The following is a 52,368-nucleotide window of genomic DNA, read 5'->3' on the forward strand; positions in this document are numbered from 1 at the left end:
CGCGACCAGCCCGTTTGCCATCCACCGCGAATTGCCGGTCAGTCGCAAGACGGTGCGGAACACCGGCGTGGGCAGGTCCAGATAGCGCACGCCGCGACCGATCAGGCCGGACAAGCGCGCGGCAGCCTCCGTCATGTCGAAGGTTTCGGGCCCGGTCAGGAAATAGGTGGCGCGGCTATGCCCCTCCTGCGTCAGCACGGCTGCGGCAACCCGCGCGATGTCACGCGCGTCGATCCAGGAAAGCGATCCCTTGCCGGCGCCGAGCGGCAGATAGCCTTTCGCGACCGGTTTGGTGAACCACAGGAAGTTCTGCATGAACGCGGTCGGCATCAGGATCGTCCAATCGACCCCCGACGCGCGCAGGTGATGATCGATCAGCGCGTGCGCCCTCGCCCAGGGGATCCGTGAGCGAACGTTGCAGTCGGAGGCGGAGATCTTGACGATGCGGCCGACACCGGCGCGCTTGGCGGCATCAATCGCTGCCGTTTCCTGCACTAGTTGGGCGGGGGTGGGTGCGGTGACGAGGAATAATGTGTCGATGCCGGTCATCGCGGGTGTCAGCGTCTCGGGTCGGTCGAGATCGCCCAGGACGGCGTCGATGCCATTGCTGTGGAGGCGGTCGACCTGCTCCTGCTTGCGGGCCATTGCTCTGAACGGCGTGCCCATTTGCTGCAGCAGCCGGCAGACTTCACCGCCGATGCCGCCGGTGGCGCCTAGAACCAGGATCATGGCACATTTCCTTCAGGAATGCTGGAGGGTTGAGGCGTTGTGGCTGCGACACCGTCGAGCCGTTCCGAAATGACCGCCATCATCTCGCCCAATGTCGCGATCGCGGCTTGCAGGCGCTCGGCCCCGATCCGCTCGGCGATGGCTTGATCGAGCGGCGCGACAGCGTTCTCCGCACCCATGACCGCCGCGACACCGGCGGGGGTCAGCACGACGAGCTTGGCGCGCTGGTGGTGGGGATTGGTCTGGAAATCGACCATTCCGCGCTCGGCAAGCACGTCGACGATGCGCTGCACCGCCTGCCGGGTGAAACCCATGTTGCGGGCGATGGAGGCCGTGGGCAGCGGCACGGGCGAGTAGCGTAGCGCCGCGAGTACCTGCCACCAGGCGCTGGTCAGCCCAAGATGCGCGACGAGCTCGTTACCGGCACCGATCAGCCGGCCGTTCGCCGCGAAGATTGCGAGTGCTAGCTCGCGAACGGTTTCAATCTTGTCCCTCACACGACAACCTGCTTCCGATATGACATCATATTGTCAATTGAGAACGTGGCTTTTTGTTCCTGCTGCTCACATTGATCGACACGTCGGCAGGTGCAGGACATGCGAGGTTAGCGCATCCGTTCCATCCTTCGTCGGGCGTTCCCGCTGCCTTGATGGCCGGTCTAGCGGAGCGCCCACTTTACCGTTTGTTCGTCACTTTCTCGCATATGCGCGGCATGCCGACACCGCAGCTTGCGACCCTATCCGAAAGCCTCGGCGACGGTGCCGCGGAAGAGTTGCCGCCGATGCTGCAGCAAAGCCTGGCACGCCACCGCGACAATTTGTCGTCGATGGTTGCGGCACTTCGTGCGGCCGGCTTGGACGAAGCGAGTATCGAACGCCACCTGGCGGTGCTGATCGATAGCTACCGCGCCGAGCTTGCCGCAGCCTTTCTTCACCTGACGAGCCAGGCATGATGTCCGAGCCTTTCACCGACGAGCCGGCCCGACTGGCGGCGCTTCGCCGCCTGGATGTCCTCGACACCGCGCCTGAGGAGCAGTTCGACAAGATCGTGGCATTGGTCCGCACCGTGCTGGGCGTGCCGATCGCGACCGTGACGCTGGTCGATGCGCACCGGCAATGGTTCAAGGCGCATCACGGGATGCCGGTGACGGAGACGCCGCGGTCAACATCGTTCTGCACGCATACGGTCGCCGCGCGCGCGCCACTGGCGATCGCCGACGCATTGCTGGACCCGCGGGTCGCCGACAGCCCGCTGGTGACCGGCGATCCGTTCATCCGCGCCTATCTGGGTGTGCCGCTGATCACCGCCGACGGGCATGCGGTCGGCGCGTTGTGCGCGATCGACACAATGCCCCGCGCGTTCACCCCCGCCCAAGTCGAGGTGCTGGCAGGATTCGCGCGCCTGGTGGTCGACGAATTGGAGTTGCGTCAGATCGCGACCACCGACCAATTGACCGGAAGCCTGTCGCGCCGCGGCTTTCTGGCGACACTCGATCGCGAAATCGCGCGCAGCCGGCGCTACAACCGCCCGATCACCCTCGCCGTCCTCGACGTCGATCATTTCAAGCGCATCAACGATGCTCACGGTCACCCCGCGGGCGACGCGGTGCTGCGACAACTCGTTGCCTGCTGCGTCCGGACGCTGCGACCGGCTGATCTTGTTGGACGGCTCGGCGGCGAGGAATTCGCGATCCTGCTACCCGAAACCGACGAACGCGCCGCGCTGCTCACGATCGAGCGGGTGCGCTGCTCGGTCGCCGCCGCCGACTTCGAGATCGGCGCAGGTGCTCGCCTGCGCGTGACCGCGAGCTTTGGTGTGGCTACGCTTGGCCACGACGATGACGCGAACACGTGGCTGAAGCATGCGGACCTGGGCCTCTACGCGGCCAAGAAAGCCGGGCGCAATTGCGTCGAGATCATCAGCAGTCGATGCGACGATCAAGCGGCTTGAGCAACAGGCCGACGGTACCCGAAGGACAGCGGATCGCTGCAGCCCGGGGATCCTCGCCGCTGGTTCTATTTAGTTTTACCTCCGTCATCGGATCGCGTCGCGGCTGGCGAAGCCATGCTCATGATGAGCGCGAGGCTCGCGGCAAGATCCGAGGCCTTGAAGGGCTTGGTCAGCCGCGGCAGCTCGGGTGACAGATCCGCCACATTGGCATAGCCCGATACCACGAGCACCGGCAGCTTGGGCAAGGTGTCGCGCAGCGCAAAGGCCAGGTCCACCCCGCTCATCCCCGCCATGAGATGATCGGTGACGAGCAGATCGGGCGTCGTGCCATCAGCGACGAAGGCAATCGCTTCCTCGGCTGACTCCGCCTCGACCACTTCGTAGCCAAGCTCCATCAGCATGTCCGCCGTACTGGCGCGAACGATGGCCTCGTCATCGACGAGGAGCACCAGACCACGCAGGGTAGCGACACTTGCCGGAGGGGATGCCGCAGTTTCCGCTTCTGCGACCTGGACGCTCACCGGCAGCCACAGCTCGACGTTGGTGCCGATACCTTCCCGGCTGTTGATGGTCAGCGCCCCGCCGAGCTGCGCCGCGAGGCCGTGTGCCATCGACAGGCCCAGCCCCGTCCCCCTGCCGATCCCCTTTGTAGAGAAAAAGGGTTCGATCGCCCGCGCCAGTGTCGCCTCGTCCATGCCCGTTCCGCTGTCGGCGACCGATAGCCGGACATAATGCCCTCGCTTGAGTGCGCCACGGGCTTCGCGCACGCTGTCCCGTGTGGCGCTGATGCGAAGCGTGCCGCCGTGCGGCATCGCGTCCCGAGCGTTCACGCCCAGGTTCAGCAGCGCCATTTCGAGTTGATTGGCGTCCGCTTTCGCGAGCGGCAGATCATCTGCCACCTCCAGTACGACGCGAACCTGCGGACCCGTCGTACTGGCAAGCAGTTCCGCCATGCCTTCCACCAGCCGGCTGACATTGACCGCGGCAGGCTGCAGCGGTTGTCGCCGCGCGAAGGCGAGCAGGCGTTGCACCAATAATCTCGCCTTGTCGGCGGACTGGATCGCGCCGTCGATCAGCCGCTGCTCCCGCTCGCCGCCCACACCTTTACGCTGCAGCAGATCGAGCGCGCCGATGATGGGGGTGAGCAGATTGTTGAAGTCGTGGGCGACGCCGCCGGTCAGCTGCCCCATCGCCTCCATTTTCTGGCTCTGCCGCAATGCTTCCTGCGCTTGCAGCAGTTCGTGCGCGGCTTCGCGCTCCTGCGTGACGTCGCGACCGACCGCGTAGAACACGTCGCCTTCGGGCACGAGGGTCCAGGATATCCAACGCCAACTGCCATCGGCATGGGCGATCCGGTCCTCGAACCGCTCGACCTTATCGCCCTGCAGCAATCGCTCCATCACGGCCTGGACGGCGAGATGGTCATCAGGATGCACCTGTTCGCGGAACGACATTGCCAGCAGCGTCGCGGCATCACGCCCCAGCGTCGTTTCCCAAGCCGGGTTGATGGCCTTCAGAAAGCCGTCGAAACCCATGATCGCCAGGAGATCAGGACTCATCTCCCACACGCGGTTGCGCTCCGCGGTTTGGCGCGCGACCTCCTGTTCAAGCTGTTCGTTCAGTTGCTGCAGGCGGATTTCGACCGCCTTGCGCTCGGTGATATCGATGGCGGTGCCGATGACGCGAACGCAGTGGTCGTGCGCGTCGAACAGTCCGCGCCCCTTGGCCGCCACCCACCGCACGACGCCGTCCTCCTTACCGATGGTGCGATATTCGACGTCGTAGAGGGTGCGGCGATGCGGATCGCTGGCGGAATCGTACGCCGCGAGCGTCTTCTCGCGGTCGTCGGGATGCACGCCGTCGCGGTAATCATCCAAGGTCACCGGCACGTCGGGCGAGATACCGAACATCGCTTTAATGCGCGTCGGCCAGAACATGCGCCCGGTAGCCTGGTCGACATCCCATTGGCCGATCTCCGCCACCTCGAGCGCGAGCCGCAACTGCTCCTCGCTCAACGCCAGCCGCTCCTCGGCCTCGCGACGCTCGTGAATGTCGATCACCGAGCCGACATAGCCGAGATAGGTGCCGTCATCGCCGAACCGCGGGCTCGCAGCGTCAATCGCCCAGCGATACGCGCCGGACGCATGCCGCAGCCGGTATTCGACCCGGAACGAGCGTCGTTCCGCGTTGGCGACGACGAAGGCGTCCTGCGCGCGCTGCCGGTCGTCCGGATGTGTCGCGTCCAGCCAGCCGAAACCCTCCGCCTGCGCCGGCGTCTGGCCGGTGAACTCATACCATTGCCGATTGAGGTAGCTGCAATAGCCAGATGGGTCGGTGACCCACATCATGACCGGCGCATGATCGGCCATGTTACGGAAGCGGCTCTCGCTCTCGCGCAGCGCTGCGTCGCGCGCTTTTTCCGCGGTCAGGTCCCGCGCCTCGATGATCGTGCCGATCGGCTGGCCGTCGTCGCCCAAGATCGGCGAGGCGGTGAACGCGACCGGATAGAAATGCCCGTCCTTGTGGACGAACACCTCCTCCCCCTGCATGCGCTCGCGTTCGGGAAAGGCGCGGTCGATGGGACATTCCGCCAGCGGATAAGGGCTTCCGTCGGGGCGCTGATGATGGACCACGTCATGCAACGGGCGGTCCAGCGCTTCTTCCAGTCTATAGCCGGTCAAGGCCTCCGCCGCGGCGTTCATGAAGATGCATTGCTGGCGATCGTCCATCAGAAAGATCGCCATCGTCGAATTGTTGACAATGGCGTTCAATCGCCGCTTGGTCGATCTCATCGAATATGCCCTTCAGGTCCGCCTGAACCGCTGCGACCGGGGTGCCGTCGCGCGGTGGTATTTATACCAACGGCGCCTGCTCAAAAGCACTAAGTCTCGGCAGGGCGTGCGGTCGTGGCGATCAAAGGCGGCCCGTATCGGACCCGGAACAAAGCGTGACGCGTTGATGCGCGAAAGGGAGTTCACATGTCCGAGACTGCACAGGAATGCCGCGACCGCGCGGCCGCGTTGCGCGCCACGCACGGTACCAGCCCGTTGACGAATGTGCGTGACCGCTACGAAGCAGCCGCGTTGAAGTGGGAAGCGATGGCGGAAACGGCGGAACGCATCGTCAAGCAGCGGGCTGCCAGGTGTGGTTGATCGGTGATGGCGGCCGCTAGCAGCTGTTCGAGCGTGAACATGCTCCCGTAAAGCATTCTCGAGCAGGACCTTGTTGCATGATGCCCGATGTCGCGGTTGTTCTGGTCTTGAGCGGTGGAAACGCGCTCGGCGCCTTTCAGGCGGGCTTGTACGAGGCTTTGCACGCCCATGACCTGGAGCCGGAGTGGGTCGTTGGCACATCGGTGGGCGCCATCAATGCGGCGTTGATCGCCGGCTCGCCTGCCGAGCGACGCGTCGGAACGCTGCGGAGCTTCTGGCAATCGCATGTTGTCGGCCCACTTGACCTCACCCATCCGTGGCTCTCCCCCGAGATGGAGACCGCGCGCCGGAGCACCGCCGCCGCTTGGACCGCCGTGGCAGGCAGGTACGGCGTCTTCGGGCCGATATTGTCCGCGAAGCTGCCCGGCTTTCATGATGCGCCCTCGATTTACGAAACGGATCAACTGGCGGCCACGCTCGAGCGGCTGGTCGACTTCGACCGGCTGAACGATGGTGCCTGCCGGTTCACCGCCACTGCCGTCGATGTTACCAATGGTGAGGATGTCGTGTTTGATACCGCCACCCAGTCGGTCAGGCCCGAGCACATCCGCGCCAGCGCGGCGTTGCCGGTCCTGTTTCCACCAGTCGAGGTTGACGGCCGGTGGCTCGTCGATGGTGGGCTCTCAGCCAACCTTCCGCTCGATCCTGTTCTCGCCGATCCGCCATCGCGGCCCACCTTGTGCATCGCAGTGGACCTGCTGCCCTTGTCCGGTGAACGACCGCGAACCTTGGGGGAAGCGTCGGGGCGGATGCAGGATCTGATGTTTGCGGCGCAATCCCGCCGCAGCATCGCGCGCTGGCAAGCTGCTTATGAGGGACGCACTGACCGCCGCGTCACGCTGGTCAGGATACCTTACGCGGATCAGGGTGACGAAATCGCGGGCAAGGCGCTCGACTTCTCCGGCCCGACGATCGCCAAGCGCTGGAGCGCGGGCCACCGTGCCGGGGTGCGGCTCGTGGACGCCATCAACGCGGGTGCGATCGCGGTGGGTGCTGTGGGCCTGAACGCAACGGTTGTCACCTAAGCCTCGCAGGATCGCTGCGCCTACATCACGCCGAGACCGTAGAACGCGAGACCGCATGATGAGGAAGCCAGCAGGGTCGTGATGACGCCCGCCCGCGTCATGAAGATCATGTAGCCGGCACCCAGTGACAGAACGAACGCGGCCGGATCGATGCTGGTCAGCACCGGCGCATCGAAGCGGAACGGCCCAGCCGCCACCAACGTCGTCTCGCGGAACAGCGTGTGCAGTGCGAACCATATTGCGAGGTTGAGGACGACGCCCACGACCGCGGCGGTGATCGCGGATAATGCACCGGCGACCGCGGCATTGCCACGAAGCCGCTCGATGAACGGCGCGCCGAGAAAGATCCACAGGAAGCAGGGCACGAACGTCACCCAGGTCGCGAGCAGACCGCCCAGGGTGCCGGCGACCAGCGGAGACAGGGCACCGGGATCGCGGTAAGCGCCGAGAAAGCCGACGAATTGCAGCACCATGACGAGCGGTCCGGGCGTCGTCTCCGCCATGCCCAGTCCGTCGAGCATCTCCTTTGGCCCCAGCCAGCCGTAATTCTCGACCGCCTGCTGCGCGACATAAGCGAGGACGGCATAGGCGCCGCCGAACGTGACCATCGCCATCGTCGAGAAGAAGGTGGCGATGCGGCTGAACACGTTATCCGGACCAAGCGTGACCAGCAGCACCGCGACCGGCACGAGCCACAGCGCCAGACAGACCAGCGCCGTGCGGATCGTCTCAGCCCAGGTCGGTCGCGCATGGGCCGGCAACTCTTCGCCGAGCAGCGTGTCGGCATCGGCTACGGTCGCGCCCTTGGACGCGCCATGGCCGCCGCCCCGGAAAGCCTTGCTGCCCTGGCGGGTGGACCACCAGCCGATGGTGCCGGCACCCAGCACGATCAGCGGGAACGGCGCGCCGCCGAAGAAGATCAACACGAAGGCCAGTGCAGCCAGCACCCTCGCCGGCGTCGATGTGAGCGCCCGGCCGCCGATCCGCACCACCGCCTGGAGCACGACTGCCAGCACCGCGCATTTGAGGCCGAAGAACAGTGCCGAGACGATGCCGACACGACCGTAGAGAACATAGATCCAGCTCAGCGCCATGATCGCGACGGCACCGGGCATGATGAACAGGACACCGGCGACGATGCCGCCCTTCGTGCGGTGCATCAGCCAACCGATATAGGTGGCGAGCTGCTGTGCCTCCGGTCCGGGCAGCAACATGCAATAGTTGAGCGCGTGCAGGAACCGTTGCTCCCCGATCCAGCGTTTCTCATCAACGAGGATGCGATGCATGACCGCAATCTGTCCGGCTGGACCACCGAACGACAGCATGGCGATGCGCAGCCAGACCCAGAAGGCTTGGCCGAGCGTGACCGGTTCCGCGCGCACCGGAGCCGTGGCCTGGGCTGTCACCGCGCTCATGCCGACACCTTGCGGCGCGTGGGCTGATGCGAGGACCAATTGTGCTTCTCGCCCTGTGCGTCACGGCACCAGCGATAAAGCGCGTCGTACACCGCCATGCCGGCTTCGAGCTGGGCGTGGTCGTCGCTGTGGATGCGCGACAGGCCAAGCGAGATGGCGAGCAGTCCGGCCGCTTCGGGAACCAGATCGAGGCAATCGGTATCGGCGCCGCGAACGATCGCCGCCAAGCGCACCAGTGGTTCATGCGTCTCCAGCCCGAACGCCTGGATCATCACGTCGAAGGTGCATCGCTCGCCGCGATGGCTCCAGAACACGCCTTGGTCCGCGACGTCGAACGGTTCGGCCTGCTGCTGCGCAGCGACAGCCAGCACCTCGCCTGGGGCGACGAACAGGAAGCGCGCGTCGGGATCGACGAAGCGCCGGATCAGCCAGGGACAGGCGATGCGATCGACCTTGGGCCGCGCCCGCGTGACCCACCAGGTTCGCCCGTCGTCGTGGCGCGGCGGCAGATGGGCCAGGGATATGGTAGGCAGGCCACTTGCTGCCCATGCAACGAACCCGCCTTCGAGCACTTCGGCCGCTACGCCCTCACTGCGCAGAATGGCCGCGGCAGCAACGGCCGAGCCGCCGCCGTCATTGTCAACGACGATTGTGCCGGATCCGGCAGCATACCCCCAGCGGGTTGGGTCAGCATGTGCCGGGAACAGCGATCCTGGAATGGCTTCTGTTGGGCTCTCACGCAGATCGACGATAGGCGGTGCGCTGGCAGAAGCGACGAGGCGGGCGAGTTTGTCCGGTGTGATAGCGTTTAAAGCAGGCATGGCGCGTCCCTCGCGTGTTCGTGCTGGACGCGATCCTTTAGCTGACGCCTCGTGGGGAGATCGCGATCCCCATGGGCTCAATCAGCCATTTCACAGCGTTCTTGTCAACAGGTCGAGCCGCGAGGTGGCGACATCGAGATGCCCAACTCGGACAGTCCACCGTCGGCCACCAGTCATTCTGCGACAGTTCGCTTTCGCCCGTCCGCGGGAGTTGAACTTCTCGGTAGGTGTTACCTCGCCGGGGAACCGAGCGAAGGAGCGTGCCCAACGTTGGCCGACCAAATGATCCACCACCTGATGAAACGCTTCGAAGTTGGACACCGCAGCTTGGGCCCGAATGACACGATGCGCGCGTGCTCGCTTCGTCCCGCAGTGACGCGTCCAGGATGATTGACCGCATCGGCGCGGTCGGCGAGGTGGCGTGCCGATGAAGGCCGCCCCTGCCACCGCTCGCGTGATTGCTGTTCTGGCGGTGTTGCACATGCTTGCCTTCATCGACCGCAATCTCCTGGCAGGCGTGTTGCCGCTGGTGCGGGTCGAGACCCCGATGAACGATGCACAAGCCGGGTGGCTGATCGGCACCGCGTTCGCGCTACCCTATGCGGCAACCGCGCTGATCCTGGCTTTGGTGATGCGAGGCCGGCGGGCGTCGGTGTGGTTGCTGATCGGTGGCGTGGTGACGTGGACGGCTGGCGCGCTGGCCATGGCGGCAGCGGGATCGGTGTTGTCGTTCAGCATCGCCCGCGGGCTCTTAGGGGTGGGTCAGGGGATGTTCGTTCCACTGGCGGTGGCGTGGTTGGTGGATCATGCCGATGCGCGCCGCGCGCCGGCATTGGCCACCTTCGCGAGTGGTGCCACGGTCGGGCGCAGCATCGCGCTGCTGCTGGTCGGCGGCATTTTGTGGTTGCTCGCGCTGGTGATCGCGGACTCGCGAATGGCGCACTGGCGCTGGGTGCTCGCGCTCACCGCCATTCCGAACCTGCTGATCCTGCCGATGCTGGCGAGCGCGCCGAACAAGGCTCCTGCGGCCGGCGAACATAGCGCTGCGCCACCCTGGGGCACGCTGACCGCTTTCTTCGGCGTGGCGATCGCCCCGCTGGTCGAAGCGCAGGCCATCGGCGGCTGGTTGCCGACGTTGTTCGTGCGCCAGGCCGCGATGCTGCCGGCGCATGCCGCAACGCTGCTGGGAGTCGTGACGTTGCTGACCGGCTGGACCGGACAGGCGGTGGCGGGCTGGGCTCTTTCACGCCATTCGAGACTCGTTACGGCCTTGCCGCAATTGGTGCTCGCGGCGCTGGCGGCGACGCTGATCCCGCTCGCGGTGTTGACGCACGTGCACGCCTTGGGTGCGATGGTCGCGTGCGTCGTCGCCATCAACCTGATGCTCGGTGTCTCGGCCTTTGCCGGATTGTTCGGCGTGCAGGCGCTGATCCCGGCGGCGGCCCGCGCCAGCGTCAACGGTGTGTATTTCGCGACCGTCACCTTGGTGGCGGTCGGAACGGGCCCGCTGCTCGCGGGGCTGTTGGCGCAAGGGGGGTTGTCGATCGCCGCTGCCTTGCTGGGAACAGCGACGATTGCCACCATCGTCTGCGCGTTGACGGTGGTGATCAACCGCGCGGCGTTCAAACGCGCGCGCTGGTCAGCCGGACGTTTGGCGCCGCCACTCGCACGGCATTAACGCCGCGAAGCGTTCAAGATAGCGCTTGGGCGTGGTGCCCAGAAAGCGATTGGCGTCGCGCAGGAAGTGCGAGCTGTCGAAGTAACCGAAATCGAGCACGCTGTCGAAGCGCAAACCCGATCGCTGGAAGACCACGAATGCCGCGAGAAAGCGCGCACGGACCATCAGCAGCTTGGGCGGAAAACCGAAATGACGCAGCGTCAGCCGACGCAGCGTGTGCGGATTGACGCCCAGCTCGCCCGCGGCGGTCGCGACATCGGCGATGTCGAGCCGCTGTGTCATGGCCGTGAACTTGCGCACCAAGACGTCGTCCGGCGCGTCGCGCCGCAGCACGTCCAGGCATGACACGACGTTGTGCGCGAAGGAGGCGCAGGCTGCGGCGTCGGCGAGGTCGCCGGGATCACCGATGTCGAGCAGCGATCCGGGTACGATCCGGTCGGTCAACGTGTCCGCGCGCACCTTTGTTCGCCGCGACCAGGCCAGCGCATCCAGTTCGACCTCGATCGGTGCCGGTCCATGAACCCAGAGCGTTGCCGCGCGGCTGGTCGGCCCCAGCACACTCGCGCGCGCAACCTGCGCGTGGAAACGGCAGCGCGTCTCCGCCGAGAGGCTGGTGCCGATGGGAAGCACGATCAAGCGAGCCGGTCCGGGGAGCCGCGGGATCGCACGAGGGCTGCCGAGGAGAGCATCCGCGACGACGCCCCGATGCGGCGTTGCAGCGCGCCCATCTCGACTGATGGCTGTGTCCACCAAAACGGTCGCCATGTTCGTCCAACCCGCCTGCGGCAGCGTGGGGAAAGGCCCGGCGCTGCGTGCGCCGTCATTGGTACAGCCCTTACAACCGCAACATGCCCGCCCGGCTCATCGGTGAGACAATCTTGATCTGCCTCAATATAGCATGATGATCATCAATCATCCTGGTCGATGGTCGCGTCAAGAAAGCGCATCTGACGCACGGGCTTGGGCTCGCCCCCTTCCGCCTTCCAGCGTGCGCGGTAGCTTCCCGGTCGGATGCCATATCGCTCAAAGAACAGGCGGCTCGCATGCGCTTCGCTGCGAAAACCAAAGTGAATCGCCAGTTCGGCGAAGCTGCGCTGCTCGGCCGCATCCATCAACGACAGCCGCAGCGCGTGCAGCCGACGCGTGCGGATATAACCGTTGATGCCACCCAGCGGCTTGAACAAACGGTACAAGGTCGCGCGCGACATATCGGCCTGCGCGATGATCGTGTCGGCGCCGAGATCGGGATCGTTGATCAACGCCTCGATGCTGGCGCGGACCGCGATCAGTCGGTTGTTGTCGCGGGCAAGTGCCGCCATCTCGGCCGTGCTGCGCGGCGGCTGCAGCGCACCGCGCAGCAGCGCGAACAGCGCATCGACCGCGTGGCCGGTGCCGACCAGATCGAGGTGATCGAGCCTGGGCAGCAGCACACGAACATAGTCGATCAGCAGCGCCGTCGTACCGGGCTTCGTGAAGCTGTCATGCAGGTCGTGGTGGCCGGGTGCCAGCGTCCGGAACACCGATCGGGCGATCCGCAACGTGTACAAGGTGGCGTCGCGGAACCAGTTGCGTCCGGGCAGATGCGTATCCGCAACGAGCCCGCACCCGGATCGCACGGTCAGCACATCCACGCCATTGCCGCGCATCACCTCACCCGACAGCACCAGCGTGACCGTGTAATGATCGAACCCGTCGCTCGCCACGTGCGCCCGTGTGCGGTGATGGCCGACATCGTTCAGGTGGCGCTCGAAGATCGTTACTCGGTCGAGCGACCAGGCAGAAACGCGTGCGCGGAAATCGGGCCCGACCTGCTCCGCATCGGTGCCGCCAGCGTAGAGGTCCCGGTACGCCGTGAACCGCTCGGCTGGCGGCAGTCGCTCGCTATCGAACTGAAGCACGTGTCGTGAGGTCTGGTGATCGTAGATGCGGCTGGCTTCTTCGTGGAAGGTGATGAAGGTGGGACGATCGAGCCGCCATTTCGCTGCATGGGTGCCGGCGCGCCTGTTGCACTAACCAGCGAGTGGGCGTCGCGGCCCCGCGCCTGTCAGTGCCGAGGCAAACGGAGACGGGTTCGCCGCCGAGCCCGTTCACCACCCCGACCGCGCGGGGGCATCAGCGACCTGTTCCCTCCGCCGGTACATCGTTCATGGCTGACACGGCGCCACTGGGAACTAGCGCGAAGCGTTGACCGGCGGCAGGCACGGCGACGGCGGCGATGCCTTGCGACTGCAACAGGGCGGCGATGGCGAGCGCGCGGCGCTGCGGCAGGTTGGGTCGTGCTGGCTTGTCGCCTGCGGGCAGTCCGGGCACGCCCAGCGACGGCACGTTCCAGCGCTTGGCCGCCCAGGCCGAGGTCATGATCGCGTCGCGTGCGGCCGCGTCGAGTGTGTCGACATCGTCGGCGAACGCGATTCGCGGAAGCGGCGTCTGCGGCGGCACGATCGACACCGACCACCCGCTGTCCTCCGCCGCCACCCGGCTTTCCAGCAAGCGGTAGATGCCCAGCGTCGCTCCGGGTAGCGCCGCCGCCGACGCGATCACGCGGTGGTGTTCGCGATCGATCGTCACATCGTCCGCCGGCACCCCGGTGATGAGCGCCACCATGCGCGCGAGCGACGCGCTCCGCTCTGCCTCCAACTTCGCGTAATCGCCCGCCTGCCGCAGTTCCTCCCGCTGCGCTTCCAGCGCACTGGCGCCGGGTTCGAGCAGGATCTGGTCGAGATCGAGCTGGATGCGGCGCCCCAAACGTTCGGTCAGCGCCTTTTGCAGCACGGGCGTCTTCTGCATGGCACCGCGCGGGGCGATGACCACGGCACGCACGATCAGGGGATCCGCGGCGAAATCCAGGTCCAGCTGGGTCACGCGTGCCTCGTCGCCGAACTTCTCGGTCAGCAGCGTCCTGGTCTGCGACACCGCCACCGCCTCGCGCCCGATGCGGTTGAGCGATATGCCGAGCGGCACCGCCATGATCGCGAAGACGAGCAACAGCAGGACCGTCTGCGTCCAGCTCTGCCGGCGCGAGAGGTGGTGGCCGAAGCCGTAGAAGCGCGCCATCAGCGTGGCGGACAGCGCAATGGTGATGAAGTTGGTGACGAACAGTGCGAACGCGCCCGCGCCCACCGGCATGTTGCGCGTGGCGAGGCCGTAGCCGACCACCGCCAGCGGCGGCATCAACGCGGTGGCGATGGCGACGCCGACGATTGTCTCGCCGCGTCCGCGGATGATCGCGAAGCTGCCGGCCAGCGCGGCGAACAGCGCAACGGCCAGATCAAACAGGTTCGGTCGCGTTCGCGCGACGATCTCCGCGGTCGGCGCCTGTAGCGGCGAGACGAGCACGATCAGCGCGGTGAACGCGACCGCCACGACCGAACCAGTCGCCAACGCCTTCAACGATCGGCGTAGTTCGCGATAGTCGAACAGGGCTAGGCTGAAACCGAAGCCCAGGATCGGGTTCATCAGCGGCGAGATCAGCATCGCCCCGATGACGACGGCCGGTGAGGATAGCAACAAGCCGAGAACAGCGATCCCGGCCGACATCATGGTCATGAAGGCGAAGCGGAGCGACCAGCCGCTTTCCTCGACGATGCGCGCGACGACGCTTTGGTGATCGACCGGCGCGACGATCGTTCGGCGCCACCAACGATACAGCGCCAGTCGCGCGATGCGCCCGTTCGGATCGAACCGGATGCCCGCTGCCTCGCTCATGTCGCTCTCCCTTGGGTGATCGCGTGATCCTTCGTGAGCGAAACGCGGCGGATGAGCGACATTGCGATCGTCGGCGGGCAGATCGGCCGCGCATCGGCCGGGCTCGGCAATGAGCTACCGGAGGACCGCACCATTAGCGGTGCCGCCGTGACATGCATGCCGAGGCCCGCCTCGGACACCTGCTGATCTGACGTACCATCATGCGCGCCGCCGGCTTAGCCCCTCGTTCCGGCATCTCCAACCCCGCGCGGATCCCGTAACCTGCCATAGCCAACAAGCGCCGCGCTGATGCGCGTGCGGCTCACCTCGTCGACGCATACTCGACCGCAAACATGCTCGATCCAGGCCAGGAACCGCCGCCCACCACCTATGTTTGTGGATAGCCGAACCAACAAGTCGGCGCGTGCGGCTGGCATTCCGGCGTGTCGCTTCGGGGAGTTGATCCATGAAGGCTGCCGTCACCATCGCCATCGTTCCGCGGGCCGCGTTCAGCAAGAGCTCGTGCGACACGCTTGCCGATCGCATCGAGCAGACCGCCGCGCCGCGCGACCGAGCTACGATGCGCGACGCTCGCGCCATGAAGGCTCGTGACACGGGTGTGGCGCGCGCCGACAAAATCGAGGCGGCCGGCGCGAACGTGTCCGCGATGAGCCAGCAGCGTCGCTGCGCTTCTCGCCAACCCGGCGGCGGTTCGTTGACCCCCCTGCCGCGCCGGCATGCTCGGCCCGGCCGTACAGAAAGTGTTCGCCGATGAAAGCCGGCCTGATGCGTCTCGCCGATTATCTCGGCTCCAGTTACTGGTTCGTGCCGACGATCATGGCGATCGGTGCGGTGCTGCTCGCGGGCGGCATGGTGACGCTCGATGCCACGGTCGGGTCGGCATGGATGGGCGATGCCGGCTGGATCTACGCGTCGCATCCCGACGGTGCGCGACAGGTGTTGTCCTCGGTCGGGGGATCGATGATCACCGTCGCCGGTACCGTCTTCTCGGTTACGATCGCGGCGGTGGTCTATGCCTCGGGCCAGTACGGGCCGCGATTGCTGACCAACTTCATGCGCGATCGCGGCAATCAGGTGACGCTCGGCACCTTTATCGCGACCTTTCTTTACTGCCTCCTGGTGCTGCGCACGATCCGCTCGGCCGAGGAATCGGGCGGCTATGGTTTCGTACCCAACCTGGCGCTGTTGGTCGGGGTCGTGCTCGCACTCTGCTCGATCGCGGTGTTGATCTACTTCATCCATCACGTTCCCTCCAAGATCCACATCAACAGCGTGATCGAGGATGTCGGCGACCGGCTGCTGCGTGGGATCGAGAACCGCTTTCCCCGCTTCGTCGGCCGCGCGCCCGACGACCATGCCGCGACCGCGGCGAACCTGCCGGCCACGTTCCGCAACGACGCCGACGCGGCGACCGGCGCGGACCGCTTCGTCGTGGAAGCGGAGAACACCGGCTATATTCAGTTCCTCGACGACGAGGCGTTGCTGCGCGTCGCGCGCACGCACGATCTGGTGCTGCGCCTCCAATACCAGCCGGGCGATTTCGTGCACGTCGGTCGGGCGCTGGTCGAGGCATGGCCGCCCGCGCGGTGTGACGAGGCGTGCGCGGACGCGCTGCGCAACGCCGTGTCGATCGGCTCGCGGCGCACCGCGTTGCAGGACCTGCGTTTCCTGATCGACGAGCTGGTCGAGATCGCGGCGCGTGCCTTGTCGCCCGGCGTCAACGACCCCTTCACCGCCGTCACCTGCCTCGACTGGCTCGGCGCCGCGCTGTCGAACCTCGCCGGTCGCGCACTCCCCTCGCACCTGCGGGTGGATGACGAGGGCGCGCTGCGGGTGATCACGCACCCGGTGACGTTCGCCTCGCTGATGGACCGCTCGTTCGGTGCCCTCGCGCACTATTGCTCGACCGATATGGTGGCGGCGCTCCGCTACCTGAACGCACTGGGCGAAGTGTCGCTCGACTGCGACGAAGCCGATCGCGTCGCGACGATCCGCTCCTATGCCGACAAGCTGGAAGAATTGGCGAACGAGGGATTGAAGGGCTTCAATCTGACACGCGTGCAGCGCCGCGCCGATGAAGTGCGCACCGCGCTCGCGCAGCCGGACTATAAGCGTCGCCTGCGCGATGGTACCGCCTGGCTTGCCGGCACGGCCTGAAGGACCGTCGTGGACGCACCATCGGCGTGGCGACCGTCTGGCGGTCGAGGACATCGTCCAGAATCTGCTCGCCAGCATCCTGCTGCTGATCCGCCACCCGTTCCGCGCGGGTGACGAGCAGCGCGTGATCGTAGTCAACAGCGTCATCTATACCGGGACGGTCACTTTCAGAGCTCACGGCCTGCTGCGCAGCGGATATAACGTCGGCGTCGTCTACGGCAGCGACGTGTCCATGGTGCGCAGCATCGCACTGGAGGCGGTGAAAGGCGTCGACGGCGTGCTGGCCGATCCCGCGCCCGAGGTGCTGTTGTGGGACCTGGCCGGCTCGTTCAGGCTCCTGCGCGTGCGCTGGTGGATGAGGCCCAAGCGCTCCGGCGTCGTTGAGGTTCGCGACCGCGTGCTCCAGGCGGTTGCCGAGGCTTCGGCGCGTGCGGCCATTGACCTGCCGTTCCCGACGACGCAGGTGCTGTTGCACGATCAGACCGAGGCGAGCGACGGAAAGCGCCGTCGCCAGCACGAGGGCTGGCCGGCGGGCAACGGCGTGCCGGCGCCGCGACCGCTGAACACCGTCACGATCACGCGCCGAAAGGACCAACACGTTGCTGACCCCGTTCGACGCCGCGGCCGTGCTGATCGTGCTTGCCGCGGTGCTCGGCTATTTCAATCACCGCGTGCTGAAGCTGCCGTCCTCGATCGGCCTGACGATCATGGGCGCGGTCGCGTCGCTGCTCGTCGTCGGGCTCGATCAGCTCGTTCCCGGCAGCCAGGTCGGCGAACAGGTCGTCGGCTTCATCGCCGGGATCGATTTCCACACCACGCTGATGGACGGCATGCTGTCGTTCCTGCTGTTCGCGGGCGCGCTGCACGTCAAATGGGACCATATGCGCGAGGGGCGCTGGCCGATCATGCTGCTCAGCACCGGCGGCGTGCTGCTCTCCACGGCGATCATCGGCGTGAGCTTTCACCTGATCGCGGGATGGCTCGGGCTTGTTGTACCCGTCATCTGGTGCCTCGTCTTCGGCGCGCTCATCAGCCCGACCGATCCCGTCGCTGTCATGGGCGTGCTCGGCCGCGCAGAGGTGTCGCCCACGCTGAAGGCGACGGTGGCGGGCGAGAGCCTGTTCAACGACGGCGTCGGCGTGGTCGTGTTCGCGATCCTGCTCGAAGCCGCGCTCGGCACCGTGCCGCTGTCGTTCGGTCACGCCGGCTTGCTGTTCGCGCAGGAAGCCGGCGGCGGCGTGCTGCTGGGACTCGCGATCGGCTGGCTCGGCTACCGCGCGATGCGCTCGATCGACGAATATAACGTCGAGGTGATGATCAGCCTGGCCGTGGTGATGGGCGGCTACGCGCTCGCCAGCCAGATGCACGTCAGCGGACCCGTCGCGATGGCGGTCGCGGGGCTCCTGATCGGCAACAAGGGCGTGGCCGACGCGATGAGCGACGTGACGCGCGACTATCTGCTGAAATTCTGGGCGCTGATCGACGACATCCTGAACGCGGTGCTGTTCCTGCTCATCGGGCTGGAGGTGGTGACGATCTCGTGGGACCCGCGCCTGATCGCGCTGGGCGTGGCGGCGATACCGCTGGTGCTGCTGGCGCGCGGCATCTCGGTCGTCGCGCCCTTGGCCTTGCTCCGTCCCGTCCTGTCGCTCGGCCGCCTTGCGCCGGTGACGCTGATCTGGGGCGGTCTGCGCGGCGGCATCTCGATTGCGCTGGCGCTCGGGCTGCCGGACGGACCGGCACGCTCGATCGCGCTGGCAGCGACCTACATCGTCGTGCTGTTCTCGGTCATCGTGCAGGGCGGCACCATTGAACGCGTTCTCGCGAGCGCGCGGCGCGACACGGACTTGGAGGCTGGTCGGGCTTCCAACCCCTGAACGATCGCGAGATGAACGTGCGGGTATGCGCCTACGCCCGAGGTGGTTCAGCCTCCTGCCGGTGGCTGAACCTGGCTACAATGTCGTATCCGCATGTTTGCCCGTGCTGGTTCAGCCTGCGCCCGGTGCCTCGGGATCGTTCGCGCGCTGGCCGTCGCGACCTACGTTGCCGGCCTCTTCGGCGATCGCGGTTCCCGAGGTTTCGACCACGTCAAACGTCCGGCCCGCGGCACTGATCGTGCGTGTTTCCTCGGCGTGCGGCGCTTGTTCGGGACCGCTCGGCCCGGGCTTGGCGCCGGCGTCGCCTTGTTCGCTGTAATCGTCGCTGCCCCGCGTGGTGGCATTGGGGCTCGACGGACCGTCCTCCCCCGCCTGACCGCCGCCGTGATAGCCTTTCTCCGACTGACCGCCGTCGAAATGGGCGCTGTCGCCCCGCTCGTGCCCGGCATCCGAGCCGGTCGGGTAGCTGCCGCCGCCGCTCTCCCCCGGCATCCCACGGCCGCTCGGGTGAGTGACGTTCACGCCATCGGCTTCGCCCTTGCTTTCGGGGTCGCCCTTCGCCGGCATCGGAGTCTTGTCTGCCATGTTGCTCTCCATCGTTCGCGACAACAACGCCGGTACGACCGAAAGGAAACGCACCCGCGGGAGACATTGGCCGTCGCGGGTCGTTGTTCGCGGCAGAGGAGATGGTGATGACGCGTGATCCGACCGAACCCGCCGAGGCCGAGCAAGCCGACGAGATGGAAAAGGTACAGGAAGACGCCGCCGAGGAGCGCGAGAACGAGGGCGGGTACCAGTGACCTTCTTCTAGCGGCGACCTGCAGGCACAGATGGTTATAAGGGTGGAGTAGTGAGCGCTGCCCCTACCGACAGTGATCGCCGGTAGATTGTTGAACCGATGTGGTAACTGCCGCTCCACATGTGCGACCGCGCACGCGGCAGATGACAAGGCCGCCATGCCGAGGTCGAGCGCGTGCAGCACTGGATCGCCGAGGAACAAGGCGGGGCCGATCGCTCCACGGAGGTCGCCGCGCGGATCATGGACCCGTATCGCGAACGAATCGACGCCGACGCGCCGAGCGCGAGCCAGTGTTCGCGCTAGCGCGGCAGCGCGCGGTCAGCATCACGCTGGGCGAGTAGCTCGGGCGCGAGCTCGACTTGACCGACACGATCGGGCACCTGACGTGAGGAGCAAGGGCGGGCAAACGGCGACGTCGCCTGCCGATCGTTGTCGCGATCGAAAAGGAAGCGTGAGCGCGGCCACGCTTCCCGACCCTTCGCTCAGCCGCGCGGCGCACCTCCGGTGCCGGCACGCGGCACCTGAGCGTTCGGCAATGGCTGCCGATCGCCGGCGGGTGGCAGCTGCGCCGCGCCGTTGTCGACGGCCGAGCCGTCCCGCGGCGGCGGCGGTGGCGGCACGGCCCCTTGCGCGACGCGCGCGTCCGGCCCTGCCGCGCAGCCGGGCGGCGGTGGCGGACCGTCACGTCCCGGTCCGTCACGCTCTGGCCCGCCCTGCCCCGGTCCGTGCGGACGCGGTGCTCCGCCGCCATCGGGACCGCCCGGCCGCGGTCCGCGCGGACCGACCGCCGCGACCGTGCCGTCTCGGTCCACCAGGTAGCTCGCGCGCAACTGTCCGTCGTCGAAGCGGCCCTGCACGGTCACCGGCTGACCGACGCCCGCCATCCCGCGTCCTTCCTGCCCGACCGCGATCATCGCCCGTCCGCTCGCGTCCTGCACCACCAAGCGGTCGCCGTAGACCTCCGCCACACGACCCGTTACCGTTACGACGCCACTGCTCGTCGCGAGCTTGGCGATCGGGATGCGAGTAGTGGGCGCCATCGTGATCGTGGGGCGGCTCGCCTGCGCCGCGCCGACGCCGCCCGCCGCACCCAGCACCAGCAGCGTCGCCGCCGCGGCAGCCATCGCGCCGCGGCTCTTCTTCAGCCTGTCGAAATCAACCATCGATCTGCTCCTTGCCTGTCGATGTCGTCCTGTTACGCCACGTTGCGCCCCGCTCCGCTGAACCTCCCGGTTCAGCTTCGGTTTAGCGCGTCGGAACGGTCGCCCATGCTGCTGGCGGGTTGCTCACCGAGGAACATGAGGCCTGGCCGAAAGGAAGCGTCACCCGGCACGCGCTCGGCACCGCGACCCGCATCAGCAATTCGATGAAGCGGACGATCTGGTGAACAGCGCGATCCCGTCGCATGCGAAGGTCACGCCGTCCTGCACCGAGGCATCCTTGCTGCCGTGGATGAACACCGGCATCGACGTGGTGTCACCAGCGAGCTTCTACTCGTTGAGCAACAGGTACTCGTCGCCCTCCACTCAGCCTAACCCGATCAGCGAGACCAAATCGCGACCGGGCACGATTTACGTGCGGCGGGGCGCGTCAGGAGTAGGCACCAACTCGACGTGTGTGCCCACCGGGAGTGCAACAACGGTCGGCGAGGCCATCCCACGCGAGCTCGTCCGCGCCGCCCTGTACGCGATGTTGAAAAAAACGGTCAGGTGGGCATAAACAAGCCGACCTTCGGATCGCTCATCGAAAGGTGCTGGCTGGGGCGGCAGGATTCGAACCTACGAATGCCGGTACCAAAAACCGGTGCCTTACCGCTTGGCGACGCCCCAGCAGAACGGGCGCTTATAGCGGCTCGTGCGTTCGGCTCAACCGTTGAAGTGCGCCACCTCATGCCGCTTGCGAAAGTCATGGTGCGGGCGCAACCGATGCATACGCCAACCAACACATCTGTTCTGCAAAGCGGCAACTTCGATCTCTTCTCGGGCTTAGCCCACCCCCCGTGATCTCCGGCTTTCTGCTCCTTCGCGCGCCGGTGGACAGCGTGTCCGAGTGACAGACGTGCGCCGGACGGGTAGTTGAGTGTCGTGGCACCGATCCGCACCCTTTTGGCGCAGCGCCGATTTGCCGTGCTGATCTGCGCGGCGGCGTTGCTGCTGAAGCTGTTGGTGCCGACCGGTTACATGATCCAGAGCAGCCACGGCCATCTCACCATCACCGTCTGCTCGGGCAGTGTCCCGGCGACCGCGGCGACGGAGATGCCGGGCATGGATCGGTCCATGCTCGATCACGGCAAGGACCATGGTAAGAACGACCACGGCAAGCAGGACCACGGCAAGGCGGAGATGCCTTGCGCCTTCTCCGGCTTGTCGGCGGCCGCGCTCGGCGCGGTTGATCCCATTCAGCTTGCCATTCTGATCGCCTTTGTCACGGCAGGCGGGCTGTTCGTTGTCGCCTCGCCGGTGCAGTCGAACGCTACCTGGCTACGACCGCCGCTCAGAGGCCCACCCATCCACTTCTGACCGAACGTGTCTTCGCGCCGCAGCCTGGCGCGGTCGTTTCATGGCCCGCGCACGTCGTGCCCGGGCCGGTCAGAGGTATCTCATGCTCCGATCCCGCTTGCTGGCGGGCGCCGTCGCGCCCTGCTTGTTGCTCTGTGTTCCCGTTGCCGCGCAGACCCGTGATCCATCGGCCGCCCCGCCGGGGCAAGCCGATACCGGGGTGACGATCGGTGACAGGGACATCGTCGTCACCGCCACGTCGATGGCCCGATCGACCGCCAATGTCCTGACGTCGGTCGATGTGCTCGGCGGCGACGTGGCGCAGCGGCAGAACGTCGACAACGCGTGGGAATTGTTCGCCCGCCTGCCCGGTGTCGTCCTGACCGACTTCAACCAGGGCACCACGTCCGGCCGCTTCTCGATTCGTGGCTTCAACGGCGAGGGAGAGATCAACGCGGTCAAGCTGCTGATCGATGGGGTGCCGTCCAACGACAATGCCGGGCGGATGGACTTCATCGACCTGGTATCGCCGCTCGACATCGCCTCGGTCGAGCTGGTGCGCGGCACGTCCGACCCTCGCTGGGGCCTCCACGCCATCGCCGGCAGCGCCAACATCAAGACGCGCACCGGCGGCACCTATCTCGACGCGCGCGGGATCGCGGGCGCGTTCGGCACCTATGACACGCAACTGTCGGCGGGCATCGAAACCGGCAAGCTGAGCCAGAACTACCTGCTCGCCTATCGTCGGAGCGACGGCTACCGCGACCATGCGGACCTCGATCGGCTGAACTTTGCCGGCAAATGGTTCTACGATGTCGGTTCAGCCAAGCTCGGCGTGATCATCCGCCACAGCCGCGCCGAGGCGGAAGAACCCGGCTATCTGACCGATGCCGACGCCTATACCGATCGGCGACGCTCCTATGCGGTGTCGGAGACGGACGGCGGCACGCGCGAACTGTCGCAATACAGCCTGCATCTCGATGCCGATCTCGCCGGACGCCTGTCGCTGACCGCCCTGGGCTATGCCAACCACATCGACGACAATCGCTACGTCCGATTCGCCGCGAACGTTCCGCAGCAGCAGCGGCTGACCGACGAGCAGCAATATGGGTTCGTCACCGGCCTGCACTGGCACGCGGCCGATTGGCTGATGGCGGAGGCCGGCGGCGACGTACAATGGCAGCAGAACCGGAGCCTGCGATGGACCACCGACCGTCGCCAGATCGTCGCGGCGACGCGCGATCAGGATTTCGACCTGACGGTGGGCGGCGGCTACGTGCAGGCGATCGTCGCCCCGACACGCTGGCTGACAGTGACGCCGGCGTGGCGGATCGACCGGGTGGGTGGCCGTTACACCAACCGGCTGAGCGGCATCGCCTACCCGCTCAACGACTATCGCACGATAAATCAGCCCAAGCTGTCGGTCGCGCTGACCCCGGTTGCGGGCATCACCGCTTACGGCAATGTCGGGCGCACCTTTCAGATCGGCGCGGGGTCGGGCACCTTCCTCGTGCCGCCGCGGGTGCGCGACGTCGCACCGTCGATCAACGAGGGTTACGAGGCGGGGATCAAGCTGTCGCAGGGCCGCTGGCTGACCGCGCGTGCGGCGGTGTGGCAGCAGACCGCCAGCGGCGAGCTGCGTCGCCGGCTGAACGATCCGTCGGGCGAGTTCGACAATCTCGGCGAGACCAGGCGTCGCGGCTTCGACGTGGAAGCGAGCGTGCAGCCGCTGCCCGGCCTGTCCGCCTGGGCGAGCTGGTCGCACCAGAAAGCGGTAATCCGCGTCGCCGATCCGGCCGCGCCGCTAACCGCGGGAAACGAGATCGATCACGTTCCGCGCAACGTCTATACCGCGGGCGTCGAATGGGCGCCGGCCGCGCTGCCATGGCGCGCCTCTTTGTGGGGCAACGGCCAGTCCGCCTATGAACTGAGCACCGCCAACAATCAGGGCCGCTACGGCGATTATTTCCAGGTCACGGCCGAGCTCGCCTATCGCCTGACGCAGGCGATCGAGCTGTCGGCGCAGGTGCGAAACCTGTTCAACGACCGCTACGAATACGTCTGGTTCGACGGCACGCAGCGACTGCACGCGCCGGCCGATCCTCGCAACGTGTCCGCAGCGGTCCGGGCGCGGTTCTGATGGCGACGGAAGGCCGATCATGGCGCATCGCCGTCCGCCGCGTCCACTTGTGGCTAGGTCTGTCGCTGGGGCTGTTGTTCGTGCTGCTGGGGCTGACGGGATCGGCGCTGGTCTTCTACGTCGGGATCGACGAGGCGCTGCACCCGGCGGCGCGCAGCGCGGTGCAGACGCCTGGTCCCGGCTGGACCTCGCCCGTGTGGGATCGCGCGCTGGCGACGGCCCGATTGCGCGGGTTCGATCCCGCGGGCAAATGGTCGTTCGAGGTGACCGGCGAAGGCGGCGCGGTGCCGGCGCGCTATTACCCGCCGTCGCCCAACGGCGGCCACCCTGCGCCCCGCCAGATGGTGTGGTTCTCGGTCGATGGCGGCACGATCCTGCGGGTCGCACCCTGGGGCGGATATCTGATGAGCTGGGTCTATGAATTGCACATGGAGCTGCTGGCCGGCGACACGGGGCTGCAGATCGTCGGCTGGTCGGGAGTGGCGCTGCTGGTACTGCTCGTCACCGGCGTGATCGCATGGTGGCCGCGCGGTAGCTGGGCCAAGGCATTGGCGTTCAAGCGCGACGCCGCACCGATCCGCCGGCTGCGCGACTGGCACAAGCTGGTGGGCGTGTGGAGCGCGGGTTTGCTGATCGTGCTGGTCGCGACCGGCGTGATCCTGGCGCTGCCGGTGGTGAAGGCGGCGCTGCTGGCGCCCGACGCAGTGCCTGATGCGCGTTCACGCAGCGCCATGGGCGCGCGCATCTCCGTTACCCGCGCGCTGGGTGCCGCCCGAGATGCGCTGCCGGACGCGACGCTCGCGTTCGTCGACGTGCCCGGCACCATCGACGCGCCATATCGGGTGAGGGTGCAGGTGCCGGGCGACCCGCATCGGCGTTTTCCCGGCAGTTACGTCTTCGTCGATCAGCATGATGCGCGCGTGCTGGCGATCCATGACATCCGTCGCGGCAACATGGGCACCACGATCAACGCCTGGGTACGCCCGCTGCACGATGGGTCGGTGGGCGGGTGGCCGGTACGGATTCTCGCAGTCCTGATCGGCTTCACGCCCGCCATCTTGTTCGTTACCGGATTGTTCCACTGGCAGCGCCGTCGCGCGGTGCGCGTGTCGCCCGTCCGCCGCCGATAGCGGATAGCCGTGATCGATCGGTTACGCCGCCGTGCGCCCTTTTCCCTGCTAGCGGCCAGTTCGTCGTGCCCGTAACTGCAGCGACGAGCATGTCTCGTCATCGACGCATTCGGTAGGTCGACCTGTCGGTCGATGGCTCTACAAGGATGTATCGACGTTCAGAGGTGCCGATGTCCGATCGCCTGCCGGTCCTGCTCCAATATATCTTGCCCAAACAGGGGCTGACCACGTTCGCGGGGCGGATCGCGCGCGCTCATGGGGGTGCGTTCACGACGCGGCTGATCCGCTGGTTCGTTGGCAGATATGCCGTCGACATGAGCGAAGCCGCGGATGCGGAGGTCGAAAGCTACAGGAGCTTCAACGACTTCTTCACACGCCCGCTCAAAGCGGGTGCACGCCCGATCGCGGACGCAGACTTCGTTTGTCCGGTCGATGGCGCGATCAGCCAATTCGGCGCGGTCGACGACCATTACATGCTGCAAGCAAAAGGGCATCGGTTCACCACAACACAGCTCGTTGGCGGCGACGCCGCACTCGCCGGCCAGTTCCGGCACGGCAGTTTCGCGAACCTGTACCTGTCCCCTAGGGATTACCACCGCCTGCACATGCCGTGCGACGGCACGCTCGAGCGGATGATCTACGTTCCGGGCAAGCTCTTCTCGGTGAACCCGGTCACGGCCCGCGGCGTGCCCGACCTGTTCTCACGCAACGAGCGCGTGGTGTGCGTCTTCGACTCGGTGGAGCATGGCCGCTTCGTCATGGTGCTGGTCGGCGCAACGATCGTGGGAAGCATGGCAACCGTGTGGCACGGCGTGGTCAATCCGAAACGCACCAACAGGACGTCGGAGTGGACCTATGCCGACCAGCATATCGTGTTGAGGAAGGGCGAGGAGATGGGCCGCTTTCTGCTCGGCTCGACGATCATCATGCTGTTCGAGCGAGGGGCGGTTGTGTTCAACCAGGATTGGGCACCAGAACGCCCGGTGCGCTTGGGCGAGTTCATGGGGCAGCGCGGCGCCCAGGCGGTCGACGCCGGTTAGACCCGCGTGGCGGGACCTGCGCGAGCGATGATCGGCCTTCCGATCCTCAGCCGTTGGATCGCCACCGCACATTCTCACCATCCCGCCCGCACCTGCTCTGCCGAATGGCATGTGCATGACCGGGGTCGAGGACCGCACAAGCGATCATGCCGTCACACAAGCGCCCGCGCACGCCATCACCGACGACGGTTCGGCATGGTGCACGGCGGTCAGCTCAAGCGTCATCAGCCGATCGGCGTCGTAGAACGGCTCCTGCCCGGAGCATCCCGGAAGCCGCGACGCAAAGCCGCACGGTTATTTCTCCAGTGCGGCGGATTCTTCATGCACACCGCCGATCGCGCATGCATCCTGTCCGCGAACCTTTGGCCTACAGCCGCAGGTCATCCTGCTGGTACCAATCAAGCGCCAGAATCGTGCTGCGCGACGCTGGCCTGCAACGCGTCGATGAAGACACGGACCTTGGCCGACAAGCTGCGATAGCTCGGATAAACGGCGTGGATCGCAACAAGCTCACCCGGGACGCCGGGCCATAAGCGAACAAGGCGGCCATCGGCGACGAGCGGACGGGCGAGGAAATCAGGCAGGTGCGCAATGCCGCCACCCGCCAGCACTACGGGAAGCAGCGCTGCGGAGGCGGAAATGGCGATCGAGGGCGGCAGTTCGATCGTGCCAGCATCACCGGACACGTCGTCGCGGTAGGCGGTCAGGCGATCACCGTAACCCACGAGGCTATGACCCGGTAGGTCGGCGGCCTGAACAGGCGTGCCGTGCCGTGCTAGGTAATCGGGGCTGGCGCATAGCCATGTTTCAGACACCAGCAGCCGTCGTGCGATCAGGTCGCTGTCCGCCAGCGGTCCGACTCGGATCACGAGGTCGGCCGGCTCGACCGGCATGTTGATGAAGCGGTTCTCCACTGCCAGCACGACGCGGACTTGGCGGTATGTCGCCATGAACGCCGGCAGCATCGGCGCCACCAGCGCGGTCGCGATCGTGAACGGCAGGCTGATCTTGAGCGTGCCGGCCGGCACGCTGCCCAATCCGTCGAGCGCGGCGCCCGCCTCGTCGACATCGGCCAGGATCCGCAGCGCGTGCGGGCGGAAATGCGTGCCCGCGTCGGTCAGCCGCAGATGCCGCGTCGAGCGATCGACCAGGGTCACGCCGACATCGCGCTCCAGGCGGGCGAGTGCGCGGCTGACGCTCGATTTCGGCAGGCCGAGCGCGCGCGCCGCGGCCGACACGCTCATCAGATCGGTAATACGCGCAAAGGCACGCAGGTCGGACAGCTCCACAATCGTTCCACTTTCCGCAACACCCCGTCGCCGATCGGTGGTCTAATCGTGGCCGGACGCAACGACTATCTCCTTCAGCAAGCAACAGGAGCAATGCATGAACAGCGAGCCAAACCGACCCGTGGTGGTCGTCGCGGGCGCCGCGGGCGATTTGGGCGGACGGCTCGTTCGGGCGCTGGCGGCGAAGGGTGCCGCGGTGCGTGCGCTGGTGCGTCGTCCCGTTGATCGCCTCGCCATCGCCCGGGTCGACCAAGTGTTGGCCGATTTCGACGACGGCGGCGCGCTTACCCGTGCCGTCAGCGGCGCCACGGCGATCGTCTCGGCGCTGAACGGCACCGCGCCGGTCATCCTCGACGTGCAGGGTCGCCTGCTCGACGCGGCGGTCGCGGCGCGCGTGCCGCATTTCATCCCGTCCGACTTCTGCCTCGACTATCGCGCGACCCGGCCGGGCGACAACCGCAACATGGACCTGCGTCGCGCCTTTGCCCGGCGGCTCGACGCCGCTCCGATCCGCGCGACCTCGATCCTCAACGGGCCGTTCGCCGAGCTGCTCGAGGGCGAGGCACCGATCGTGTTGCACAAGCTGCAGCGCGTGCTCTACTGGGGTGATGCCGACCAATGTTTCGACTTCACGACCAAGAACGACGTGGCGGCGTTCACCGCGGACGCGGCGATGGACGCGGAGGCGCCGCGCTACCTGAGCATCGCCGGCGACCAGATCAGCCCGCGTGGCCTGGCCGAACTGCTGAGCGACATGGATAGTCGTCGGTGGAAGCTGCTGCGCGCCGGCGGGATCGGCCGCCTGAGCACGATCATCGCCATCGCGCGTACGCTAACGCCCAGCACGCAGGCGCCATTCCCGGTGTGGCAGGGCATGCAATATATGCGCGACATGTCGACCGGGCGCGGCAAGCTCCACGCGCTCGACAATGATCGCTACGGCAAGACCGACTGGACACGCGCCGCCGCCGTGCTCGCCCCTACCCTGTGATTTGGAGCGGCGGGAGGAACAGCGTGCGGTGAGTGGTGCCGTCACCGTGTTTCCGATCCGGTCGCGGATGGCGGAGATCAGCGGCAGGCAATCAATCTGTAGTTCTCTTCTCGCCCGCGAGATGCTGCTGATACTATTGCAACCGCAATCAGCGAAATGTCGCTTCACCGACGCGACTTCAGGTAAGCCTGCCATCATGATCTGCCGCCCGACCAAACGGATCAAGTAAGCTGCTGGCCAGAAGCAAACTCAACCAACCCGACCGAAACTCACGATTGTTGGCGCTACTCGACTAGCCAGTCCATCTGCTGCATGTCCGTGTAACTGGTAGCTGAAGCGGGGGCGGGCGGCCGATGGTGTTGTGGGCAGCGATCGTGGGCGCTTTCGTGGGATGGCTGCTCGGCGCGTTCGAGGAACTCGGCTTCGTGCTCGGCGGCTGCATCGGTGCCGTGTTCGGCTGGGGCATGCGCCGGAGCATGCGTGCAGAGGTCGAGGACGCCACCGCGACGCTGCGTGCGCAGGTCGAGGCGCTGAGTTCGCTGCTCGCCGACCGTTCCTCGCACGACCACTTCGTACCAGAGCAGTCTATCACGGCACCTGCTGAAACGCAGGTCGCAACGCCGATCAGGCCGCCGATCACCTCCCATCCAGCCGCCTCCTACGAGGTCGCGCCACCGACCGACGACTACGCACGGAGTCCCGACGCCCCGCATGAACCCGGCTGGATCGAGGGCCTAACAGCCAGCGCCTTCGCCGCCGCCCGCAACTGGCTGTTCGGCGGCAACACCATCGTGCGGCTCGGGTTGGTGGTCTTGTTCGTTGGACTGTCATTCCTCGCGAGCTACGCCGCGTCGGCAGGGCTGTTTCCGATCGAGTGGCGCTTGGCAGTCGTTGCCCTCGTTGGAATGGCGCTGCTGCTCGTTGGCTGTCGCGCGCGTGTTGAGCGACCCGGCTTCGGACTCGCGCTGCAAGGCGGCGGGGTGGCAATCATCTACCTGACGCTGTTCGCCGCGGCGAAGCTCTATGACACGGTGCCAATCAGCTTCGCCTTCGCGCTGATGATCGTCGTTTGCACGCTGAGTTGCGCACTTGCGCTGCTGCAACGTTCGCAGGCGCTCGCGGTAACCGCCTTCGCGGGCGGCTTCGCGGTTCCGTTGCTGCTGTCGAGTGGAAGCGGCAACGTGGCTATACTGTTTGGCTATTACACGATCCTCAATCTCGCCGTCCTATTCATCGCCACGCGGCAATCGTGGCGATTGCTCAACCTCGTCGGCTTCGTCGCGACGTTCGGCGTCATGGCGCTGTGGGAAACGTCGGGCGTACCGACAGCGGACTTCGCCGCAGCGCAGATATTCTTGATCGCCCCGGTGCTCATCTATCTGACATGCGCGCTGCTCTACACGCACCAAACACCGGGGCGCCTGGGCGGGATCGTCGACACCAGCCTGGTGTTCGGGCCGGCGGTGGCCGGCTTCGGGCTGCAAGTCGGGCTGGTCCACGAACAACCGTTCGGCAGCGCCTTTGCCGCGCTCGGTTTCGCCGCGCTTTACCTTGGGGTGGCAACGTTTATCGCGCGGCGGCGACGCGACGACCTGCGCGTGATGAACGAGGCGATGCTCGCGATCGGCGTCGGCTTCGTCACGCTGGCGGTGCCGCTGGCGCTCGGCGCTCGCTGAACCTCTGCGGCCTGGGCGCTGGAGGGGGCTGGCGCGCTCTGGGTCGGCTTGCGGCAAGCCCGTTGGATGCCGCGACTGTTCGGGTTGCTGCTGCAAGGCGTGGCGGCGCTGGCCTGCCTGTCGGCGATCGACGCCAACGTGGCCGCCTTGCCGCTCGCCAACCCCGCCTTCTCCGGCACAATGCTGATCGCGCTCGCAGGTTTTGCCAGCGCTTGGTGGTTGCGTGCTCCGCTGTCGCACAGCGGTTCCCGCGCGGCGGTCGGCTACGGCCGGATCGAGACCTGGCTGGCGGTGCCTGTCTTCCTGATGGCGTTCGGCTTCTTGTGGCTGGCCTGGGCGGGCGAGGCAACGCGGCTGCTGCCGCCGGTCGAGCGCGACCTGCCGCCCGTACCTGTGTTCGCGCAGGGAACGACCGCGCTGCTCGCCGCGCTCGGCTACGTGGCGAGTGCCTGGGGCGCACAGATGGTCGGGCATCGGCTCAACTGGCGTGTCGCGGGCTGGCCGGCGCGCGTCACGATCGTCGCCCTCATACTAGGGTTCATCGGCGAAGTGGTGGCATCGTCGCGCGTCCTGAACACGCCGGACTGGATCATCTGGGGTTTTCTGATCGGGCTGCACCTACGGGTGCTCTACTTGCTCGACACGGAAGGCGTGGATGCCGCGCTAACGCCGCTCGTCCGAGTGGCGCATGTGGGCAGCGTGTGGCTGGGGTGTGCGCTGCTGGTAGACTGCCTGTTGTTGGCACGTGACCGCGGCGTCATTCCGTCGCGCGGATCGTGGAGCGAGGCAGTGTTGCTGATCGCCGGGGCTGCCGTCCTCGCGGCGCTGGCGCTGAGTGCGCAACGCGGGTGGCAGGGGCGGACCAGCCGCTGGCCACTCGCGACCTACGCGACTGATTACGGCTGGTACGCCGCCGTGCCCATCGCCGCGCTGCTGATGCTGGGGACGGTCGCGGTCGCGCTATTCTCCTCCGGCGCAGCGGACCCGCTGCTATACGTGCCACTACTCAACCCTGCCGACCTGTCGATCGGCCTCGCGCTGGTCGCGTTGGAGCAATGGCGCACAGCCGTGGCGGGTGCCGGACTTGATGGCGCAGTAGCCAACAATATCGGTGGTCGGGGCGGACGCGCGATAGTGGCCGCGCTAGCGTTCATCGCGGTCAACACCTTGTGGCTGCGGGTCGCGCGCCATCTGCTCGGCGTCGCCTGGTCGCCGGACGCGCTGCTCGCCAGCTTCACCGTGCAGACTGGCATCGCGATCCTGTGGACCCTGTTGGCGCTCGCGCTGATGGTGACGGCGCATCGGCGTGGACAGCGAACCCTGTGGCTAGTGGGGGCCGGACTGCTGGGCATCACCGTCGCTAAGCTGCTGCTGGTCGACATGAACAACGCCGGCGGCGGCGAGCGCATCATCGCCTTCATCGTCGACGGGCTGCTGATGCTCGTAGTCGGCTATCTTGCACCGCTGCCGCCGCGGAACTCCAACAATGCTCCGCTTGAAGGCGCTACGACATGATCGCCAAGCGCCGACTGATGTTGCTTGCCATGCTGCTGACCGCAGCCGCCCCCGCCGAAACACCCGACGACGCACGCGCCTATCACGTGCGGATCGCAGTCGTGCCGGGTGCCGGATCGCGGTTACAGCGCGTCACGCTACCACCCGCCGCCCTCGCGGCCGTACGAACCAGCGAATACGCTGACATGCGTGTGTTCGATGCGCGAGGCCGTGCGATGCCGATGGCGCGCGTTGCGTCGGCGCGGGCAACCCGGCGCGACCTGCTGCGTGCACTGCCGATCCTCGGCGGTGCGGACGCATTGAAGGTGAGCGGCGTGTCGCTTCAACTCGACGGGGACGTGGCCAGGGTGGCGCGCGTCGACGGCAAAATCGTCGACGACGTGCAGCCAGCCGTCCTCGGCGTGCTGCTCGACGCGCGCGGTGTCACCGGCGCTGCCCGCACCCTGACGCTCGACGCCGACGTGCCACAAAGCCAACCGGTCACCTTCGTGGTGGAGGCAAGCCGCGACCTGTCCACGTGGCGAAAGCTCGGCGAGCAAACAGTGTTCCGCGCGGTGACGGACACTCAGCCCGTGACGATCGCGCTCGACGCAGCGCCGCTCCGCGGTGACTATATCCGCGTCACGTGGCGGCTGGCGTCGCGCGCGCTGTCGCCTGTGACGATACGCTCGGGCCAGCTGGCCAGCGACACCGGCAGCATCGCGCCAACGTGGATCGCGGCGACGCTGCCCGCAGGCGCGCGCGGCCGGACGATCGACCTCACGCTTCCTTTCGCCGCACCGCTTGCGACACTGGCGATCACGCCCGCAGTGGCCGATTCGCTCGTACCCGTCCGCATTCTAGGCCGCGACGACGCCGAACAGCCGTGGACGCCGCTCGGCCAAGGCATCGCCGCACACACGACGCGCGCCATCCCCCTCAATGGCAATACGTTCCGCCTGCTGCGGATCGAGGCGGACAGTCGCTCATCTGGCTTCACCGCCACACCCAGCCTGCGCCTCGGCTTCGCACCTGCCGACATCGTGTTCCTCACCGCCGGCACCCCGCCCTACACGCTTGCCGCCGGGCGCGCGGAGGACACCAACCGTTACCTTCCGCTCGACAGCTTAGCCGCCGACGCAGGCAACCGCCCACCCGCGCTAGCACAAGTCGCCGCTGCCCCCGCCCGCGTGGCGCTCGCCGCCGCCGCCGACCCGCAGCGTGGATCACGACAGCTGCTGTTATGGGCAGTCCTGCTCGCCGCAACCGCGTTACTCGCCGCGTTAGCGTGGCGGCTGTCACGAAATCCTTCGCCGACGCCGCAGGATTAAACATCTGGGGGCCTGCTGCCTCGCTCCGCCTCACCCAGTTTCAACACGGCACAGACGCTACACCTTGTCACGGAAAATACGGCCACACGTAGCGCTCCTCCAGCATCGTGCGTGCTGTGTCTGAGCTGCTGGAAGACCACCTCCCCGTCTCTCCTGCCCGAACGAGCCGGCAGCAATGGCAGCCATCGTGTGAGCCTTGTCGTTAAGCGCTCGCCATGCTCGCCCTACCGCTGCGTTCCAGTTTGCCCCAGCCGACCGTCCAGCCACCGATCGCCGCCGCGATGGCGCGCAGGACGACGCCGTACATGATCTGGCGGTAGACCAACCGCTGCGCGACGAGCAGCAACGCCGGAAAACGCGTTCCTCGCCAATCGAGCCGGTAGCCGATCCAGCCGCAGACGATGTCGACCGTGGTGAAGGCGAGCCAGTAAAGCGCCATGCTGCCGACATCGCCGCTGGTCTGCGCCCAGCCATGCTGACTGACCCGCAGAACCGTCGCCACCATCGATATGATCAAGGCAAGGTCGATCAACGGAGAGATGGCGGCGAAGACGATCTGGAACAGCCATGCCTGCGGCATCCCGATCAGCGCCAGACCAGACGGCTTGCGCGTGCGCAGAATGGCACGATGCTTCCACAAGCATTGCAGCGTTCCGAACGCCCAGCGGAAGCGCTGCTTGGCAAGCGCGCGGAAGCTCTCCGGCGCCTCGGTCCAGGCGACCGCCTGCGGATCGTAGGTGACGCGCCAACCCGCACGCTGGATCGCGATGGTCAGGTCCTGATCCTCGGCAAGCGTGTCCTCCGGATAACCGCCGACCGCGTCGAGCGCGGCACGACGCCACGCCCCCACCGCGCCCGGCACGACCGTCATCGCGTCGAACCCGGCCAGTGCACGCCGCTCCAGGTTCTGGGCAGTGATATACTCAATCGCCTGCCACCGCGTGACCAGGTTCACCCGGTTGCCGACCCGCGCGTCGCCCGCCACCGCTCCGATCCGCGGATCGGCAAACCAGCAGGCCAGCCGCGCGATCGTTCCCGGTTCGAACTGCGTGTCGGCATCCAGCGCGATTACGATCTCGCCCGATGCGGCCAGCAGCGCGCGATTGAGCGCCGCGGCCTTGCCGCCGTTGACGAGCGTCAACAGCCGTACGCGTGAATCGCTCGCGAACGCCTCCGTCACCAGTGCGCTGGTACGGTCCTTCGATCCGTCATCGGCGACGATCACTTCCAACCCGGGATAGTCGCTCGCGAGCACGCGGTGCACCGACGCGACGATCACGCGCTCCTCGTTGAAGGCGGGGATGACGACCGACACGCCCGGGGTGAACGCGGGCGGCAGTTCCCGGTGGCGGCTCGCCTGAAGTCGGGCCAACCCCGCCATCATCACCGCACGCGCCATGCCCAGCGTGATCGCGACGTAGAACAGCCAGGTCAGCAGCGCGGACAAGGCCGCGAGCACGACGAAGATCGCGACGTCGGCACGTACCGCCCACAGGTCCCTCCCGGTGACCTGCGGCATTGCCTTGTCAGGGGACACACCGACGAGCTGCGATGCAGTCACGAAATGGTAGCCGGCGCCCTTCAACGCCGTGATGATCCGCGGCAGGGCCGTCACCGTCTGCGACCGATCGCCGCCGCCGTCATGGAGCAGGATGACATTGCCGCTATTCTGCGCGGTGGCCCCACGTACCTGTGCCAGCACCTGGGCGACGATCGCATCGGCACCCGGCCGCTGCCAGTCGTTGGGATCGACGTGAAGCCCAACCACGGTGTAGCCCGCACGCTGCGCCTCGAGCGCGGGGCCGAGCTCGTCGGTCGTCGTCGGCTCCGCATCGCCGAAATACGGCGCGCGGAACAGCGTCATAGATCGCCCGGTATAGGCCTGAACCAGCCGCTGCGTCGCGTTCAGCTCCAGCGCCGTGGCGCGCGGCCCGAGCCGGGCCATGTTGGGATGGGTGTAGCTGTGGTTGCCGATCTCGTCACCGTCGGCGACGATGCGGTTCAACAGGCCCGGATGCGCCAACGCGCCCTCGCCCACGACGAAAAAGGTGGCAGGAACGTGCGCGGCCTCCAGCTCGTCCAGGATTTTCGGCGTCCAACTGCCGTCCGGCCCGTCGTCGAACGTCAGCGCCAGCGCCTTGCGATCGGCGGCACCTGCGCGCTGGACGACATAGGGGGTCGGCAACGCGTTGTAGTGCTCGTCGCGGATGATCCCCTGCGCGTCGGTACGCACGCGACGTGCACCGTCGCGCGGCGTGGCGGTAATGCGCAGGATCTCGCCGGACCCCTCTACATCGGTATTGAGGACAGGCGCGAGGTGCGACAGGTCGGGCTGTGTGCCGGTACGCATCGCGGCGAGATCGGCAAAGAAGCCGGGATCCTCGCTGCCGAGCCGCCACAAGGCGACATCGCCGATCCCGAGCCGCTTCAGCGCCTGCATCTCGTTCCAGCTCGTCGCGGCATCGAGCATCCAGATGTCGTGGTGCTGCCCGTCCTCATCATAGCCGAAGGCAGCGTTGCCGCTGGTCGGATCGAAGCGCGGCGTGGTGCCGCTGTCATGCGCGGCGAGCCATGCCTCCTCGATCGACAGCGCGTCGGTGTCGTCGCCGTGCCAGTCGTAGGCGTAACTGCCGAGCGCCACCGCCAGCTTGTTGCTGGGGATCGCTCGGCGCGCCGCTTCGATCTGTTGCACGAACCAGTCCTGTGCCGCGATTGGTCCGGGCGTGCCGCCTTCCCAATGCTGGTCGTACGCCATGACGATGACCTTGTCGGTCACCGCGGCGATCGCGCCGAGCGGCCAGTCCGCGTCCCCGGCCGGCGCGGTTACCGCGACGATGCTGCTGGAGGGAAGCGCTGCATGAAGCTGGCGCAGGAAGGCCAGATACGGGCGCATCGCGCTCGCGGGTAGCGCCTCCAGGTCCATCACCAAGCCGGCAGCGCGGCGCTGCGCCACAATGGCCGCCAATCGCGTCGCCAATGCAGTGCGTGCTGCAGGGTCGATCAGCAGCCGCGCCGCACCGGTGCCATCCCAACCGGCATCGCCATAGTTCTGGACCATGGGCAGGACCTTGGGTGCCTGATGCAGGGCAACGAGAGTACGGGTAAAACCGGGATCGGACGCCACGACCACGTGGTGGTCGGATCCAGCGACCGTCACCAGCGCGGGTACCACCCAGTCCAGCGCACCGGCGTTGCGGCGCAGCGATGCCAGGCTGGCGTCGTCGCCGGGCACGTAGAAGCCGATACTGAGGGCTGTACGATCCGCCGCACGACCATGACGCGGCAGCCATGCGGCAAGGCCGTGACGGTGTGGCTCGCCCCGCGCAGCGGCGGCATGGGGCTGGGGCAGCGGCAAGGCCACGTCGTGCCGCGCCGGCATCATCACCAGCGTCGTCGCGAACCCCACTGCCGCCAGCACGACCACCAGCAGCAATCCCGCCAATGTACGGCGTGAAATGCGGCTGCGACGGCCGCTGGGATCGAAGAAGATGGGAGAGGACATGGCGCACGGACCCCGGACCGGATGCAGTTCAGGCGGCGGCTCTAGCTTTCGGGGCGTGGGTGGATGCTGAGCCCGGGATTACAACTTGGTCATGCGCCACCGGCACGCTGCCGACCAGCAGCGACAGGTCGCGCAGCGCCTGCACCAGCGCCAGGCCGCGTGGTCCGGCGATGTAGCGCGGCTCCCATCGCGGCGCGAACTTCTCCTTGTACGCACGCAGCCCGCGAAATCCGTAGAAGCGCTCGCCGTGACGGAAGATCAGCGCTGCTGCCCGCGCCCAGGCCGGCGCAAGCCGGCGTCCGGCGATACCCGACAGCGGCGCGATCCCCAGCGAGAAGCGGGCATAGCCTCGCGCCTGCGCCCAATTGATGATGTGGTAGAACAGGAAATCCATCGCCCCGTGTGGCGCATCGGCGCGGTGGCGCATCAGGTCGACCGACGCCTCACGCCGGTTCGCCGTCAGCCACAGATTGGCGAACGCGACGATGCGTGTCCCCTCCATCGCCAATGCGACGTCGAACCGGCTGATATAGTCGCGGTCGAAGTGGCCCAGACTGAAGCCCTTCTCGCCATGCCCCTTGGCCTGCATCCATTCGCCCGACACCGCCTCCAGTTCGTCCAGCACGACCGGCACTGCGCCCGCCGGTACGATCCGGAAGGTGAGGCCACGGCGCGCAGCGGCACGCTCGGCCTTGCGCAGCGAGCGTAGCCGCGGCGTGTCGAAGGTCAGCTCGGCAAGATCGACAATCGCCTCCTCGCCGTATTTGACGATGTTCAGCCCCATGCCGATCGCCAGTTCCAGCACCGGCGCGGTGACCTGGTATAGCAACAACCGCCCCTGCGCGCGGTCGGCCATGTCGCGGATGCGCCACAACAGCGCCGGCCACGCCGCAACCTCGCCGATCGGATCGCCCATCACGACCCAGGTGGCACCGCGGAGCTGGTACATCAGCATCGCTTGCGCGTCCTCCGCCAGCAGGAAGCGCTTGTCGCCGGTGAGCGCCAGCATCGCATCGGTGCGGTCCGCCCGCATCAGCACCGCGGCGATCGCGCCCGGATCGGCCGGGGTCGTGACGATCGCGGGGGTCGGCCCCAGCCAGCGCCATAGCGCCGCCGCGGTCAGCAGCACCGCCGCCGCCAGCGTCGCACGCAGAAAGCGCGGCGCGTCACCCGTCCAGGCGAAACGCCACCATAGGGCGTCGTCGTACGGCACATGGCGGTAAGCGAAGAACCCTATCCAGGTGACACCAGCCATCAGCGCCGCCAGCATCGCCAGCCATGCGCCCGACAGCGGCGTATGCGTCAGCGCGGTGTGGCGGTAGAAGGCCGCCCGCGTCCATTGCAGCAGTCCGACCAGCGCCAGGCAGACCGCCGCTTCCTCGTAATCGATCCCCTTGGCCAGTGAGAACAGTGCCCCCGCAATCAGCAGCGCACGCACTGCCACAAATGCGCCGTCCAGCCGACGGTAGAGGCCGGGTGCAAGCAGAAGCAGCCCGGTGCCGACCAGGCTGGCGGCGATATGGCTCGCCTCGATGAAGGGCAGCGGTACGATTGCGGCGAGCACCCCCATGCGCGCGGTCAATGCCGGCAACGATCCCGATAGGAGCAGCATGGCGCCGCCCAGCACGCTCGCCACTGCCATCAACGGTGGCGCGATGCCGCCCGCTGCCTCGCGTCCTTCGTTCAGCCGGCGTGCCGCCCAGCCACGGTAGCGTGCACCCTCGCACAGCACCAACAGCAGGATCGCGATGCCGAGCGGCAGCAAGTAATAGATCACCCGGTACGCGACCAGCGCGGCAAGGATGATGGTCCGGTCGCCAGGCAACAGCGCCAGCACCACCGCCTCGAACACGCCGATCCCACCCGGCACGTGCGTCACCGCCGCCGCCACGACGCCCAGCGCATAGGCGAGGACGAACGCGGGCAGCAGCGACGGCATGGCATCAGGCACCAGCACGAACAGCGCCGCTGCGGCAGCGCCGGTGTCGAGCAGCGCGATCCCGATCTGCGCGGTCGCCTGCGCCGCGGACGGCAGCGGCAGCGACAGACGCCACACGCGCAGCGGACCGCGCACCCGCGCGCAGAGCCCGACCAGCGCGACCGTCAGCGCCAGTACCAGCGCGCCCAAGCCGTGAAGCACCACCGGTGCCAGCACCAGGCCGCCCAGTGCCAGTGCGCCGGGCCGCACCATCAGCGCGGCACCGGCAATGGTGACGATGCCGGTCCAGAAAGTCGCGCTCGCCACCGCGATCACCCGCGCGATGTCAGCCGCGTCCAGGCCGGCGCGGGTATAGATGCGGTAGCGCGCCGACCCGCCGGTCAGCAGCGACAAACCCAGATTGTGGCTGAGCGTGTAGCTGGTGAACGACGCCAGTGCCGCAGTCCGCCACGGCAGCGGCCGCCCGACGATGCGCAGCGCCAGCACGTCATAGAAGGTGAGCGCCAGGTAGCTGCCGGCGGTCAGCGCGATCGCGATCGCGATCCTGCTCGGCTGCAGCGCGTGCAACGCACCGTGCACCGCGCCGAACGTCATCTCGCGGGTCAGCGCCTCCATTGCATCGATCCCCAGCACGACCAGCGCCACCGTCACCGCGACCATCAGCGCGACGCGGTGCCGCCGGATCAGCGCCACGGAATCAGCCACGCGGCGTCTCAGGGATACGACGCCAGACCTGCGAGCGGCAGATCAACCCGTGCAGGATGCAGCCCTTCAGCTTCATGGCATTGGCGTCGACCGGCTCGATCTCCGAATAGAAGCGCTGACCGCGATCGGGCACGAACACCGTGCCGGACCAGCCGCCCGCCCCGTCCGGCTTGTAGTTTTCCAGCAGCGCGGTGCCGACCAGCCGCGCGGTGCCGCCATCGCGCGCATCCGACTGCGCCTCCGCGCTGGCCCACACGACCCAGCCGCACAACTTCTCGCCACATGCGCCGGTGTGCACCGCGACGGTGTTGTGCGGGTTCATCCAGGTTCCGGCGATAGAGTTGGACGACGGGCCGGCATGCGCCTGTGCAGTGCCGCACAAGATGAGTGCGGTGGTGATGGCGGTGGCAAGACGCCGGATGGCGGTCATGTGCTCCATTTCCTCAAGCCGTTGATCGCGAGGCGGCGAGGAATAGGGTTCGGCGAATTGCGGCCCGATCGACGCGGCATGAACATTCGGTCATGCGCGGTTCCTCAGGCATTACGATCGCCGTCGGATCGCCTGCCAGATCGCGCCGACCAGCGCGCCCCCGTCGTGACGCAGATAATGGTCGCCCGGCAAGGCGACGACGCGCACGTTGCGACCATGCAGCAGCGGGCAGAGGCTGTTCTCTTCCTGTACGCCGTGGATGCAGGTGACCGGCAGCCAGTCGATCGCACGCGCGCTGGGCAGCGCTGGCAGATCGGGTGCCCCGTCCAGGAAACCGCCGGGTGTCGCCTTGAACAGCAGCGTCTCGCCCGGCACTGCCAGGATCACCTGTGCGATGCGCGGCCTCAGGTCGGACGGCATGCCCGCCACGCCGTATTGCAGCATGTCGGCACCGAACGACTGGCCGATCAGGATCACCCGCCGTGCATTCGGCAGCGCCAGCGCATGTCGGACAGTCTCCGCGATCATCGCCCGCGCCTCATCTGGCGTGCGGCGATGCGCGTAGGCGGTAAGGCTATTGACCGCGAGCACCGGTACGCCCCGGTCCGCGATCGCCTGCACCACGCGCGACCCCATGCCGATGTTCAGCCCCGAATCTCCCGACAGGAACACGGCCACGGTGCCGCGTTGCCGAACAGGCGCCGCAACCGATGCGGGAAACAGGCGATATACCGGTCCGCCGAACCAGCCCATGTAGCCCAGGAACCCGAGCGCGCCGAGTATCGGCGTCAGAATGGCGAGCACGATGAAGGAGCGGTGGCGACGGAGCATGGCTCATCCTGTCAACGTATAGGTGATGTCGAAACAGGCGACGGTCAGCGTCAGCATCGCGGCGATGAAGGTGGTGTCCGCGATCCGCTCCATGTGATGGAGCCGGCGATGGTCGCCCCGCCGCAGCGCGATGTACGATGCCAGCGTCGCGACCAGGAAGCACAATGCATCAAACGCCAGCAGGTCGTCGGCCAATCCGGCGCGACGCCCGTTGATCTGACCCAGATGCAGCAGGCTGATGCCCGTCAGGCACACACCCACCATGCCCGCCGCGATCGGACAGATCATTCGGCAGGTCCGCTCATCGAGCACGCGTCGCCGAGGGTCGCGATCGGGGTGCGAGCTGTTGTTCACCGGCGCCGGACTATGGATGCGGCATTGTCAGCGTGCTGGCGACCGAATGAGCATTCCGTAATGTCGCGCCCATCGCCCGAACATGCGGATCGGCCGACAGGGGAACACGGCTCGCCTCGCGCAGAAGAAACGCTCATGCTTCCCCAGTCACCAGAGGTTGTCGCGATGCGCCATCGGCGAGGACATCGTCGACCTGGATGTCGGCGCGTGCCGGATGCTGGCAGACATCGGCGGAGCCCATCCGATCGCCCGCAGGACTGCCAACGTCGGCCACGCCGTGGTGGCCCGGACTGGCGAATTGCTGGAACTGTTCGAACGGCGAAAGGGGGTGCGGCAATGAACGAACTGCGCTTGATCCGCCGTGCGGCGCAGGTGCTCGCGATGCTTGCATTGCTCGTCGGCGCGCTCGCATTGCGCGCACTCCATGCCGATCGCGAGGTTGACGGTACCACCGCCGGCGCGACGCTGACCGGCTTGTTGCCGGTCGTCACCAGCCTGAAGGCGCACGGCGCAGCCGATCGCGCCGGGCTACGCGTCGGCGATGTGATCGAACGCGTCGACGGACGCGTGCCGCAATCGCTTGCCCAGGTCGAGCGGACGATGGCATCGGGGCGTCATATTAAGCTGGCGGTCCAGCGTGACGGGCATCTGGCCAATGTCATTATGTAATGAAAACGAAGGAGAGCGGCATGTCGCACAAGATCCTGCTGATCGAGGATGACGCGGCAACCGCGGCCTATATCGCTAAAGGACTGGTGGAGGAGGGCTTCGTCGTTGATTGCTGCGCGACCGGCCGCGACGGCTTGTTCCAGGCGACCGGCGGCGGTTACGACTGCATCGTGCTGGACCGAATGCTGCCCGGCATTGACGGCATGGCGGTACTCGCGGGGATGCGCGGCGCAGGCGTGACAACCCCGGTCATCATCCTGTCCGCTCTCGGGTCGGCGGAGGATCGCGTAAAGGGCCTAGTCGGCGGATCGGACGATTACCTCGTCAAACCGTTCGCCTTTGCCGAACTGCTCGCGCGCATCCGGCTTCAGGTGCGCCGCGGCACGGCAACGCCCGCGGTCGAGACGGTGCTGCGCTGCGACGACCTCGAAATGGACCTTCTCGCGCACCGGGTGACCCGCAACGGCCAAATGCTGCCCCTGCAACCACGCGAGTTCCGGCTGCTCGAGTATCTACTGCGTCATGTCGATCAGGTCGTGACCCGCACCATGCTGCTCGAAGGCGTGTGGGACTATCATTTCGATCCCGGCACCAACGTCATCGACGTCCATCTCAGCCGGCTGCGCAAGAAGGTGGACGAGGGTTTCGCACGCCCGCTGCTCCACACCGTACGCGGGGTCGGATACCGGATGGGCGTGGGCGCCTAAAATGAACTGGCGTTCGACCACGTTGCGCTTCGCCTCGCTGGTCTTCCTGCTGCAATGCGTGGCGGCGGCCGCCTTGCTTACCTGCGTGCACTGGGTGGTGCGCAGCCAGGTTTATACGTCTGCGATCCAGACGGCTGAGATACTGCGCCAAGACCTGCTCAGCGTTTATGCCCGGGGCGGCGACGCCGCGTTGCGGCAGGCGGTCGCGCAGCGCAGCGCCGGCGATCCCGCAACCGCGGACGCCGTGCTGCTGCTCGCCGATCGTCGCGGCCGGATCGTCGCGGGCAATCTATCGGCCTGGCCGCCCGGCGTCGCGCTGTCAGATCGCAGCCATGCCGAACTGTACCGCGTGGGTCATGCCACGCCCGAGGCGATGTTGCTCCACGTCTCCAATCTGCCCGGCGGATCGCGCTTGTTGACCGGCAGCGTCGTCGATGACGAGACACACACGATCCGCCTGCTCGAACTGGCGACCCCGGTCGCGCTGGCGCTGGCCATTGCCTTTGCCGCGCTGGCGGCGTGGCTGGCAGCGCGGATGATTGTTCTGCGGCTTGATGGAACGATCGCCACGCTGGCGGCAGTGCGTGCCGGTGACCTGTCCCGTCGCGTGCCCGCGAGCCGCGCCGACGACGCCTTCGCCATGCTCGCCGACGCGATCAACGCCATGCTGGATCGGATCGAGCATCTGATGGGGGAATTGACGCTCGCCACCGACATGCTCGCGCATGATTTGAAATCGCCGCTCACCCGCCTCCACTCGGCGCTGGAGCGTGCCGTGCGCAATATCGACACGCCCGTCGCCATCGAGGCGGTCGATCGCGCGATGGCGGAGGGCACGCGGGTTCTGCGCATGGTCGAAACCGCACTCTCCATCACCCGGGCCGAGGCCGGGATCGGTCGCGATCTTTTCGTTGCTACCGATCTTGCCGCCGAACTGCGCGACATCGCCGACATCTATGAACCTCTGGTTGAGGAAGCGGGGCGCACGATCCACGTCATCGGCGCTACAGCCTTGACCCTGCCCCTTCACCGCGAACTCATCGCGCAATCCCTCGCCAACCTGGTCGACAATGCGCTGAAATATGGCGCTGGCGCCATCACGCTGTCGGTTGAGGCGCGCGGGGCTTACGCCTGCCTGTCGGTCACCGACGAAGGGTCCGGCATCGCACCCGAGCACCGCGCTACCGCGCTTCGCCGCTTCGGACGCATCGAAGAAGCGCGCAGCGGAACGGGAGCAGGACTGGGTCTCTCACTCGTCGCTGCCGTCGCGCGGCTACATGGTGGTGATGTGTCGCTGGAAAGCGCCGGTGGCCTGAAGGTCATGCTGAGCCTCCCGCTAACGGCTATGGTAGATCCAAGCACGGATAGTGCCGCATCGGCGGTCACACCGTAGGGTAGGTTTCCAACAAAGCGCGTGCGGTTCACCCGCGCCCCTCCCCTCATCGCGCAAGCGTCCCTATTTGCGGGCAGCCTTCAGCGAAGGCGACAAGGGGGCTTATGACGGAACCGATCCTCACGCTTTCGGGCGTGTCAAAGACGTACAAGGGCGGCTTCACCGCGCTCCACGGCGTCGACCTCACGATCAACAAGGGCGAGATCTTCGCGCTGCTCGGCCCGAATGGCGCGGGCAAGACGACGTTGATCAGCATCATCTGCGGCATCGTGACACCCTCGACCGGCACGATCCACGTCGGCGGGCACGACGCGATCGCCGACTACAAGGCCGCGCGCAGCCTGATCGGCCTCGTGCCACAGGAACTGTCGGTCGACATGTTCGAGACCGTGCTCGCAACCGTCACCTTCTCGCGCCGGCTGTTCGGCCGCTCAGGCCATAGCGCGTACATCGAGCAAGTGCTGCGCGACCTGTCGCTATGGGACAAGCGCAACAACAAGATCATGGAATTGTCGGGCGGCATGAAGCGCCGCGTGCTGATCGCCAAGGCGCTGGCGCACGAACCCGAAGTGCTATTCCTCGACGAGCCGACGGCGGGCGTCGATGTCGCACTGCGCCGCGACATGTGGAAGCTGGTTCACCGCCTCCGCGAGCGCGGTACCACGATCATCCTGACCACGCATTACATTGAGGAGGCCGAGGAGATGGCCGATCGCGTCGGCGTCATCAACAAGGGTCGCCTGCTGCTGGTCGACCAGAAAGAGGCGTTAATGCAGAAGCTTGGCAAGCGCGAGCTCGACCTGACGCTGGTCGACGCACTCGACGCGGTACCCGCAGGGCTGGAGCGCTGGCAGCTGAGCCTCGTCAACGAGGGCCACACACTGCGCTACGTCTTCGACGCAACTAATGAGGATACCGGCATTCCGTCGCTGCTGCATGAGCTGTCCGCGCGTCACATCGCGTTCAAGGACCTGGAGACGTCGAAGTCGAGCCTCGAAGACATCTTCGTCGACCTGGTGGAGGAACGGGCATGAACCTTCACGGTATCTGGGCGATCTACCGCTTCGAAATGGCGCGTTCGCTGCGCACCCTGTGGCAGAGCCTGGTGGGCCCTGTCCTGACAACCAGCCTGTACTTCGTTGTCTTCGGCGGCGCGATCGGCAGCCGGATGCAGAGCGTTGACGGCGTCAGCTACGGCAGCTTCATCGTGCCCGGCCTCATCATGCTGTCGCTGCTCACGCAGAGCGTCGGCAATGCGTCGATCGGCATCTATTTCCCGAAGTTCACCGGCACGATCTTCGAGCTGCTGTCCGCACCGATTTCCACGATGGAGCTGGTGATCGGCTATGTCGGCGCGGCGGCAACCAAGTCGGTGGTGATCGGCTCGATCATCCTCGCCACCTCGGCGTTCTTCGTGCCTGTGGTGGTCGAGCACCCCCTCGCCATGATCGCGTTTCTGCTGCTGACCTCGATCGCGTTCAGCCTGTTCGGGTTCATCCTCGGCATCTGGGCAAACAGCTTCGAGCAGCTGAACTTCGTGCCGCTGCTGCTCATCACGCCGCTGACGTTCCTGGGTGGCAGCTTCTACTCGATCGACATGCTGCCGCAGCCGTGGCGGACGATCAGCCTGTTCAATCCGGTCGTCTATCTGGTGAGTGGGTTCCGCTGGAGCTTCTTCGGTCGCGGCGATGTCGACATTGCGCTCAGCCTGGGCGTGACGCTCGGCTTCCTCATCGCCTGCCTCGCGGTGATCGGTTGGATCTTCAAGAGTGGTTGGCGACTGAAAAGCTGACATCGGCGGCCAGCGTCGACCGGCAAAATAGCGCAACGAGGCGCTTGCAGCCGCGAGATTGACTGATATAAGCCGCCGCCTGCCCCCGGCCTTGCCGGGTAGGCACATGGTCGGGGAATAGCTCAGCCTGGTAGAGCACTGCCTTCGGGAGGCAGGGGCCGGAGGTTCGAATCCTCTTTCCCCGACCAATTTAAATTTTATGCGCGACTACAGCTACTTATTGGTGAGCATGCGCGCGGAAGTTAACAGCAAAGTTAACACTTCCGCCGCCCTCGTGGCCTTATCGGCACGTGCCGGTCACGCCAGCGGCGTCGTATCCTGAAACTCTCCCGTTATCGCCGGCAATAGCTCGTCCAAGCGACCGTAAAGCATGTCGACGGATCGGCTTAGGCGGGTTGCCCGATAGACGCGCAAACGCATCGTCTTGAGTGTGTATTGATCTTGGCGGAATTGGATGAACTCGCCGGCGGCGCTGTAATCCTCCAGCTTGATGCTGGCATCATCACCCGGCCCCGTTATCACCTGCATACGTCCGTGGGCCTCGATGTCACGAAGCACCAAGCCATTCTCAAAGCGATGGATGATGCCGAGGACCAAACCACGGTACGGTGTGAGTGGACCAACCGAATTGCAAACAGATGTAAGGTATTTCAACCGATCTGGGCGACGTGACGGAAAGCGAGCACGTATCCCCGCATAGGCTTGATGCTTTGAAGCCCTTATCGCCAGCTCCGTAAGGATTGTTTCCACCGTTCCCATGGCGGCGACGTAAGCGCCCCGGAGCTGCATTACCTCCGTCAACGTGTGATCCAGCGTCCACGGGTTTATCTCCACCCGCAGTGGCGAGGTCCGATTCAACATCGCTCTACCCTCTTGTGTTAGTTCGCACACACTCATGCGACGTAGAACAACACAAACGAATTAGCACAGCTCGTTTGCCACCGCACGAAGCACCGGCGGGGTAGAAAAGTCAGATGTGGAACATGCCAATTACGATACGCTTGGAGTCAACTTCCTTGGCGCACTCGCCGACCTATTGATGCGTGCGGGGCGCGATCGTGCGGCTGACGCGATCTACGCTGCGATCGAGGTTGAGGCTCCGCCCGAGACTCCAATTTAGGGGCGAACAGTGATGAACAAGGGCGAACGGTCGCCCCCCGTTCTGCTGGGCTTTTGGGGGCTTTTCAACCGCTCACGGACGTCTACGAACAAGGAAATGGTGCCCAGAAGAGGATTTTACCGCCACCCCCCTAAGGCGTTGAGAAACAATGACATTTACTCAGGCCGCTGTCACTGTTGGCAATGCCTGATGTAACAGGTGGGGGCAGGCTTAGGCAAGAGGCTCAGGCGCTCTTTACGCTTGTCGGTGCGAGTGCGTCCGTGCTTTGATCCCCCTACTGGAGACGCGCATGTTCCTTGAAAAGTTCTCACGGTTTGTTCGACGCTACCACCTTGTGTTCCGACCGGCTCATAAGGCTGCGCCTACGCTCCCGCTGTTCGCAGACGATGGCGAGTACAGTGTGCTTGATGCCCTTGAGAAGAAGCGGGCGGCGGGAACCGCGCTGATAACCATGAGAAACAAGGACGTGATTGAGCTTATCAAGGTTCAGCACTTCCCTGAGCGCGAAGTTTTGGCTCTGCTATTCCACCGAGGAAGCCCAGACGCCGCCGATCCTATTTATAGAAAACGAGGCGATGGCGGCTTAACAGTAAGGCAGGCTGAAAAGGAGGATGGAGAGGAGCAGTCTGTCTCCGCTCACCTTGTCATAAGCACAAGAGCTATCGAGGAAGGTCGTTACGACGCGAACCTTGAGGAAATACCGGGCATCAACATGTCGTATGTCCAACAGATTATAGCTCAAACGCTGAATGATTATCTCTATGACTATGAGGTTGGAAAACGTAAGATAAAGACTGTGCAAACGAGAACGATAGTTAAGGCTGAAGGAATTAAGTCCGAAACTATTGGCAATGCCCTCAAGCAGGGAAAGATTGATTTCATCACCTTCATAAAGCCAGCGCCGGCGAAATATGTTGACGCCGATGGCCTATGGGAGCCGATGAATGACGTTATGCGCTTGAAGGTCAAAGGCAAAATTGAAGCTGATGACTGGCAGGATAAAGTTACTGCCCTTGTAGCCGAGGCTAGAGCCGATGGCTGGCAGGACTTTAACATCGAGATCGATCTAGGGAACAAGCGGTCCAAGACGATCGCTCTAGAGCGTGAACAGGAGGCGAAAGAAATATTGTTCGTGAAGTCAGACGAGATACTACTTAAGAATGAACTATCCCCTTGCAGCGTCGAACTGCAAGATGAGGTAATTGATAGGTGCATAGACCTAATGCGCCCTGAGGCTATACAGTGAACATCTTATCGTTCCCATTCTTGTATCTACGGCTGACCACCGAGCGTGGCTGGCCGCTGTTTCTCAGGGATGGATTGGCAACAGTCGTTATAGCACTGGCAATCGGCGCACCGTTCGCATTTTTCGACAGCCTTAATTTCTTTGGTCCTAGCGGCCTCGTGGATAAGCTAGGGACCTTTGCCTCCGTATTGGCGGGCTTTTATATAGCTGCTCTCCTTGCTGTCGCTACCTTCGCGTCGGCTCTTGGCGACCTCGACTCTCCGATTAAGAAGGGCAAGGTCTTAGCCCCCAGTGATACAGGCGAAAAGGAAGAGCTTAGCCGAAGAGAATATGTCTGTGCATTATTCGGCTATCTTTCGGCATTGGCCCTTCTGGTCGCTGTATTGTCCATATTAATCACATTGATTGCACCCACGTTCGCGCCGTGGGCTAGCAACCTTTGGACAAAGGCAAATGTAAGAATGCAGGCGAGTATCGACGTTAGGTGGATTAAGGCTGTGCCTATCGTAGCATACTCTATGATCGTCTCTAGTATGCTCGTCACTACTCTTCACGGGCTGTATTACCTGATTGATCGGCTTTACGCTCAAGCCCCGAGGATACTGCCGAAAAAGAGCAAGGGTGGCGAACCGCCTACGGCCTGAAATTGCTAGAGATATGCGAGAGGGTAGATCAAAGCGGAGGGAGCGGTCTTTCCCCCGTATACCCGGCCTGCCCGGTCCCACGAATATGAGACGCCTAGCGCGACCTGCATTATCGCGCGTGGTTCTCCATCCCTGCATAGCGTGTCACTACAGCCAAGCTCCATCCCAGCTAGATCGATGACGACAGGGGCGGGAACGGCTTGCCCTCCTGACTGTTCATGGTTATACGTTCGTTGACCCGTGAACAGGACTAGCCGTTATGAACCTCCGCAAGATGACCAAGGCTGTCGCCTACCTCCGCGTTAGCACGGATAAGCAGGGCAAGAGCGGCCTAGGGCTAGAGGCTCAGCGGGAGGCAGTGGCACGGTATGTCGCTGCCAATGGCGTTGACCTGATCGGGGAGCATATCGAGGTTGAGACAGGCAAGGGAGCCAATGCCCTGTCCAAGCGGCCTGAGCTTGTCGCCGCCCTCGCAACTGCCAAGCGGGAGAAGGCTGGCCTGATTATCGCCAAGCTCGATAGGCTTGCCCGCAATGTCCATTTCATATCGGGGCTGATGGAGACAGGCGTAGAGTTCGCTGTCGCTGATATGCCGAACGCTGATCGCTTCCAGCTACACCTATTCGCCGCACTGGCAGAGAAGGAGGCTGAGGTAATCAGCCAACGGACCAAGGCCGCGCTAGCTGCTGCCAAGGATCGGGGGACTGAGCTAGGCAAGCATGGCAAGGTACTAGCTGCCCGTAATCAGGCTGAGGCTATGGACCGGCTAGAGCCTATCGCCGCTGATCTACTGGCATTGAGGGCCGAGGGGCTGTCCGTTCGCAAGATGGTCGAGGCCCTGAATACCCGTGCGATCCCTTCGCCAGCCGGGGGCAAGTGGCATCCCGCTAGCCTGCACAAGGCGCTTGCTCGATTGGAGGCCCGCTAGATCGGCCGGAGACGGCCACAGGAGTCGATATGGAAGGCTCAGGGTGTCGACGTAGCCGGAATACGGTGGCGGCGCTGTGCGGGGCTGCGAGAGGGTGGCCCAAGTCGTCGTCAATGTACGCGGGACATTTCAGGACCGTTAGGCAATGGGAAATCCTCGGTATCTATATGTCGAGGTATCCCTAAGAATGATCCCGGCACGAACCTGAGGCTAAGCCTCGATAATCGCCGACCGTAATCCAGTACCGTCTGGGAAGAAACCATCGATACCGCCTAAGCTAGGAAGCCCTAGGAACGCCTGACCGTGCGATAACGGTAGATACCTGACGGCCTTACGGCCTAGCTTTAGAGCGACGGGGTGTGCCATTCTATTTGAATGATGCATGGGTATCGGACGCCGGCAATACGAGCCACGCCAATCAAACTCAACGATCATGCGGCTAGTCTTGCTCTCCCATAGCGCCAGAACGTATTTGACCAATACGGATATCTATCTGGCCCGGGGGGACGCCGGATACAGCCAATCACCATCAAATCTAACGATCATACTATACCAGTATGTATCCTTGGTACTCCACGGCTTGATACCGTGAATGCCATACGCAATCTCATTCTTCCGATAGGCTCAGATTAGTTGTTACCTGTTTCCTGTTCAGGTGATCGCTATACGTCAGCCTGAGCCTATCTGAGGAATGACTGCTATCCTCTCCTAATAGCATCCGTATTCATCATTCCCGGTAGTAAATCCAAATCCGTCGAGTTGCGCCCGTGATGAATGCTGATGCTACGGCCTGTCAGCTATAGCATTGCCCTTATTGGTAGCTGGCGGGCCACCTCTTTCCATAGCTTCAATATATCCATTTGGATTCGCTTATCCGTAAGCGGGGCATCTGTGTCTTTTGTCTGGACAGTACACAATCAATCAAAGGATCAACCATGACCATTACCACTGTTGATATGAACCGCATCAATAATGATCGGGTTGCCGTCTATCTTGCATCTACTGATCGCCGTGTGACCATTGGCGTTCGCTTTGCCTTGGAGGCCCTTGGCATAGAGTTGCCCGACTTCCTCCGCCGTGGCCGTCCCGGTCCCCGTCCTAATCGGGTCAATAAGATGATGGCTGCTCTGGATGCCGACACAGGCAACCCGAATACCTACCGCCAAGAGAAGCTCAAGATTGGCGCTTTCGCTCCCCGCTCATAATCTAATCAAACAGGAGACCTCTATGACCAACAAAGATACCCTTGCTGCTATCGCCATTGAGATTGAAACTCTCAGCGCCGAATTGCTCAAGGTCAACAATTTTATCGATATCCTTGGTAGGCCTGCCCTTGATAAGGCCAATGAGATCGACAAGGCATTGAAGAATGCCAAGGATCGCTTTGCTACTGCCCTCGCTGACGAACAGGTAGAGGCTCGCAGTCAACGGCTTGCCCGCTTCTCTGATATCCGCGTTGAGGTGAAGCCCGGTGATAACCTCAATACTACCGGGTTCCTCATCAAGTATATGCGAGATACATGGGATATCACGGCTAACGCCAGCGTTCCCAAAGAGCATGAATGCAATGGCTTCTCTGCCCTTGATGATGACGCCTTTGACTATCTTGTTACGGTAAAGCCCCAAGCCATCCCTGCCGTCATCATGGCGCTGGCACCGGGTAAGCCACGGGAGGCATTTACTCTGTATATGCAGGGGAAACAGCGCGGATACTTCACGACTGCCCTAGCTGCCTAATGGCTGGCGATAGCTGGGATGATCGGGGCAGCGGGCAAGCGCCTAGCCGTCCCCGGTCTGACTATATCCCCAAGGTTCGCCTGATCCCTACAACGCTAGATGATCTAATGAACCGGGCAGGCCCGTATGCCGATGCCGTCAAAGCCCATGTTGAATACACCGCGGCTGTACATGGCTGATGAAGGATTGGCCTAACCCGGCCCTAGCTTCCGCCTTCATAGCCGATGAGGCTGCAACGCTATCCATCCTGCTGACAAGGCAGGCGCTAGAGCATGAAGCGGGCTGGCCTAAGCTGGCAGACAATCCCGTGCCGCCGCCACTCTACGACCTGCCACAGGATGCTCAAGGCATAGCCCGTCGTATGGCCGGGGACATTCACGCGCTTTGGGAAGTCGCAGGCCGTCCGTACCTCAGGGCCGATGATTGCAAGTTTGCCTTCCAGTACCTCGCCGCCGCGATCCGTAAGGGGATCATCCCGCCTATCGCGACCCTAGGCGAAGTTGATCCGGTCCCCGCTGCCAAACCGGCAAAGCCCCACATTCTCGATATGCTGAAAGAAACCACATGACCGCACTAACTCCCCGTCAGGCCATCAAGGTCAAGGCGGCTCTATCCCTGATTGCTGTACATGGTCACAATCCCCGTACTGTACAGCAAGCCGCTACCGCTGAATTGGCCAAGGGCTATCCCGCCAATATCGCTTACAAGAATGCTATTGATGGCTTCATTGCCCGTGTCCCTGCTATGGGTAACACGCTGCATCTTGCCGTCGATCTCATCCACAATAGCGATGATGCTACGGTTGCGCTGTATGATAAGGCGCTTACCGAGTACAATAACAGTGGCGATGACAGTTGCCTTGATGGCCTTGCCCCTATGATCCTTGAGGATGCCAAGGCATTGGCGATCAGCAAGGGCGAAGTATCCGAAGCCGATGCAGCAAATTGGACTATTGAGGATGCGCTAGGCAGCACGTCCGAATCCTTTGCGGAAACCCCCGATGTTCCCGACGCCACGACGCTGGCACCGGGTCAGACGGCCAATAGCTCGTTCGGCTTCAATGGCCTTCCCAGCCCTGCCGCTCAGGCCCCGTCAGCGCCCGCTCAGGCGGCAAGCGGCCCGCAGTGGGTACAAGGGCCGACCGGCTTCCGCCTCGTCGCACAGGCCCCCGCAAGCGGCCCTCAGGTGGGCCAGAGCATGTCGGGCTATGATCCCTATCAGGCCAGCCGCAGCCCGACCGGCATCCGGGTAGCTCAGACCGGGGACGCGGCCCGCCGCACCCATGGCACCCCGGTAGGCGACATTGCCTATTCAGCGACCGGCACCGGATACCGAGTGTAAGCGTCCGGTCTTCTCCGCCTTGCCGACGAGGTGATGCGCAAGCCACAGGTGCGGCACTGTGGCAGACACCGGT

The 52,368-nt window shown here is 65.2% G+C and carries 46 protein-coding genes, 2 tRNA genes and 1 pseudogene (1 of these 49 cut by a window edge); 31 read left to right on the forward strand and 18 right to left on the reverse strand.

The annotated features are described in order from the left end of the window. Nucleotides 1-729, reverse strand: partial view of an SDR family oxidoreductase gene (locus HRV97_RS14205; protein WP_174194932.1) — the 5' portion only. Its footprint begins 135 nt before the window's first position; 729 of the gene's 864 nt are visible here — the first part of the coding sequence; it begins with the start codon at nt 727-729; the stop codon falls past the left edge of the window. Then, nucleotides 726-1,226 (reverse strand): MarR family transcriptional regulator, encoded by a 501-nt coding sequence (locus tag HRV97_RS14210; RefSeq protein ID WP_174194933.1) that lies wholly within the window; start codon nt 1,224-1,226, stop codon nt 726-728. The genes HRV97_RS14205 and HRV97_RS14210 overlap by 4 nt, the downstream gene beginning before the upstream one ends. Nucleotides 1,227-1,279: 53 nt before the next feature. On the opposite strand from HRV97_RS14210, the gene HRV97_RS14215 reads away from it, so the two are divergent. Together HRV97_RS14215 and HRV97_RS14220 are read left to right on the forward strand one after the other, a co-directional pair. Beyond that, complete coding sequence (locus HRV97_RS14215; RefSeq protein ID WP_174194934.1) at nt 1,280-1,681, forward strand: hypothetical protein; 402 nt, start codon at nt 1,280-1,282, stop codon at nt 1,679-1,681. Beyond that, a complete protein-coding gene (locus tag HRV97_RS14220) occupies nt 1,678-2,679 on the forward strand; it encodes a GGDEF domain-containing protein (RefSeq protein WP_174194935.1) in 1,002 nt (333 codons plus the stop codon). The genes HRV97_RS14215 and HRV97_RS14220 overlap by 4 nt, the downstream gene beginning before the upstream one ends. Before the next feature lie 65 nt (nt 2,680-2,744). Here the strand turns inward: HRV97_RS14220 and HRV97_RS14225 are convergent, their stop codons facing one another. Beyond that, complete coding sequence (locus HRV97_RS14225; RefSeq protein ID WP_174194936.1) at nt 2,745-5,471, reverse strand: PAS domain S-box protein; 2,727 nt, start codon at nt 5,469-5,471, stop codon at nt 2,745-2,747. Nucleotides 5,472-5,657: 186 nt separating this feature from the next. Between HRV97_RS14225 and HRV97_RS14230 the strand changes: the two genes are divergently transcribed. Both HRV97_RS14230 and HRV97_RS14235 read left to right on the forward strand, forming a co-directional pair. Next, nucleotides 5,658-5,831 (forward strand): hypothetical protein, encoded by a 174-nt coding sequence (locus tag HRV97_RS14230; protein WP_174194800.1) that lies wholly within the window; start codon nt 5,658-5,660, stop codon nt 5,829-5,831. Nucleotides 5,832-5,908: 77 nt separating this feature from the next. Beyond that, nucleotides 5,909-6,916 (forward strand): patatin-like phospholipase family protein, encoded by a 1,008-nt coding sequence (locus HRV97_RS14235; RefSeq protein WP_174194937.1) that lies wholly within the window; start codon nt 5,909-5,911, stop codon nt 6,914-6,916. 20 nt (nt 6,917-6,936) lie between these two features. Here the strand turns inward: HRV97_RS14235 and chrA are convergent, their stop codons facing one another. Both chrA and HRV97_RS14245 read right to left on the reverse strand, forming a co-directional pair. After that, entirely contained in the window at nt 6,937-8,331 is a 1,395-nt protein-coding gene (gene chrA / locus HRV97_RS14240; RefSeq protein ID WP_174194938.1) for a chromate efflux transporter, read from the reverse strand. Beyond that, nucleotides 8,328-9,152: a chromate resistance protein ChrB domain-containing protein gene (locus tag HRV97_RS14245; RefSeq protein ID WP_174194939.1), complete on the reverse strand. Its 825-nt coding sequence runs from the start codon at nt 9,150-9,152 to the stop codon at nt 8,328-8,330. Before HRV97_RS14245 ends, chrA begins: the two co-directional genes overlap by 4 nt. A 427-nt stretch (nt 9,153-9,579) precedes the next feature. Between HRV97_RS14245 and HRV97_RS14250 the strand changes: the two genes are divergently transcribed. Next, a complete protein-coding gene (locus HRV97_RS14250; protein WP_174194940.1) occupies nt 9,580-10,830 on the forward strand; it encodes an MFS transporter in 1,251 nt (416 codons plus the stop codon). On the opposite strand, the gene HRV97_RS14255 is transcribed toward HRV97_RS14250, so the two are convergent. The 3 genes from HRV97_RS14255 to HRV97_RS14265 all read right to left on the reverse strand — a co-directional run bounded on the left by HRV97_RS14255 (nt 10,792) and on the right by HRV97_RS14265 (nt 14,535). After that, entirely contained in the window at nt 10,792-11,460 is a 669-nt protein-coding gene (locus tag HRV97_RS14255) for a helix-turn-helix domain-containing protein (RefSeq protein WP_343044522.1), read from the reverse strand. The genes HRV97_RS14250 and HRV97_RS14255 overlap by 39 nt on opposite strands. A gap of 278 nt (nt 11,461-11,738) precedes the next feature. Continuing rightward, nucleotides 11,739-12,728, reverse strand: a complete 990-nt coding sequence (locus HRV97_RS14260) for a helix-turn-helix domain-containing protein (RefSeq protein WP_174194942.1) — start codon at nt 12,726-12,728, stop codon at nt 11,739-11,741. Between the two features lie 214 nt (nt 12,729-12,942). Then, a complete protein-coding gene (locus tag HRV97_RS14265; protein ID WP_174194943.1) occupies nt 12,943-14,535 on the reverse strand; it encodes a DUF389 domain-containing protein in 1,593 nt (530 codons plus the stop codon). Nucleotides 14,536-14,980: 445 nt separating this feature from the next. Here HRV97_RS14265 and HRV97_RS14270 point away from each other — a divergent pair, with 445 nt between their 5' ends. The 3 genes from HRV97_RS14270 to HRV97_RS14280 all read left to right on the forward strand — a co-directional run bounded on the left by HRV97_RS14270 (nt 14,981) and on the right by HRV97_RS14280 (nt 18,569). Further along, nucleotides 14,981-15,289: a hypothetical protein gene (locus HRV97_RS14270; protein ID WP_174194944.1), complete on the forward strand. Its 309-nt coding sequence runs from the start codon at nt 14,981-14,983 to the stop codon at nt 15,287-15,289. Further along, on the forward strand, nt 15,286-16,692 hold the full coding sequence (locus HRV97_RS14275) for a DUF2254 domain-containing protein (protein ID WP_174194945.1): 1,407 nt from the start codon (nt 15,286-15,288) through the stop codon (nt 16,690-16,692). Before HRV97_RS14270 ends, HRV97_RS14275 begins: the two co-directional genes overlap by 4 nt. 599 nt (nt 16,693-17,291) lie before the next feature. Next, complete coding sequence (locus tag HRV97_RS14280; RefSeq protein ID WP_174194946.1) at nt 17,292-18,569, forward strand: cation:proton antiporter; 1,278 nt, start codon at nt 17,292-17,294, stop codon at nt 18,567-18,569. Between the two features lie 111 nt (nt 18,570-18,680). Here the strand turns inward: HRV97_RS14280 and HRV97_RS14285 are convergent, their stop codons facing one another. Continuing rightward, the gene (locus HRV97_RS14285) at nt 18,681-19,154 is read right to left on the reverse strand and encodes a hypothetical protein (RefSeq protein WP_174194947.1); all 474 of its coding nucleotides are present in this window, start codon (nt 19,152-19,154) and stop codon (nt 18,681-18,683) included. Between the two features lie 388 nt (nt 19,155-19,542). Between HRV97_RS14285 and HRV97_RS17695 the strand changes: the two genes are divergently transcribed. Continuing rightward, nucleotides 19,543-19,671: a hypothetical protein gene (locus tag HRV97_RS17695; protein ID WP_281356823.1), complete on the forward strand. Its 129-nt coding sequence runs from the start codon at nt 19,543-19,545 to the stop codon at nt 19,669-19,671. A gap of 179 nt (nt 19,672-19,850) precedes the next feature. Here HRV97_RS17695 and HRV97_RS14290 read toward each other — a convergent pair whose 3' ends face one another. Beyond that, entirely contained in the window at nt 19,851-20,531 is a 681-nt protein-coding gene (locus tag HRV97_RS14290; RefSeq protein ID WP_174194948.1) for a hypothetical protein, read from the reverse strand. Nucleotides 20,532-20,751: 220 nt separating this feature from the next. Here HRV97_RS14290 and HRV97_RS14295 point away from each other — a divergent pair, with 220 nt between their 5' ends. Next, nucleotides 20,752-21,087 carry a hypothetical protein gene (locus HRV97_RS14295; protein WP_174194949.1) on the forward strand — a complete coding sequence of 112 codons (336 nt, stop codon included), beginning with the start codon at nt 20,752-20,754 and terminating at the stop codon, nt 21,085-21,087. A 35-nt stretch (nt 21,088-21,122) separates the two neighbouring features. Here the strand turns inward: HRV97_RS14295 and HRV97_RS14300 are convergent. Continuing rightward, nucleotides 21,123-21,197 (reverse strand) — tRNA-Gln (locus HRV97_RS14300). Nucleotides 21,198-21,452: 255 nt separating this feature from the next. Here HRV97_RS14300 and HRV97_RS14305 point away from each other — a divergent pair. The 4 genes from HRV97_RS14305 (at nt 21,453) to asd (ending at nt 26,176) form a co-directional block, all read left to right on the forward strand. Beyond that, on the forward strand, nt 21,453-21,887 hold the full coding sequence (locus tag HRV97_RS14305) for a hypothetical protein (protein ID WP_174194950.1): 435 nt from the start codon (nt 21,453-21,455) through the stop codon (nt 21,885-21,887). 199 nt (nt 21,888-22,086) lie between these two features. Then, complete coding sequence (locus HRV97_RS14310; RefSeq protein ID WP_343044520.1) at nt 22,087-24,006, forward strand: TonB-dependent receptor; 1,920 nt, start codon at nt 22,087-22,089, stop codon at nt 24,004-24,006. Continuing rightward, nucleotides 24,006-25,136 (forward strand): PepSY-associated TM helix domain-containing protein, encoded by a 1,131-nt coding sequence (locus tag HRV97_RS14315; RefSeq protein WP_174194952.1) that lies wholly within the window; start codon nt 24,006-24,008, stop codon nt 25,134-25,136. Before HRV97_RS14310 ends, HRV97_RS14315 begins: the two co-directional genes overlap by 1 nt. Before the next feature lie 170 nt (nt 25,137-25,306). Then, a complete protein-coding gene (asd, locus tag HRV97_RS14320) occupies nt 25,307-26,176 on the forward strand; it encodes an archaetidylserine decarboxylase (protein ID WP_174194953.1) in 870 nt (289 codons plus the stop codon). 398 nt (nt 26,177-26,574) lie between these two features. On the opposite strand, the gene HRV97_RS14325 is transcribed toward asd, so the two are convergent. Beyond that, nucleotides 26,575-27,465, reverse strand: a complete 891-nt coding sequence (locus HRV97_RS14325) for a LysR family transcriptional regulator (RefSeq protein ID WP_223176865.1) — start codon at nt 27,463-27,465, stop codon at nt 26,575-26,577. 97 nt (nt 27,466-27,562) lie between these two features. On the opposite strand from HRV97_RS14325, the gene HRV97_RS14330 reads away from it, so the two are divergent. The 3 genes and pseudogenes from HRV97_RS14330 to HRV97_RS14340 all read left to right on the forward strand — a co-directional run bounded on the left by HRV97_RS14330 (nt 27,563) and on the right by HRV97_RS14340 (nt 32,957). Continuing rightward, nucleotides 27,563-28,456 carry an NmrA family NAD(P)-binding protein gene (locus HRV97_RS14330; protein ID WP_174194954.1) on the forward strand — a complete coding sequence of 298 codons (894 nt, stop codon included), beginning with the start codon at nt 27,563-27,565 and terminating at the stop codon, nt 28,454-28,456. Nucleotides 28,457-28,932: 476 nt separating this feature from the next. After that, nucleotides 28,933-31,647: pseudogene (locus tag HRV97_RS17905) on the forward strand (DUF2339 domain-containing protein). Then, nucleotides 31,644-32,957 carry a DUF3999 family protein gene (locus HRV97_RS14340; RefSeq protein ID WP_174194955.1) on the forward strand — a complete coding sequence of 438 codons (1,314 nt, stop codon included), beginning with the start codon at nt 31,644-31,646 and terminating at the stop codon, nt 32,955-32,957. Before HRV97_RS17905 ends, HRV97_RS14340 begins: the two are co-directional and overlap by 4 nt. Before the next feature lie 202 nt (nt 32,958-33,159). Here HRV97_RS14340 and HRV97_RS14345 read toward each other — a convergent pair whose 3' ends face one another. The 5 genes from HRV97_RS14345 to HRV97_RS14365 all read right to left on the reverse strand — a co-directional run bounded on the left by HRV97_RS14345 (nt 33,160) and on the right by HRV97_RS14365 (nt 40,652). Further along, the gene (locus tag HRV97_RS14345) at nt 33,160-36,459 is read right to left on the reverse strand and encodes a trifunctional glycoside hydrolase family 18/polysaccharide deacetylase/glycosyltransferase family 2 protein (RefSeq protein WP_174194956.1); all 3,300 of its coding nucleotides are present in this window, start codon (nt 36,457-36,459) and stop codon (nt 33,160-33,162) included. 28 nt (nt 36,460-36,487) lie between these two features. Further along, nucleotides 36,488-39,103 (reverse strand): bifunctional lysylphosphatidylglycerol flippase/synthetase MprF, encoded by a 2,616-nt coding sequence (mprF, locus tag HRV97_RS14350; protein WP_343044521.1) that lies wholly within the window; start codon nt 39,101-39,103, stop codon nt 36,488-36,490. Continuing rightward, a complete protein-coding gene (locus HRV97_RS14355; protein WP_174194957.1) occupies nt 39,096-39,533 on the reverse strand; it encodes a DUF2147 domain-containing protein in 438 nt (145 codons plus the stop codon). The genes mprF and HRV97_RS14355 overlap by 8 nt, the downstream gene beginning before the upstream one ends. Before the next feature lie 111 nt (nt 39,534-39,644). Then, nucleotides 39,645-40,364 (reverse strand): AcvB/VirJ family lysyl-phosphatidylglycerol hydrolase, encoded by a 720-nt coding sequence (locus HRV97_RS14360; protein WP_174194958.1) that lies wholly within the window; start codon nt 40,362-40,364, stop codon nt 39,645-39,647. A 3-nt stretch (nt 40,365-40,367) separates the two neighbouring features. Continuing rightward, entirely contained in the window at nt 40,368-40,652 is a 285-nt protein-coding gene (locus tag HRV97_RS14365) for a hypothetical protein (protein ID WP_223176868.1), read from the reverse strand. Nucleotides 40,653-40,800: 148 nt separating this feature from the next. On the opposite strand from HRV97_RS14365, the gene HRV97_RS14370 reads away from it, so the two are divergent. The 7 genes from HRV97_RS14370 (at nt 40,801) to HRV97_RS14400 (ending at nt 45,467) form a co-directional block, all read left to right on the forward strand. Then, on the forward strand, nt 40,801-41,058 hold the full coding sequence (locus HRV97_RS14370) for a hypothetical protein (protein ID WP_174194960.1): 258 nt from the start codon (nt 40,801-40,803) through the stop codon (nt 41,056-41,058). Then, nucleotides 41,055-41,387: a PDZ domain-containing protein gene (locus HRV97_RS14375; protein WP_174194961.1), complete on the forward strand. Its 333-nt coding sequence runs from the start codon at nt 41,055-41,057 to the stop codon at nt 41,385-41,387. Before HRV97_RS14370 ends, HRV97_RS14375 begins: the two co-directional genes overlap by 4 nt. A gap of 20 nt (nt 41,388-41,407) precedes the next feature. After that, nucleotides 41,408-42,094, forward strand: coding sequence for a winged helix-turn-helix domain-containing protein (locus HRV97_RS14380; RefSeq protein ID WP_174194962.1), 687 nt, complete (start codon nt 41,408-41,410; stop codon nt 42,092-42,094). A gap of 1 nt (nt 42,095) precedes the next feature. Next, complete coding sequence (locus HRV97_RS14385; protein WP_174194963.1) at nt 42,096-43,487, forward strand: sensor histidine kinase; 1,392 nt, start codon at nt 42,096-42,098, stop codon at nt 43,485-43,487. A 104-nt stretch (nt 43,488-43,591) separates the two neighbouring features. Next, the gene (locus HRV97_RS14390) at nt 43,592-44,521 is read left to right on the forward strand and encodes an ABC transporter ATP-binding protein (protein WP_174194964.1); all 930 of its coding nucleotides are present in this window, start codon (nt 43,592-43,594) and stop codon (nt 44,519-44,521) included. Next, nucleotides 44,518-45,279, forward strand: a complete 762-nt coding sequence (locus HRV97_RS14395) for an ABC transporter permease (RefSeq protein WP_174194965.1) — start codon at nt 44,518-44,520, stop codon at nt 45,277-45,279. Before HRV97_RS14390 ends, HRV97_RS14395 begins: the two co-directional genes overlap by 4 nt. A gap of 111 nt (nt 45,280-45,390) precedes the next feature. Further along, a tRNA-Pro gene (locus tag HRV97_RS14400) sits at nt 45,391-45,467 on the forward strand. Between the two features lie 109 nt (nt 45,468-45,576). Here HRV97_RS14400 and HRV97_RS14405 read toward each other — a convergent pair. Continuing rightward, on the reverse strand, nt 45,577-46,140 hold the full coding sequence (locus tag HRV97_RS14405; RefSeq protein ID WP_174194966.1) for a hypothetical protein: 564 nt from the start codon (nt 46,138-46,140) through the stop codon (nt 45,577-45,579). 548 nt (nt 46,141-46,688) lie between these two features. Here HRV97_RS14405 and HRV97_RS14410 point away from each other — a divergent pair. The 7 genes from HRV97_RS14410 (at nt 46,689) to HRV97_RS14440 (ending at nt 52,295) form a co-directional block, all read left to right on the forward strand. Further along, nucleotides 46,689-47,645, forward strand: a complete 957-nt coding sequence (locus HRV97_RS14410) for a hypothetical protein (protein ID WP_174194967.1) — start codon at nt 46,689-46,691, stop codon at nt 47,643-47,645. Continuing rightward, nucleotides 47,642-48,289, forward strand: coding sequence for a hypothetical protein (locus tag HRV97_RS14415; RefSeq protein WP_174194968.1), 648 nt, complete (start codon nt 47,642-47,644; stop codon nt 48,287-48,289). The genes HRV97_RS14410 and HRV97_RS14415 overlap by 4 nt, the downstream gene beginning before the upstream one ends. Nucleotides 48,290-48,548: 259 nt before the next feature. Then, a complete protein-coding gene (locus HRV97_RS14420; RefSeq protein WP_223176869.1) occupies nt 48,549-49,217 on the forward strand; it encodes a recombinase family protein in 669 nt (222 codons plus the stop codon). Between the two features lie 935 nt (nt 49,218-50,152). Next, nucleotides 50,153-50,422 (forward strand): hypothetical protein, encoded by a 270-nt coding sequence (locus HRV97_RS14425; protein WP_174194969.1) that lies wholly within the window; start codon nt 50,153-50,155, stop codon nt 50,420-50,422. 22 nt (nt 50,423-50,444) lie between these two features. Beyond that, a complete protein-coding gene (locus tag HRV97_RS14430; RefSeq protein WP_174194970.1) occupies nt 50,445-50,954 on the forward strand; it encodes a hypothetical protein in 510 nt (169 codons plus the stop codon). A gap of 178 nt (nt 50,955-51,132) precedes the next feature. Further along, nucleotides 51,133-51,522 (forward strand): hypothetical protein, encoded by a 390-nt coding sequence (locus HRV97_RS14435; RefSeq protein ID WP_174194971.1) that lies wholly within the window; start codon nt 51,133-51,135, stop codon nt 51,520-51,522. Beyond that, nucleotides 51,519-52,295, forward strand: a complete 777-nt coding sequence (locus tag HRV97_RS14440; protein ID WP_174194972.1) for a hypothetical protein — start codon at nt 51,519-51,521, stop codon at nt 52,293-52,295. The genes HRV97_RS14435 and HRV97_RS14440 overlap by 4 nt, the downstream gene beginning before the upstream one ends. Nucleotides 52,296-52,368 lie beyond the last annotated feature (73 nt).

The organism is Sphingomonas hominis, from assembly GCF_013328205.1.
Classification (GTDB): domain Bacteria; phylum Pseudomonadota; class Alphaproteobacteria; order Sphingomonadales; family Sphingomonadaceae; genus Sphingomonas; species Sphingomonas hominis.

Bases quoted from the DNA above. Each gene is read 5' to 3' on its own strand.
- HRV97_RS14220 (WP_174194935.1), top strand. From the start codon at position 1,678: ATGATGTCCGAGCCTTTCACCGACGAGCCGGCCCGACTGGCGGCGCTT.
- HRV97_RS14225 (WP_174194936.1), bottom strand. From the start codon at position 5,471: ATGAGATCGACCAAGCGGCGATTGAACGCCATTGTCAACAATTCGACG.
- HRV97_RS14230 (WP_174194800.1), top strand. From the start codon at position 5,658: ATGTCCGAGACTGCACAGGAATGCCGCGACCGCGCGGCCGCGTTGCGC.
- HRV97_RS14235 (WP_174194937.1), top strand. From the start codon at position 5,909: ATGATGCCCGATGTCGCGGTTGTTCTGGTCTTGAGCGGTGGAAACGCG.
- chrA (WP_174194938.1), bottom strand. From the start codon at position 8,331: ATGAGCGCGGTGACAGCCCAGGCCACGGCTCCGGTGCGCGCGGAACCG.
- HRV97_RS14245 (WP_174194939.1), bottom strand. From the start codon at position 9,152: ATGCCTGCTTTAAACGCTATCACACCGGACAAACTCGCCCGCCTCGTC.
- HRV97_RS14250 (WP_174194940.1), top strand. From the start codon at position 9,580: ATGAAGGCCGCCCCTGCCACCGCTCGCGTGATTGCTGTTCTGGCGGTG.
- HRV97_RS14265 (WP_174194943.1), bottom strand. From the start codon at position 14,535: ATGAGCGAGGCAGCGGGCATCCGGTTCGATCCGAACGGGCGCATCGCG.
- HRV97_RS14270 (WP_174194944.1), top strand. From the start codon at position 14,981: ATGAAGGCTGCCGTCACCATCGCCATCGTTCCGCGGGCCGCGTTCAGC.
- HRV97_RS14275 (WP_174194945.1), top strand. From the start codon at position 15,286: ATGAAAGCCGGCCTGATGCGTCTCGCCGATTATCTCGGCTCCAGTTAC.
- HRV97_RS14285 (WP_174194947.1), bottom strand. From the start codon at position 19,154: ATGGCAGACAAGACTCCGATGCCGGCGAAGGGCGACCCCGAAAGCAAG.
- HRV97_RS14290 (WP_174194948.1), bottom strand. From the start codon at position 20,531: ATGGTTGATTTCGACAGGCTGAAGAAGAGCCGCGGCGCGATGGCTGCC.
- HRV97_RS14315 (WP_174194952.1), top strand. From the start codon at position 24,006: ATGGCGACGGAAGGCCGATCATGGCGCATCGCCGTCCGCCGCGTCCAC.
- asd (WP_174194953.1), top strand. From the start codon at position 25,307: ATGTCCGATCGCCTGCCGGTCCTGCTCCAATATATCTTGCCCAAACAG.
- HRV97_RS14330 (WP_174194954.1), top strand. From the start codon at position 27,563: ATGAACAGCGAGCCAAACCGACCCGTGGTGGTCGTCGCGGGCGCCGCG.
- HRV97_RS14340 (WP_174194955.1), top strand. From the start codon at position 31,644: ATGATCGCCAAGCGCCGACTGATGTTGCTTGCCATGCTGCTGACCGCA.
- HRV97_RS14345 (WP_174194956.1), bottom strand. From the start codon at position 36,459: ATGTCCTCTCCCATCTTCTTCGATCCCAGCGGCCGTCGCAGCCGCATT.
- HRV97_RS14355 (WP_174194957.1), bottom strand. From the start codon at position 39,533: ATGACCGCCATCCGGCGTCTTGCCACCGCCATCACCACCGCACTCATC.
- HRV97_RS14360 (WP_174194958.1), bottom strand. From the start codon at position 40,364: ATGCTCCGTCGCCACCGCTCCTTCATCGTGCTCGCCATTCTGACGCCG.
- HRV97_RS14365 (WP_223176868.1), bottom strand. From the start codon at position 40,652: ATGATCTGTCCGATCGCGGCGGGCATGGTGGGTGTGTGCCTGACGGGC.
- HRV97_RS14370 (WP_174194960.1), top strand. From the start codon at position 40,801: ATGCGGATCGGCCGACAGGGGAACACGGCTCGCCTCGCGCAGAAGAAA.
- HRV97_RS14375 (WP_174194961.1), top strand. From the start codon at position 41,055: ATGAACGAACTGCGCTTGATCCGCCGTGCGGCGCAGGTGCTCGCGATG.
- HRV97_RS14380 (WP_174194962.1), top strand. From the start codon at position 41,408: ATGTCGCACAAGATCCTGCTGATCGAGGATGACGCGGCAACCGCGGCC.
- HRV97_RS14385 (WP_174194963.1), top strand. From the start codon at position 42,096: ATGAACTGGCGTTCGACCACGTTGCGCTTCGCCTCGCTGGTCTTCCTG.
- HRV97_RS14390 (WP_174194964.1), top strand. From the start codon at position 43,592: ATGACGGAACCGATCCTCACGCTTTCGGGCGTGTCAAAGACGTACAAG.
- HRV97_RS14395 (WP_174194965.1), top strand. From the start codon at position 44,518: ATGAACCTTCACGGTATCTGGGCGATCTACCGCTTCGAAATGGCGCGT.
- HRV97_RS14405 (WP_174194966.1), bottom strand. From the start codon at position 46,140: ATGTTGAATCGGACCTCGCCACTGCGGGTGGAGATAAACCCGTGGACG.
- HRV97_RS14410 (WP_174194967.1), top strand. From the start codon at position 46,689: ATGTTCCTTGAAAAGTTCTCACGGTTTGTTCGACGCTACCACCTTGTG.
- HRV97_RS14420 (WP_223176869.1), top strand. From the start codon at position 48,549: ATGAACCTCCGCAAGATGACCAAGGCTGTCGCCTACCTCCGCGTTAGC.
- HRV97_RS14425 (WP_174194969.1), top strand. From the start codon at position 50,153: ATGACCATTACCACTGTTGATATGAACCGCATCAATAATGATCGGGTT.
- HRV97_RS14430 (WP_174194970.1), top strand. From the start codon at position 50,445: ATGACCAACAAAGATACCCTTGCTGCTATCGCCATTGAGATTGAAACT.
- HRV97_RS14435 (WP_174194971.1), top strand. From the start codon at position 51,133: ATGAAGGATTGGCCTAACCCGGCCCTAGCTTCCGCCTTCATAGCCGAT.
- HRV97_RS14440 (WP_174194972.1), top strand. From the start codon at position 51,519: ATGACCGCACTAACTCCCCGTCAGGCCATCAAGGTCAAGGCGGCTCTA.